Source organism: Streptomyces amakusaensis, from assembly GCF_039532665.1.
Taxonomy (GTDB): Bacteria; Actinomycetota; Actinomycetes; order Streptomycetales; family Streptomycetaceae; genus Streptomyces; species Streptomyces amakusaensis.
The window spans coordinates 1-57,671 of record NZ_BAAASB010000003.1 but is presented as its reverse complement, the minus strand read 5'-3'; the positions used below and the strand labels follow the sequence as shown (position 1 = coordinate 57,671).

The window sequence follows — 57,671 nt, the reverse complement described above, 5'->3', positions numbered from 1 at the left end:
TCCTTGATCCGGGCCGGGCTGGGCTCCGCGTCGGGGTTGATCCCGGCGATGCCCTCCTGGTCCAGGCCGTACCGCTCGGCGAGGTGGCCGAAGGAGGTGTGGGTGGTGATGAAGGTCTTGGTGGCCGTCTTCTTGAGGCCCTCGCGGTAGTCGGCGTCGAGCTTGTTCAACTCGCCGACCAGGGTCGCGGTGTTCTTCCGGTAGGCGTCCGCGTTCTTCGGGTCCGCCTTCTCCAGTGATGCGCCGACGCCCTTGGCGACCTCCGCGTACTTCGCGGGGTCGAGCCAGATGTGGGGGTCGCCGGCCTCGGAGCCGTGGTCGTGGCCGTGATCGTCGTGGCTCTCCTCGGCCGCGTGGTCGTGGCCCTCGTGGCCCTTCTTGTCCTCGTGGCCCTTCTCGTCCTGGTGGGTCTCCAGGGAGGTGAGGGTCGCGGCGTCCACCGTGTGCTTCACGCCGGACTGCTCGATGGCCTTGTCGACGGCGGGCTGGAGGCCCTTGAGGTAGAGGATGTAGCCGGACTCGCCCAGCTGGGCGGCCTGGCGCGGCTTGAGTTCGAGATCGTGCGGCTCGACGCCCGGCTTGGTCAGCGCCGTGACGGAGACATGCTCGCCGCCGATCCGCTCGGCGAGGAACTGCATGGGGTAGAACGACGCCGTCACCTTCAGCTTGCCGCCCTCCTCGCCGCCGGAACCGGAACCGGAGCCCGAGTCGGCGGAGGAGCAGGCGGCGACCGCCGTCAGGCCGAGAACGACCGCTCCGGCGGTGGCGGTGGTGCGTATGAGGCGTCGTACGTTCATGACAGTCATTTTCAACAAAAGTGGAAACGATTGTCAACAAACCTGGAGCGAATGCGGGCGAACACACACAGCCGCCCCCACCCGGGGATCCCCCCGGCTCCCCGGGGTGACCTGCGCGGCGAGTCCCGGCCGTACCCGCCCGGCCATCGATTTGATCCAGGGGGTGCGTGCGCCGGTAATCTGGAGCATTCCTCGTTCGTCGTCGTCATCTATGAAGAGAGCACCGTGGCCGCCGACAAGATCGACACCATCGTCAGCCTCAGCAAGCGCCGTGGCTTTGTCTACCCGTGCAGTGAGATCTACGGCGGTCAGCGCGCCGCCTGGGACTACGGACCCCTCGGCGTTGAACTGAAGGAGAACCTCAAGCGTCAGTGGTGGCGCTACATGGTCACCTCGCGCGAGGACGTCGTCGGCATCGACTCGTCGGTGATCCTGGCCAGCGAGGTCTGGGAGGCCTCCGGCCACGTCGCGACCTTCTCCGACCCGCTCACCGAGTGCACCTCCTGCCACAAGCGCTTCCGCGCCGATCACCTGATCGAGGCGTACGAGGAGAAGCACAACGGCCGCGCCCCCGAGAACGGCCTCGCCGACCTCAACTGCCCGAACTGCGGCAACAAGGGGACCTTCACGGACCCCAAGCAGTTCTCCGGCATGCTCTCCACCCACCTCGGCCCCACCCAGGACTCCGGCTCGGTCGCCTATCTGCGCCCCGAGACCGCCCAGGGCATCTTCACCAACTTCGGCCAGGTGCAGCAGACCTCCCGCAAGAAGCCGCCGTTCGGCATCGCCCAGATGGGCAAGTCGTTCCGCAACGAGATCACGCCCGGCAACTTCATCTTCCGCACCCGTGAGTTCGAGCAGATGGAGATGGAATTCTTCGTCAAGCCCGGCGAGGACGAGGCGTGGCAGGAGTACTGGATGGAGCAGCGCTGGAACTGGTACACCGGTCTGGGCCTGCGCGAAGAGAACATGCGGTGGTACGAGCACCCGAAGGAGAAGCTCTCCCACTACTCCAAGCGCACCGCCGACATCGAGTACCGCTTCCAGTTCGGCGGCAGCGAGTGGGGCGAGCTGGAGGGCGTCGCCAACCGCACCGACTACGACCTCTCGGCGCACTCCAAGGCCTCCGGCCACGACCTGTCGTTCTTCGACCAGGAGGCCGGCGAGCGCTGGACGCCGTACGTCATCGAGCCCGCCGCCGGTGTCGGCCGCACGATGCTCGCCTTCCTCCTCGACGCGTACAACGAGGACGAGGCCCCCAACGCCAAGGGCGTCATGGAGAAGCGCACCGTGATGCGCCTCGACCCGCGCATCGCGCCGGTCAAGGTCGCGGTGCTGCCGCTCTCCCGCAACCCGCAGCTCTCCCCGAAGGCCAAGGGCCTCGCGGCGGACCTGCGGCAGAACTGGAACATCGAGTTCGACGACGCGGGCGCCATCGGCCGCCGCTACCGCCGTCAGGACGAGATCGGCACCCCGTTCTGTGTGACCGTCGACTTCGACACCCTCGACGACAACGCGGTCACCGTGCGTGAGCGCGACACCATGGCGCAGGAGCGGGTCTCCCTCGACCAGATCCAGTCCTACCTGGGCTCGCGTCTGCTCGGCTGCTGACGCGACACCGCCTCACAGAGGCCGGACGGGCATCCTTCGCCCGTCCGGCCTCTCGCCGTTCCCGGCGGGAAAAGCTGGTGCGGCCCCGCTTCGGGGGCCTGTAGGCTCGCCGACATGTCTTCGTTCTTCCAGATCTACGAGTGAGAGAGCCTCGGCGCACGCCAGCCCTCATCTGACGATCACCCAGTCACTTCTCACCCTGAATGGGAGAACCCCATGGCCAAGAGCCGTAACAACCTCCTCGGCGTCGGCGGACAGCGCAAGAAGGTGTCCCGCGCCGACCAGTCGGGCCTCGGCCCCACCCCCGAGGCCAACCGCAAGAACGCCGCCGACCAGAAGGCCGAGCTGCTCCGCAAGATGCGCGAGCGCGCCCAGGGCACCTCGTCCGACGGTTCCTCGGAGTCCTCGGACTCCGGCTCCGCCGGGTCCCAGGACTCCGCCCAGGGCTGATCTCCGCCCCGTAAGCCTCGCTTCGCCCCGCCGGGCCGCTGTCCGGCGGGGCGAAGTGCTGTCCGGGGGCGGTACGGGCCGGGCCGGGCCCCGGCTCAGCGGTGCACGGCGGGCTCCGGCGGGCGGTCGGAGCCGAGGCGGTCGGCGCAGTGGAGGGCGGTGCGGCGGGCCCAGGGGCCGGTGGTGAGGGCGCCGACGGCGAGGATGCAGAGGCCGCAGCCGGCGATGATCCACCAGGCGGTGCGGGAGGCGGCGAGGAAGGCGTCCGGGTAGCCGGGGGAGCCCGCGGCCGTGGCGGCGACGCCGTGGGCGAGGACGGTGCCGATCACGGCGACGCCGAGGGTCTGGCCGATCTGGCGGCTGGTGGAGGCGACGGCCGCGGCGACCCCGGCCTGGGCGCGGGGCATGCCGGAGACGGCGGTGTTGGTGATCGGGGTGTTCACCAGGCCGAAGCCGATGCCGAAGAGGACGTAGCCGGTGAACAGCAGGGTGTTCGAGGTCTCGGCCTCGAAGGCGGCGAAGAGCACCCCGCACGCGCCCATGGTGACCCCGGCGAGCAGCAGCGGCAGCCGGGGGCCCCGGCTGCCCACCATCCGGCCCGAGAGCGGGGCGCAGACGAAGGTGAGCGCCGCCATCGGCAGCATGTAGAGCCCGGCGTGGAGGGCGGAGTAGCCGCGTACGTCCTGGAGATAGAGGGTGTTCAGGAAGAGGAACCCGCCGAGGGCGGCGAAGGCGGCGACGGCGATCACCGTCGCGCCGCTGAAGGGCGCGCTGCGGAAGAAGCGCAGATCGATCAGGGGCTCCCGCCGCCTCGGCTCGTACAGCACCACCCCGATCAGGGAGGCCACCGCGACGGCGGCGAAGAAGAGATCGGTCTCGATGATGGCGTAGGTGAGCGAGCCGAGCAGCGCGATGATCAGCAGCTGGCCCACCGGATCGATCCGGCGGGGGTGCGGGGCGCGGGATTCGGGGACGTACCGCCAGGTCAGCAGGAGGGCGGCGATACCGACGGGCAGATTGACCCAGAAGATCGAGCGCCAGCCGACGCTGTCCACCAGCAGACCGCCGATGAGCGGTCCGGCGGCCATGGAGATGCCGACGACCCCGCCCCACACCCCGATCGCGCGGGCGCGTTCGGCCGGATCGGTGAAGGTGTTGGTGATGATCGACATGGCGACCGGGTTGAGCATCGAGCCGCCGACCGCCTGGATCATCCGGAAGGCGACGAGGGACTCCAGGGTCGGTGCGAGCGAGCAGAGCAGCGAGCCGAGGGTGAAGAGCACCAGACCGGCGACGAAGACCTTGCGGCGGCCGATCCGGTCGGCGGTGGAGCCCGCCAGCATCAGCAGGGAGGCCAGGACCAGGGTGTAGGCGTCGATCGTCCACTGGAGCCCGGAGACGGAGGCGTGCAGCTCACGGCCCATCGACGGCAGGGCGACATTGAGGATGGTGTTGTCCAGGCTGACGATCAGCAGGCTCATGCAGCAGATGGCCAGCACCAGGAGCCGGCGTCGGGAGGTCAGCTCTGCCATGCGTGGATCGTACGGCCGTCCCATGATCGCCGCCCGGTGTCGGCGGATACGCGACAATGGACGGATGACCACGCTCGCCCCGTCGCCGTCGGCGTCCTCGACGCTCACCATCGGCCCGCACGCCGTACAGCCTCCCGTGGTGCTCGCACCCATGGCAGGGATCACCAACGCGCCCTTCCGCACCCTGTGCCGGGAGTTCGCCGAGGGCGTCCGGGGCTTCGGCGGCAGCCCGGCGCGGCAGGCCGCCCCGGGCTCCAAGGGGCTCTTCGTCAGCGAGATGATCACCACTCGGGCGCTGGTCGAGCGCAATGAGAAGACCATGCAGCTGATCCACTTCGACGCGCACGAGACCCCGCGCTCGATCCAGCTGTACGGAGTGGATCCGCTCACCGTCGGCAGGGCCGTCCGCATGATCGTGGACGAGGGTCTCGCCGACCACATCGATCTGAACTTCGGCTGCCCGGTCCCCAAGGTGACCCGCAAGGGCGGCGGCTCGGCCCTCCCGTACAAGCGGCCCCTGCTGCGCGCGATCCTGCACGAGGCGGTCTCCAACGCGGGGGCGCTGCCGGTCACCATGAAGATGCGCAAGGGCATCGACGACGACCACATCACCTATCTCGACGCCGGCCGGATCGCCGTCGAGGAGGGCGTCACCGCGATCGCGCTGCACGGCCGCACGGCCGCGCAGCACTACGGCGGCACGGCGGACTGGGACGCGATCGCCCGGCTGAAGGAGCACGTCCCGGAGATCCCGGTGCTGGGCAACGGCGACATCTGGTCGGCCGAGGACGCGCTGCGGATGGTGCGGGAGACGGGCTGTGACGGAGTGGTCGTGGGGCGCGGCTGTCTGGGGCGGCCGTGGCTCTTCGGGGATCTGGTGTCGGCCTTCGAGGGGACGGGCGCGTCCGCCGCGCCGACCCTGCGGGAGGTCGCGGGTGTGATGCGCCGGCACGCGGAGCTGCTGGGGGAGTGGATCGGCGACGAGGCGCGCGGAGTGATCGACTTCCGTAAGCATGTGGCCTGGTATCTGAAGGGCTTCTCGGTCGGCTCGGAGATGCGCAAGCAGCTGGCGATCACCTCCTCGCTGGCGGAGCTGGACGAGCGGCTGGCGCTGCTCGATCTGGACCAGCCCTGGCCGGTGGGGGCGGACGGCCCGCGCGGGCGTACGTCGGGCAACAACCGAGTGGTTCTGCCGGACGGCTGGCTGAAGGATCCGTACGACTGCGCGGGTGTCGGCGCGGACGCGGAACTGGACACTTCGGGCGGCTGACCCGGCCCCTGGGCACGTGATTCTCGCCACCCTTGATAGGGGTGACGCTCAGATGAGCGTTATGGGGGTGGGTGCATCTCTCGGAAGGGTGGCACTGGGTGCCACCCTTCATGGCTTCACCCTTTCAAGCCCCCGCCCGCTCCCTCGGCACTCGGCGTCGACGCGGCCGGGGCTTCTCGTCGCTCTGTGTGCGCGCGCCTTCAAGCCTTGAAGTGAGGGCGTGGGAGCGGTTGATCGCGGGGCCGCTTTCGATCCGCTGGCGGACGAGTGGTTACGGCCGTATGACGGCCAAGTGGACGTACCCAGATGCCTTCGATCTGGGTATGTTCCTCGCCGTCAGGGCAGCCACCGAGCCTCGGGGAGTCGAGAGCCGTGTCGGAAATCAAGGATCAGCCGGACCAGAAGTTCGTTTACGACTTCACCGAGGGCAACAAGGACCTGAAGGATCTGCTCGGCGGCAAGGGCGCGAACCTCGCCGAGATGACCAACCTCCGGCTGCCCGTCCCTCCGGGCTTCACCATCACCACCGAGGCGTGCAAGGTCTACCTCGCCACCGGCGAGGAGCCGGCCGCCCTCCGCGACGAGGTGAGCGCCCACCTGGACGCCCTGGAGCGGCACATGGGCAAGCGGCTCGGCCAGGCGGACGATCCCCTTCTCGTCTCCGTGCGCTCGGGCGCGAAGTTCTCCATGCCCGGCATGATGGACACCGTCCTCAACATCGGCCTCTCCGACGAGTCCGTCGCCGGCCTCGCGCGGCAGTCCGGCGACGAGCGCTTCGCCTGGGACTCCTACCGCCGGCTGATCCAGATGTTCGGCAAGACCGTCCTCGGCGTCGACGGCGAGCTCTTCGAGGAGGAGCTGGAGGCGGCCAAGGCCGCCAAGCAGGTGACCGTGGACACCGATCTGGACGCGGCGGACCTCAAGTCCCTGGTCCAGAGCTTCAAGAAGATCGTCGAGTCCCGGGCGGGGCGGGCCTTCCCGCAGGACCCGCGCGAGCAGATGGACCTCGCGGTCAAGGCGGTCTTCGAGTCGTGGAACGGCGACCGCGCCAAGCTCTACCGCCGCCAGGAGCGCATCCCCGGCGATCTCGGCACCGCCGTCAACATCTGCTCCATGGTCTTCGGCAACCTCGGCCCCGACTCCGGCACCGGCGTCGCCTTCACCCGCGACCCGGCCAGCGGCCAGCAGGGCGTCTACGGCGACTACCTCCAGAACGCGCAGGGCGAGGACGTCGTCGCGGGCATCCGCAACACCGTCCCGCTCGCCGATCTGGAGCGCATCGACAAGACCTCGTACGACCGGCTGATGCAGATCATGGAGACGCTGGAGAACCACTACAAGGATCTCTGCGACATCGAGTTCACCATCGAGCGCGGCCAGTTGTGGATGCTCCAGACCCGCGTCGGCAAGCGGACGGCGGGGGCCGCCTTCCGGATCGCCACCCAACTCGTCGACCAGGGGCTGATCGACGAGGCCGAGGCGCTCAAGCGGGTCACCGGGGCGCAGCTCGCCCAGCTGATGTTCCCGCGCTTCGACGAGGAGGCCAGGGGCGAACTCCTCGGCCGGGGCATCGCCGCCTCGCCCGGCGCGGCCGTCGGCAAGGCCGTCTTCGACTCGTACACCGCCGTCAAATGGTCCCGCTCGGGTGAGCGGGTCATCCTGATCCGCCGGGAGACCAACCCCGACGACCTCGACGGAATGATCGCCGCCGAGGGCATCCTGACCTCGCGCGGCGGCAAGACCTCGCACGCCGCCGTCGTCGCCCGGGGCATGGGCAAGACCTGTGTCTGCGGCGCGGAGGAGCTGGACGTCGACACCAAGCGGCGGCGGATGACGGTCGGCGGGAGGGTGATCGAGGAGGGCGACCTCGTCTCCATCGACGGCTCCACCGGCAAGGTGTACCTCGGCGAGGTGCCCGTCGTGCCGTCCCCGGTCGTCGAGTACTTCGAGGGCCGGATGCACGCGGGGGCCGAGGACGCCGGCGAACTGGTCGCCGCCGTCCACCGGATCATGGCCTACGCGGACCGGGTGCGCAGGCTGCGTGTACGGGCCAACGCGGACAGCGCCGAGGACGCGCTGCGCGCCCGGCGGTTCGGGGCCCAGGGCATCGGGCTGTGCCGCACCGAGCACATGTTCCTCGGCGAGCGCCGCGAGATGGTCGAGCGGCTGATCCTCGCCGACACCGACGACGAGCGCACCACCGCGCTGGAGCAGCTGCTGCCGCTCCAGAGGAAGGACTTCATCGAGCTGTTCGAGGCGATGGACGGCCTCCCGGTGACGGTCCGGCTGCTCGACCCGCCGCTCCACGAGTTCCTGCCCGACATCACCGAGCTGTCGGTGCGGGTGGCCCTCGCCGAGTCCCGCGAGGACCACAACGAGAACGATCTGCGGCTGCTCCAGGCCGTCCACCGGCTCCATGAGCAGAACCCCATGCTCGGGCTGCGCGGCGTCCGGCTCGGACTGGTCGTCCCCGGTCTCTTCGCCATGCAGGTGCGGGCGATCGCGGAGGCCACCGCCGCCCGCATCGACGCCAAGGGCGACCCGCGCGCCGAGATCATGATCCCGCTGGTGGGCACCGTCCAGGAGCTGGAGATCGTACGGGAGGAGGCCGAGCGGGTCATCGCCGAGGTGGAGGCCGCGACCGGGGCCGAACTCCGGCTCGCGCTGGGCACGATGATCGAGCTGCCGCGCGCCGCGCTGACGGCCGGACAGATCGCCGAGGCCGCCGAGTTCTTCAGCTTCGGCACCAACGACCTCACCCAGACCGTCTGGGGCTTCTCCCGCGACGATGTGGAGGCGAGCTTCTTCACCGCCTACCTGGAGAAGGGCATCTTCGGGGTCTCGCCGTTCGAGACGATCGACCGGGACGGCGTCGGCGCGCTGGTGCGCAGCGCGGTGGCGGCGGGCCGGGCGACCCGGCCGGACCTGAAGCTCGGGGTCTGCGGGGAGCACGGCGGCGATCCGGAGTCCGTGCACTTCTTCCACGAGGTGGGGCTGGACTACGTCTCCTGCTCGCCCTTCCGGATCCCGGTGGCCCGGCTGGAGGCGGCCCGCGCGGCGGCCCTGTCGAAGGGGACGGCGGCCGGCTGAGGCGGCCTGGGAGGGGGCGTCCGCAGGGGCGCCCGCCCCTCCTGTTGCACAGGCCAGGGCGTCCCCTTCTGTTTCTTTCGGCACTTCCGTAAAGACCCTGTCGAATTCAGGGGCCTTGATAGGCGACATGACGCGCGTAGCCTGATCTTGACGTAACCCTAATTTCTGTCGTTCGCCCTTTGAAACAGCGGGCGGGGCGCGGCCTGTGGATCCCCATCCACGGGCCGCGCCCCATTACCCCACCGGACAGGGAGCCGCACCTTCTGTCACCCGCCGCCGGATGTGCGAAGCCCCCCACGGTCTTCGACTCATCCATCGGAGACAGAAGGAACCTGCCCGACGCCGTACAGCCTTTCGGTTCGCACCCGACCCGGGCGAGACATTTCAACTCTGGCTGAAACTCCGTGGTGACCGGCTGTGATGACGTGCATACTCAGTGATCGGGGCGATTGCGGGTGCAACAGTGGGGGTTTCAGTGCTGCGTATCCATTTCACCGGCGACGACCTGGCCAGGGTGAGAATGGCCACAAGGCCGGATGCCCTGTGGGAAACGATTCTCAGTTTTCATCGATTGAGAGAGCGCCGCCGCGCTCAGATGTTCGGGGAATGGCGTACGGAAACCCGGACGCGGTTGAATAGTGAAACAAGCCTGCTCTCCGCACTGGTGCCGCTCCGGGGCTATTTCCCGGACTTTCTCACCCCGCCGGAAGGCATCGGAGGTCTGGAGGCCGGTCTTGAGGCGATCCGCGCCACCGATGCCGGACGGCTTCATTCCGAACTGACTCTGGTGTCAGCGGGAACCGCCCCGGAACAGCAGGCCGAACGATCGGTCGAGCGACCCTCCGAGCGCGCCGCCGAACGGGCCGGAAGGCTCGCCGGACTCGCCGAGGGCAGGCCCGAACCGCTCGCCCGGCTCATCTCGGTGCTGCGCGGCTACCACCGCGCCGCCATCGAGCCGTACTGGGCGCACATCCAGGCCAGGGTGGAGGCGGACCGCGCGGTGCGCGGCCGGGCCCTGCTCGACGGCGGCGCGGCCGAACTGCTCTGCTCGCTGCCGCCCGTGCTGCGCTGGCGGGCCCCGGTGCTGGAGTCCGACTACCCCGTCGACCGCGAACTGCGCCTGAACGGCCGGGGGCTGCTGCTCCAGCCCTCCTTCTTCTGCCGGGGCATGCCCGTGGTGCTGCGCGACCCCGCCCTCCCGCCGATCCTGGTCTACCCGGCGGCGCACAGCCCCGAGCCCGCCTTCGGGGAGACCGGCGGCACCGCGCTCGGCCCCTCCCTCGGCAGACTCGTGGGCCACACCCGCTCGGCCGTCCTCCAGGCCATCCGCTACGGCTGCACCACCAGCGAACTCGCGCGCAGGGCCGGTGTGTCGCTCGCCTCCGCCAGCCAGCACGCGGCGGTGCTGCGCGAAGCCGGCCTGGTGCTCACGCTGCGCCACGGCAACGCGGTGCTCCACACCCTGACCCCGCTGGGCGCGGCCCTGCTCAGAGGCGGGGCGCCGGCGGAAGCGACAGGCTGCTGACCCAGTTCCGCACGGGGGAGCCGGCCTGCTTCCGGAACGGCCCGGTCACCTCGTAGGTGATCCCGCCCGAGTCCGCACCGCTCGTACCGCGCTGGCTGGAGAAGTAGAGCCGGCCGCCGTCCGGGGAGAACGCCGGACCGGTGATCTCCGAGTCCGGCTGGCCGTCGATCCGCAGGAAGGGCGCGACCTCGCCCTCCGGGGTGATCACGCAGATCTCCATCGTGCCGCCGTCCTCCGCCACGTACAGATCCCCGGACGCGCCGCCCGTGATGTTGTCCACCCCGGTCAGCGGCCCGCCCCCGCTGATCGCGGACTCGTCGTAGGCCAGCTCGTAGGTGTCGGAACCGAGGTCGAGCCGCCAGACCCGGTCGTCGCCCTTGGTGGTGAACCAGACGCTGTCGTCGGCGTAGTGGCACCCCTCGCCGCCGCTGAACCGCTTCGCGCCCGGCACCTGCTCGCGGGTCCTCCTCTCGGCGGCGGCCGGGTCGGGGACGTCCGTCCAGGTGAAGGAGCCCGAGTCGGCCTCGCCCGCCGTGAGCACCTGGAGCGTGCCGGAGGCGAGCGAACCCCACTCGGCGGGCACGAACCGGTAGAGACAGCCGTCGCGCTCGTCCTCCGTCAGATACACCGCCCGGCGCACCGGGTCGGCCGCCGCCGCCTCGTGCTTGAACCGGCCCATCGCGCCCCGGCGCACGGCGGGCCGCACCCCGCGCGGATCGGTCTCGTAGACATACCCCCGCGAGACCTCCTCGCAGGAGAGCCAGGTGTTCCAGGGGGTGCTGCCGCCCGCGCAGTTCTGCCGGGTGTCCGACAGGATCCGGTACGCGCCGGTGATCGCCCCCGAACCGTCGAAGGCCACCGCGCTCGCGCCGCCCGAGGGGCTGATCTCCGAGTTCGACACATAGATCCAGCCCGTGCCGTCGGCGAAGCACGCGCCGCCGTCGGGGGCGCTGTGCCACGCGTACGAGGTGCCCGCGACCTCCTCGCCCGAGCGCGCGATCACCCGGCCGGTGAAGCCGGGGGGCAGCGCCAGCCCCCCGGCGTCGGCCGCCAGCGGGGCTCCGTACGGTCCCCGGCCCGGCCGGGCCGTCCCCGTGACGGCCGCCCCGCGCCACAGCGAGCCGCCGAACGCGCCCACCGCCGAACCGCCCGTGCCGACAGCGCCCAGCGCCGCCGCCGTACCGCCGACGACCGCCGTGCGCAGAAAACTCCGACGTTCCATGCATCGCTCCAGAAACTCTGGTGACAACCCGCGCCGCCGGGCGGCGGCGCGGAGTCGCGCGACGAGGGAATCCTCGGGCGTGGAGTTGACGACAGGTCACACCACCTTGACGTCCGAGGCTCGGACGCCGGAGAAATCCGGGCTTTCTCAGGCATTCCGGGACTTCGACGCCTGCTCAGTATCGGTGAGCCGGAAGCGCAGACGGCAGATCACCGCCTCCGTGTCCCGGCGCACCGCGTGCGCCAGCACCGCCCCGCGCTGGTTCTGGAGCAGCCGCTGCCACAGCCGTTCGGGCTCCACCTCCCCGATCAGCACGGTGACCCGGGTGTGCGGGTGGTAGTGGTGGATCCGCCGGACGTACTCCGAGACCGGCCGCCCTATCGTGCGGTGGTCCGACTGGAGCTCCACCAGATCGATCCCCGGATTCCACCGCTCCCAGTCCCGGCGCAGCGCCCCCGACTCCGCGCGGTCCTCGGCGTCCTGGTGGGTGACGGTCACCGCCCGCACCTCGTCCCCCAGCGAGACCGCCGCGTTGAGCGCCTCACAGGTCAGCCGGGACAGATGCGAGACCGGCACGATCACCAGCGAGCGCTCCCGGCGCGGCGGCCGGGGCACCAGACCCAGGCCGATGCGCTCGTCGATACGGCCGTAGGCGCGGTGGACCCGCTCGAAGAGCACCACCAGCGCCGGGAGAGCGATCACTATCAGCCATGCTCCCTCGGTGAACTTGGTGGCGGTCACGACGATCGCGCTCACCCCGGTGAGCACCGCGCCCAGACCGTTGAGCACGGCCTTGAGCACCCAGCGGCCGGTCCGGCGGGCCCGCCAGTGGATCACCATCCCGGTCTGGCAGACGGTGAAGCCCACGAACACACCGATCGCGAAGAGCGGCACCAGCGTGTTGGTGTCACCGCCGGAGAAGACCAGCAGCAGCGCCGCGACGGCGGCGAGCGCCACCACTCCGTGGCGGTGCACCTCGCGGTCGGCCTTCAGCCGGAAGACATGCGGCAGGAAGTTGTCCCGCGCGAGCAGCGACATCAGCACCGGCAGCCCGCCGAAGGAGGTGTTCGCCGCCAGTGCCAGCAGCACCACGGTCGCGAACTGCACCACGTAGAAGCCCCAGCCGTGCCCGAGCGAGGCGTCCGCGAGCTGCGCGAGCACCGTCACCCCCTCGACCGGCTGGAGATGGAAGCGCCCGATGAGGATCGAGAGCCCGATCAGCATCACCCCGAGCAGCACACCGAGTACGACCTCGGTGCGCTGCGCGCGCTTGGCGGCCGGGGCGCGGAACGACGGCACGGCGTTGGCGACCGCCTCCACGCCGGTGAGCGCGGAGCAGCCGGAGGCGAAGGCCTTGAGCAGCAGCAGCGCCCCGACCGTGGTGGCGCTCTCGCCGAGCGCCGAGGCCTGGCCGGCGGCGGCCTCCGTGGAGAGCGGCGCGGAGCGGAAGAGCCCGACCGTGATCAGGGTGAGGATCGAGCCGACGAAGACGGCGGTCGGCACGATGAACGCCTTCGCCGAATCGACGATCCCGCGCAGATTCACGGCCGTGACCAGCACCAGCACACCCAGGCACAGCGACAGCCGGTGCTCGTACAGACCCGGGAAGGCCGAGGTGAGCGCGGCGACTCCGGCGGTCACCGAGACCGCCACGTTCAGGACGTAGTCCAGGATCAGCGAGGCCGCGGCGACCAGCCCGGTGCGCCGGCCCAGATGGGCGCGGGCGACGGCGTAGGAGCCGCCGCCGTCGGGGAAGGCGGCGATGACCTGGCGGTAGGAGGCGACGAGCACGGCCAGCAGCACGGCGATGGCGAGTGTGACGGGCAGCGTGTAGCCGAGCCCGACACCGCCCGCGGCGGCCAGGACGAGGACGATCGCCTCGGGCCCGTACGCCACCGACGCCATCGCGTCGAGCGAGAGCGCGGCCAGCCCCTGGAGCGAGGTGAGCCGGTGCCGCTCGCCGGAGTCCGGCGCGCTGACGGGCGCGCTGACGGGCGCGCTGACGGGCGCGAGATCGGGCGGCGGTACGAGGCGTTCGGCGGAGGCGGCCGGTGACGTACCGGACGCGCCGGAGGGCGTGAACAGAGTGGTCATCGGGACGGCGAACCTCCGGTGCTGAAGCCTGGAGCCCCAGCGTGAGGGCGTGAATTTCCCTCCACGGGCCTTCTTGTCGGGTCCTTTGCGCCCCGGCTCCCCGTCTTCACACGACGTTGACGCGCCGCGTAGAAAACCCGTCAGCGCTCGTGGCCGGGTGCGGACAGAGCGGTACGCGGAGGCTTACCGTCCCGCTCATGGAGAGCGAGAGCGAGAGCGCGGGCATGAGCGGGCGCGGGAGCCGAAGCGGCGGGGCGGCGGCAGCGGACGAGGAGCACGCGGTGCTCGCCGAGGACCGGAGCTGGGTCGGCGACCTCTGGGCCGCCTGCTTCTGCTCCCTCAGCCTGATCGTCCTGCTGCATCTGGTGGACCTCGCCGCCGGCACCGTCGAACTCGGCCGCACCCTGCTCTGGGCCGTCCTCGCCGTCCTGCTCTTCGCGGTCCTCTACCCGCCCCGGGTGACGGCCGGTCACCACTGGTTCTGTGTGCGCGGTCTGCTCGGCGAGCGCCGGGTCAGCACCGATCTGCTCACCCAGGTCGCCCGCAGGGGCGGGGTCGCCCAGCGGATCGTCCTGAAGGACGTGCGGGGCCGCCGGGTCGAGGTGGACCCGGTGACCCTCGCCGCCAATCCGCTGCTCTGGCTCGAACTGGAACGGGGCGCGCGCAAGGCACGGGAGCGGGGGCTGCTCCGCGACGGCTCGGGGGTGCTCCGGTCGCTCTCCGACCGGATCGAGTCGGACGCGGCCCGAGGGGTGTTCGAGGCCTCGGGCCTCACGTAGTCCCGCCGGTCCAGCCGGTCCAGCCAGTGCCGCCCCGCGCCGCCTCAGGGGGCCAGCCCCTCGTACACCACCCCCGTGAGCTGCTCCGACGCCACCCACAGCCGCTCGCCCGCCACATCGTCGCGGGTCCAGCCGGCCCGCCAGGACGGCCTCGGCGCGCCGCGCCAGCCGAACGGGCCCGGCCCGGTGAAGGAGTCGGGCCGCACCCCGGGCGCGGTCGCCGCGTACAGGGTCGGCAGCGCGCCCGCCGTCGCGGACTGCGCCAGCAGCCGGTTGCCGAGGGCCATGGCCCGCTCGACGGCCCTGCGCCCCTCCAGCCGGGGCCCCGCCGTCTGGAGATTGGTGGACGCGTACCCCGGGTGGGCCGCCGCTGCCACCACGCCGGAGCCGGCCGCCCTCAGCCGCCGTGCCAGCTCGTGGACAAAGAGCAGATTCGCGGTCTTGGAGCGGGCGTAGGCGATCCACCGCCGGTACTGGTGCTCACTGTTGAGATCGCCCATGTCCAGATCGGCCGCCGCGTGCACGATGCTGGACACGCTGACCACCCGCGCGCCCGGAGTGCCCAGCAGCTTCGGCAGCAGCAGCCCGGTGAGCGCGAAGTGGCCGAGGTGGTTCACGCCGAACTGGGTCTCGAACCCGTCGGCGGTCCGGCCCTGCGGCAGGGCCATCACCCCGGCGTTGTTGATCAGCAGATCGAGCCGCTCGTCCCGGTACCCGGCCGCGAACTCCCGTACGGAGGCGAGATCGCCGAGATCCAGCCGCCGGAACTCCACGTCGGAGCCCGGCAGCGCGCCCCTGATCAGGGCCCCGGCCCGTTCGCCGCGCTCCTCGTCGCGGCAGGCGAGCACCACCCGCGCGCCCTTGCGGGCCAGCTCACGTGCGGTGATCAGCCCGATGCCGCTGTTGGCCCCGGTGACCACGGCCGTACGCCCGCGCTGATCCGCGATGTCCCTGGTGTGCCAGCCCGCCATCGCACTCGCCCTTCGAAAGCCCGTCGTCTGGCCGCTCAGCGTAAGAGCCGTCAGGCCGAGGAGCCACTGTCCACGACAAGATCGGTGCCGACGACCGCTCCGGCGTCGTCCGAGGCGAGGTAGAGGACGGCCGCCGCGACCTCCTCGGCGGAGGCGGCCCGGCCGAGCGGGTTCTCGTGCTTGAGCCGCTCGGTGCGGTCGGCGTCGGTCTCGCCCGGGCGCAGCGACATGGGGCCCTCGGCCGCGCCGGGGCTGACCGCGTTGATCCGGATGCCCTCCGCGATGTGGTCGAGCGCGGCGGCGCGGGTGAGGGCGGAGACCGCCGCCTTGGACGTGATGTAGGCGGCGGCGTTCGGTATGCGCAGATGCGCGCCCAGGTTGGAGGAGATGTTGACGATCGCGCCGCCGCCGTTCCGCCGCATCTGGGCCACCTGGTACTTCATCGCCAGCCAGACGCCGGTGACATTGGTCCGCAGCACCGACTCCCAGTCGCCCTCGCCGATGTCGGCGGCCGGCTCGAAGCCCCGGAAGATCCCCGCGTTGTTGACCGCTATGTCCAGCGAGCCGAAGCGTTCGACGGTCGACCGCATCAGGGCGCGCACCTCGTCGGGGCGGGTGACATCGGTGGTTACGGCGAGTGCCGCGCCGCCTTCCCGTTCGATCAGCTCGACCGTCTCCGCCAGTGTCGTCAGGGTGCGGCCGGCGGCCACCACATCGGCCCCCTCGGCGGCGAAGGCGAGGGCGACGGCACGGCCGAGGCCGGTGCCGGCGCCGGTGACAAGGACGGTCTTCCCGCTGAATCGATCGGACATGGTGGCACTCTCCTTTTTAGAACGAGCGGTCAAATATCGGGGTAGGGCTCCGCCTGTGACGGAGTGCGGCCGGAGTGCGGCCGGGGGTCGTTTCCCGCGGTGGCGGGCGCGGGGTCAGTCGAGCAGGGCCAGGGCCTGTTCGAGCGCGTCGCGGACCCGCGCGGGGTCGTCGCTCGCCTTGCCGACGATCCGCGCGCCCTGCATCAGCACCAGCAGCAGCCGGGCCAGCGCCAGCGGGTCCCGGTCCTCGGGCAGCTCGCCCTGGGCCCTGGCCCGGGTCAGCGACGCGTGCAGCAGGGTCTCGATCTGCTCCCAGCTCAGCTGGACCTTGTGGGCCGCCGCCGTGTCGTGCGGGGCCAGCTCGGCGGCCGTATTGGTGACCAGGCAGCCCTTCAGCCGCCGCTCGTCGCCGCACTCGGCGGCGAGCCGCCGCACGGTCTCCCGGATGCCGGGCAGCGCGGGGCCGGGTGTCGAGAGGGCCGCGACCAGCAGGTTGGTGGTGGTCTCCGCGTACCGGTCCATCGATTTCAGATACAGCTCGTGCTTGCCGCCGAAGGTGGCGTAGATACTGGCGCGGCCGATCCCGAGATGCTCCACCAGATCCGCCATGGAGGTCGCCTCGTACCCGCGCCGCCAGAACAGTTCGAGGGCCGCCTGAAGGGCGACGTCCGGATCGAATTCCTTGGTCCTTGCCACGATGTGACGGTAACTCAATCTAGAACGAGCGGTCAAGAAAGGGGTCCGGGGGCTCAGCCTTCGGTGCCCGCGCGCACACCGATGAGATGGGCGAAGGCGACCACGTTCCCCCGGTATCCGGACTTCTCGCTGAAGCCGCCGCCGCAGGTGATCACGCGGAGTTCGGCGCGGCCACGTGAGCCGTACACCTCGTCGTCCGGGAAGGCGTCCGCCTCGTACACCTCGATCGCGTCGACCGTGAAGACGGCGGTCCTGCCGTCCTGGCGCGAGACCTCGATCCGGTTGCCCTTCTTGAGCGCGCCCAGGCCGTAGAAGACGGCCGGCCCCTTGGCGTTGTCGACATGGCCGGCGACGACGGCGGTGCCCTTCGCGCCCGGGGGAGTGCCGTCCCGGTACCACCCCGCGAGATTGGGATCGGCGGGCGGCGGCACCTCCAGCCCGCCGTCCTTGGCGAGACCGAGCCCGACGAGCGGGGTGTCGACGTCGATGTAGGGGATCCTGAGCCGCAGCGGCCCGGCCGGGGGCAGCGGGGCGGCGACCGCGTCCGTATGGGCGTGCGGGCCGGCCGCGAAGGCCTCGGCCGCGGTCGGCATGGGCGGGGTGACATCCCGGGAGCCGTTCTGCACCAGCCAGAGGCCGGCGCATGCGGCGATGGCGAGACACCAGCCCTTCGTACTGCTCAACGGCCCTCCGAGTGGATCGGGACGGGGACGGAACGCCCCCGTTCCCGGCGGGCCGGAGCCCACCGGGAACGGGGAACGGCGGGTCGTCGGACGGTCCCGGGCGGGCGGCGCCGCTTTCGCGGCGCGCCCCCTCGGGCCGTCCGTCAGCCGCCCTGGGTGCCGCTCGCCCGGCGACGCAGGAGCAGGGTCCCGCCGACGGCGGTCGCGGCCAGGACGGCCGCTCCCGCCGCGACCTGAGCGGTGTCGGGGCCGATGCTGCCCCCGACGCCGGTCTGCACATGGCCGCTGGGCTGCTGGTGATGGCCGCCCTGGCCGCCCGAGTCGTACCCGCCCGAGTCATGGCCGCCCGAACTGTGGCCGCCGGAGTCCTGGCCGCCCGATTCATGGCCCTGATCCTGACTCCGGCCCTGGTCGCCGCCGCCCTCGCGCGAGTCGGATTCGCCCTCGTTCTTGCCGTTGAGCGAACCCGGCTCTTCCTCGTGGCGGCGCAGGGTGACCTCGCCGGTGACGCGTTTGCCGTTGTCGCAGCGCACGCTGACCCCGTAGACGCCGGGCTGTACTCCGTAAGGCACCCTGAGCTGTCCCACCGCGGACTCCTTGTGGGCTCCGGGGGACAGCCGGAACTCGCCCGCGCCCAGTGCGCGGGCGTCTCCGACGCCCTCGCCGCCGGGGCCGCAGGCTGTCGTGTTCAGGGTGAGTGACGCCCCCGGGGCGGCGGTGGACGGGAACACCTCCAGGGACTCATGGTCCTCGGCGAACGCTCCGGGGGCCCCGAGGCCTATGGTGGAGACCGCCAATACGGCCGTGGTCAGCAGTCGGGCGGTGGTGCGCATGGTGTTCCTCCGAAAACGGTGGTGCTGAGTACGTCACCTCCGAGATAAGGCGCACCCCGCGCCCCACGCCTGCTGATGGCCTGTCAGATTTAAGCCCATCGCTCGGCGTGTCGAGCTGGACGCTTGGTGTTTTCGCAGGTCAGGGTGGGTGATGGTCAATCAGATCACTCGCGCGCTGAATGAGTGACAGATTCACCCGTTCACCTCTGACCGCCTCTGACCAGCCCTGACGCGGTGTCGGCGGAGTCAGATCTCGTCCCAGGGCACGCTGTCGTACGCCGATGTCACCGACGCCATGAGGGCCTCGTCGACGTCGTACTCGACCGCGTCGACGCTCGCGACCGGCGAGATGCCCCGGGAATTGGTGACGAAGGCGGCGCGGTAGCCGCCCAGGCCGGCGAGGGTCACCCTGCGCCGGACCGACGGCAGCAGCGGCTCCAGCAGCGCCTGCGCTATCCCCAGCAGGGACGGCGCGTCGGGCCAGACCACCCGCTCGCCGTCCCAGAAGGCCACATTGGTGACCGCGCCCTCGGTCACCGTCCCGTCCGCCGCGACGAGGAGGGCCTCGTCGTACCCCGCCCGGGCGGCGAGCGTCAGCGCGCGGCTCTGCCCGAAGGACCCGAGGTGCTTGATGTGCGGGAAGTCGCGGACGTACGGCACGGACATCAGCCGCACGGGCTTCGGGGCCCGCGTGAACGGCTCGCGCACGGTGACCGTGAGCGTCGCGCGCTCATCGCCCTCGGGCCAGTGCGTATAGACCCGCAGGGAGGCGTCCGACAGCCCGGCGGAGGCGAGCGCGCCGCGCATCCGCTCCCGTACCAGCGCCTTGTCCAGGCCCTGGCCGTACAGCTCTCGCGTCGCCCCGTCGAGCCTCGCCAGATGCAGCCCGATGCCGCGCACCCGGCCCCCTCTGACCTGCATCGCCGTGAAGTGCCCATAGTCGTTGAGCATCGGCATGGACATCGCCCCGGTGGCGACGACGCCGTCGATCTCGGTATGAGTCATGCCTCCACGGTAGGGGGGCGGGGGCGGCCCTTGACCTCAAGAGAGGTTGAGGTATCAAGCTCCTGTCCATGAACTCCAGCACGCGGGAGAACCCGCGACAGACCCAGGACCGCCCCGCCCCGGACTCCACCGCTCCGCTGAAGCTCGTCGTCATCGTGTCCAGCAACCGCAAGGGGCGCTTCGGGCCGGTCATCGCCGACTGGTTCGTCGAACACGCCCGGCTGCACCGGGAATTCCAGGTCGATGTGGTCGACCTGGGCGAGGAGGATCTGCCCACCGCGCTGACCGACGACCTCCCGCCCCAGGCTGCCGAGTCCCTCGGCCGGATCTCGCCCCGGCTCGCCGCCGCCGAGGCGTTCGTCGTCATCACCCCCGAGTACAACCACTCCTTCCCCGCCTCCATCAAGAGCCTCATCGACTGGCACTTCACCGAGTGGCGCGCCAAACCCGTCGCCTTCGTCTCCTACGGCGGGCTCTCCGGCGGCCTGCGCGCCGTCGAACAGCTGCGTCAGGTCTTCGCGGAGCTGCACGCGGTGGCCATCCGCGACACCGTCTCCTTCCACCAGGCCCAGGGCCGGTTCGACGGCGACGGCCGCCCCAAGGACCCGGCGGGCTGCGACCCCGCCGCCGTCTCCCTGCTCGACCAGCTCGCCTGGTGGGGGCGCACGCTCCGGGACGCCAAGGCCGTACGCCCGTACACCGGGTGACGGGCGGCGAGCGCCGGGCGGCGGGTGCCGAGCGCCGGGCGGCGGGTGGCCCGGGGTCACGAGGGGCGGCCCGCCGGCCCGGCGCGACCGCCCCGTACCGTGGCCCCGGCCACCGTGAGAACCCCAGAGGAGGAACCCGATGAACGGTCCTGAGCTGCCCTTCTTCGTCTACGGCACGCTCCGCCCCGGCGAGCAGAACCACACCCTCCTCCTCCTGGGCCGTACCGCCGCCGAGGAACCCGCGCGCTGGACGGGGGCGGTGCTCTACGAAGGCCCCGGCTATCCGTACGCCGTCGAGCCGGGCGGTACGGGCGGTACGGGCGGTACGGGCGGTACGGGCGGTACGGGCGGTACGGGCGGTACGGGCGGTACGGGCGGTACGGGCGGCGCGGACGGCACGGGGCCGGGCGCGGATCGCGGGGCCGTCGTCGTCGGCGAACTGCTGACGGCGGCACCGGGGGAGTACGGCCCTCTCCTCGCCGAACTCGACGAGCTGGAGGAGTACATCGCCCCCGGCCACCCCCGCAATCTCTACGAGCGGGTCACCCGGGACGTGCTCCGCGCCGACGGCACGGCGATACGGGCGTGGGTCTATCTCGCCGCCCCCGCCCAGGCCCTGGAGCTGCGCCGGAACGGCACCCCCGTGCCGGGCGGCGACTGGTGCGCCCGCCCGGTCGGCTGACCGGCCGGGGACGGTGCGGGACGGCCGGGGACGGCGGGCTCAGGCGCGTCGGCCGAGCAGCGCGAGCAGCCTGGTCTGGTGGCTGTCGCCCGGCGGGGGCTCGATGGGCGGGGCGAACAGGCCCGAGTCCGACAGCCCCGCCGCGTACGGAGTGACCTCGTCCAGCGCGAAGGCGACCAGGGCGTCGGGCAGCCGCTCGGACGCGCCGATGGCCCGGGCCAGATCCCAGCTGTGCACCACCGCGTCCGTGATCATCTGGGAGCAGTAGGCGACGGCCGGGGTCTCGCCGTACGACAGCCACACCGTCCGCCCCAGCGCCCCCGGCTCCGCGAAGGCCTTCCGGGCGGCGCGGGCGGCGGCGTCCCAGACGGCGCGCGGGCGCGTTCCGAGGACGTCGCCCTCGTGGGCGTCACCCACCTCCTCGATCGTCGCGCCCGCCGTGACCAGGTCGGGAACCCACAGCTGCTCCGAGGTCAGATGGTTCACGAGATCGCGTACGGACCACTCGGTGCAGGGCGTCGGCTCGTCCCACTGATCGGCCCGCACCTGGTGCACCCGGTCGCCGAAGAGCGCGAGGGCCTCGGCGTGCCGGCTGAGCAGGGTGGTGACATCTCTGTCCATGTATCCCATGGTTCTCACTGTCGCGCGCGGGGCATGGAGACGCGAGCCGCCGCCCGCGTGTCCGCCGCCGTGTCGTGCCGGGGGAGCTTCGGGGCTCACTCCCCGGCGGCGGCCAGCGCCTCCGTCAGACCCTTCTCCCGGTCCCCCAGGAACGTCGGATCCGGCTGGAACACCACGTCCAGCGCCGCCTTGCCCGCCGCGAACATCTCCCGGACACTGCCGTGGACCCAGTGCGAGTCGAGGGGCTCGTCGACCCCGACGCCGTACGAGTCGATCCCCGCCGAGTCGCAGAGCGCCACGGCCCGCCGGATGTGGAAGCCCTGGGTCACCAGCACCGCCCGGTCGACGCCGAAGATCTTCTTGGCGCGGACACAGGAGTCCCAGGTGTCGAACCCGGCGTAGTCGCTCACGATCCGTTCGTCGGGCACTCCGCGCTCGGTCAGATAGGTCCGCATGGCGTCGGGCTCGTCGTACTCCTCCCGGCTGTTGTCCCCGGTGACCAGGACGGCCTTGACCTTCCCGGTGCTGTACAGCTCGGCGGCGGCGTCCAGCCGGTGCGCGAGATAGGGCGTGGGCCTGCCCTGCGAGAGGCCGGCCCCGAAGACCACGGCCACCTCCTGGGCCGGCACCTCGGCGAGCGGGCGGACCCGGCTGTCGGCGACGGCGTGCATCCAGGTCGCGGGCGACAGCGCCAGCACACAGCCGAGCATCGCCGCCCACACCAGCCGCCGCTGACCGCGTCGGGTGCGGGGCATACGCGGTCGGCGCGGCCGGGGGAACTTCATTCGCAGATCCTTCACACCTGATCAGACGGTATTCGAACGGATTCGGTTCGCCCCCCGTTCTTGTCCGGGCGCTTGTCCGGGGGCGTCGGCGGACGGGAGCCGTGCCGACCAGGCGGCGGGCAGCAGCGAGCGGGCCGCCGCCGAGGCGTAGACCGAGGCGGTGAGCCAGGCCTCGGCGAAGGCGTCGGGGTCCGCCGGGAGCAGCCGGCCGAGCGCGTCGTGGCGGCGGTCGGCGGCGCTCTCCACGAGGGCGCGGGCGCACTCCGCGCCCGTGCTCAGGCCCACCGCGCGGAGCCTGCGCGGGAGTTCGCCGTCCGCCGAGGCGGCGGTGACGGCCCGGCCGCCCGCGACCGCCCGGTCCACCGCCCGCCGCAGCAGCTCCAGCTCCACCGGCAGTCCGGGCGGGGCCGACTCCTCCCGCGGGGCGGCGGTCCGCGCGTCGGCGGGCGGCAGATGCGAGCGGTTCAGCCTGCGCAGGCCGAGGTCCGCCCGGACCGGCTCCCCGTCGTGTCCCGTCCAGAGCCCGGCCAGCGCCTGAACCCCGCCCGGCCGGTCGGCCACCGCCCGCGCGATCAGCCGCAGCCCCATGCCCGGCCGGCCGGCGAGCAGCCGCAGATTCTCGCTGTACGCCAGCTCCGCCCGCTCGTCCGGAGCCAGCAGCCGCAGCACGGGCCCGCCGTCGTCGACCCGGAAGCCGCCTTCGGTGACCGTTCCGGTGAGGAAGAGCAGATCGCCGCCCACCCGGCGGGTCTCGGCGGACTCGGCCAGCCATCCGAGCGCGCGGGAGAGCTGTTCGGCGGGCGGCAGCCGCCAGAGCCCGTCGAGCGGCGGCTCGTCCCACCGAGCGCCCTCCGCCCGCACCGAACGCGACCGCGCCCCACCGCCGATCCGGCCGTCCGGCGACACCGTCGGACCGGTCAGGATCACCGCGCCCCCGGCCCCCCACTCGCGCAGCGGCAGCGCGCAGCCGCCCGGCACCGGAGCGCCCGCCGCCTGGAGCGCGCGCTCGGGGCGGCCGGGGGCGATGTCGGAGACCGTGTGCAGGACGCCGTCGGGGGTGACGCCGTACGCGGTCGCGCCCGCGTAGCCGGAGGCGGTCACCACCGGCTCGGTGAACAGGCCGTACAGCCGCAGCGGTCGCGTCGGCCGATAGGCGCGGCGCACCGGGGTGACCGCTTCGGCGGGCCGTCGCAGCAGGTCGAGCAGTCCGGCCAGCTCGGCGGAGAGTTCGGACAGCCGGAAGGCGGGATCCTCCGACCGGGCCTCGCCGAGGCGTCGCGCGATCCGCACCGCGGCGGCGGCCGGCAGCGGGAGCCCGGCGAGTCTGCCGGAGTGCGCCGCGTGCAGCAGCTCGGCCCGGTGGACCGCTCCGGCCCCCGACACCCCGGTGACCAGCACGGCGGTCGCGGCGGCCCGGAGTGCGCCGAGCGCGGCGGACTGGGCCGGGGTGAGCGGAGCGACCTCCTCCGCCCGCTCGGGCGCGTCCGCGCCCGCCGCCGCTTCCTCCTCCTCTGCCTCGGCGGGCTCACCGAGGTCGGAGGGTTCGGACGGTTCGGAGGGTTCGGAGGGTTCGGAAGGGGCGACGGTGCCTTCGGCGAGCGGCGCGGCGGACAGCACCGCCGCGCGGTGCAGACAGGCCGGGGCCAGCAGACAGCCGCAGACCGCGTCGGCCGCGTCCGCCACGATCCCGCCGCTGGTCCTCAGCGTCACCGAGGTCTCCTCGTCGACCCTGATCCGCACCCCGTCGGGCAGCGGTTCCACGGGCCATCCGGGCACCTTGGCGAGCGCCGAGTCCACGCGCTTGCGCAGCCGGGCCGGGAGCAGATCCAGCGCCCCGGCCGCCACCTCGGCGGTGACCGGGGGCAGTTCCTGGGCAGGGTTGACGGTCACCGGTGCGTACCTCCTACGCGCTCGCCGACCCAGCGGGCCAGCTCCAGGGGGCTGAGTGCGGCGACCGGCATGCCCGCGGCGACCAGCCGGCCCGCCACGGCGGTGGAGTACCTCGGTCTGCCCGCGTCGTCCAGCGAGGCGCAGCCGAGGACGTGACAGCCCGCGTCGACCAGCGTCCGCACCTCGGCCAGCAGCGGTCCGATCGGGCCGCCCTCCTCGAAGTCGCTGATCAGTACGGTCAGGGTGCGCGAGGGCACGGTCATCAGCTCCCGCGCGTGCCGCAGCCCCTGAGCGATGTCGGTGCCGCCGCCGACCCGGACCTCCAGCAACAGGCCCAGGGGGTCGTCCACCTGGTCGGTGAGGTCGATGACCTCGGTGGAGAAGGCCACGAAGTGCGTGCTGAGGGCGGGCACCCCGGCGAGGATCGAGGCGGTCAGCGCGGACCAGATCGTCGACGCCTCCATCGACCCGGACACATCCACGACGAGCACCAGCCGCCAGTCGGCCGATCTGCGCGCCCGGGTGCGGAACACCGGCCGCTCCGGGAGGACGGTCACCGCGCCCGTCCCCGGATCGCGCCGGGCGGTCGTCAGATTCGCCCGCAGGGTGCGCGGGAGATCCAGCGGGCCGCCGGGGCGGCGGGTGGGACGGGGGTGGGTCAGCCCGGTGAGCGCGGGGCGCAGCCGGTTGGCGAGCGCCTCGGTCAGCTCCTTCACCAGCCGGGCCACCAGGGGCCGCAGCCGGGCGAGCTGCTGTTCGGGCAGCCCTCCCGCGTAGGAGAGCACGGTCCGCAGCAGTTCGACCGAGGGGATCGCGGCGGCCGGGTTCATTTCGAGCGCGGCGTCGAGCCGCCCGGACTCGGCGGCCGACGCGAGGACTTCCTCGCGCACCCCCGGGCCGAAGAGGGCGGCCAGCTCCTCCGACCAGGCCCGGACGCCCGGGTAGGGGGCCTCGCCGCCGCCCCGGCCGGATCCGTCCTCCCCGCGCGAGCCCTCGCCGCGCCCGCTGCCGTACAGCTCGTCCAGCGCGGTGGCGTAGCGCAGCGCGCTCCCGCTCAGCCCCCGGCCGCGCCCCAGCAGCAGCCGCCACCGCTCACCACCGGTGAGCGCGTGCCCCGCCGTGCCGGCGGCCGGGCGGCCACCCGGCTCCGGTCCGGTCGTCCCGGTCGCCTCCGGTCCGGCCGTCCCGGTACCGGCCGCCTCCGGACCGGCCGCCGGGGCCAGCCCCCGGGCGGTCAGGGCTTCGCGGCCCGCCAGATCCGCCAGCGCCAGGAGCGCCAGCGCGGCCGAGTCCGTGACCGGGCCGGTCAGAGTGGACACCGCCGTGCCGGTGCGGTCCTCCACGACGGACAGCAGCCGGGCACGGGCCGCCGGGGCCAGGACGTCGAACCCGGCCCTGAGCGCGGGCAGCCGGTCCAGGAAAGCCCGGTCGGGGAAGCTCTCCACCCGCTCCAGCAGCGGATCGAGCGCCCGGCCCGTCTCCAGCAGCGGGCCCGCCGCGAGCAGCGCGCCGCGCAGCGACTCGGCCAGCTCGGAACGGAGGCCGGGGGTGGTGGCGGTGTCCACCCGGGAGGCCAGCCGGGTCCCGAAGTCGCCCGGGTCCCGCAGGCCCAGCAGCACTTGGGCAGCCCCCGCCGCACCCCGTATCAGCGGTGTCCCGCCGTCCTCCAGGCGGGCCAGCGCGTCGGCGAGCCGGAGCCCGCCGCTCACCCCGGCGGCCTGCCCGGCGAGCGAGACCAGCGCGCGGGCGTCGGCCGTCTCGGTGGAGCCCGCGAGCCCGTCGAGCGCCCGCACTCCCGCCGCCGCCAGCTCCTCGTACGCCGCGTCGATCTCCCGCCGCCGCCAGCCCGCCGCCGTCCCGGGCACCTGACCGGCGCGGACCCGGTCCAGCAGGGCCATCCCGGCGAGCAGTTCGGACAGGGTGCCCGTCGCCGGGAGCAGCTCAGCCGTCTCGGCCAGCCGCTCGGCCGCCAGCTCGGGCAGCCCGCACGCGGCGGCCCGGGCCAGCCCGTCGAGAACCTCCGCCGCCGTCGGGCCGCCCCGCCGCCGCTCCTCCGCACGCCTTCGGCGCAGCATTCCCTGGGCCGCCTGCTCCAGCGTCACCCCGTGCGGACCGGCCACATCGAGCATCGCGGCCGTCGACGGCGTCCAGGCCACGACCCACCTCGTGGTCAGCGCGGTCGCCTCGCCGACCCCGGCGACCTCCGACTCCTCCCCGTACGGCACTCCGCACACCGCGAGCCGCCGCAAGGCGATCTCCCGCCGCCGGTCGAGATCGGTACGGAGCGTGTCCAGCCGCAGTTCACGCTGGTCGGGCCGGTCGGGGCCCGGCAGCCTCAGCTCCGCGAGCAGCGCCTCGACCGAGGGGCCGAGCCCCGAGCGCGGCGTCCCCGGAGCCAGCCGCCCCTGGCGCGCGCCGACCAGCACCTGTTCCATCGCCGAGGCGACGATCCGGCCCCGGCCGAGCAGCCTGCCCTGGGTGAGCACCGTCCCGGCTGCCTCGACCAGCTCGCCGCGCCCGGCGGCCGGCAGCCCGCGCAGGGTCGCCAGATCACGGGCGACCCGCACCACCTCCCGGGCGTCGGCGGGCCCGCTGGGGTGGCCCGCCTCCCGCACGGCGGCGCAGATCCGGACCGAGACAGCGGTCAGCAGCTCGTCCAGCAGACGCGGATCGCCCGCCGCCCGGAAGACGCCGTGCTGCCACTCGGGGTCCCGGATCCCCGCCGGATACCCCGAACGCTCGTCCAGCAGCGGGTACGAGTACGGCACCAGCGAGGTCACGACCTCCACCGCCGGGCCGTCCCCCGCCCGCTCCGGGACGGGGCCCTCCGCCCGCCGGTCCGTGAGCGCGGGCGCGTGGAACGAGCCGATGACCGCCGCCGCCCGCCGGCCGTCGTGCTCGGCCAGCCTGCGCCGCATGTTCGCCTCGCGGCGCAGGTCGTACGGGTCCACCTCACCGGCGTCCTCGCGCAGGGCCCAGCCGACCAGCAGCGCCGCCCGGCGCAGCGCCTCCGGAGTGCCCCCGGGGGCACTCGCCTCGACCAGCCGGTCCCACAGATCGTCACCGGGACGCCCCCCGGCCCGCGCCCGCAGCGCGGCGGTGAGCACACCGGAGCCGGGGGCCGGCTCGGCCCGCTCCGAGCGGCCGTCCTCGGGCTTCCGCGCCCCGAGCGGCAGATCGAACGGGATCACCTCCACCCCGGCCTCCCGCGCCCAGCGGATCGCCGCCAGCTCCGGCGAGAACTCGGCGAACGGCAGGAACACCAGCCCGTCCCCGCTGCCCGCCAGCGCCACCGGAGGCACCGTCGCCGGATCGCCCAGATGCTCCAGCCAGGGCGCGAACTCCTCCGGCAGCTCGATGAACAGCACCTCGGGAGCCGCCTCGGCCAGCAGCGCCGGGACGGCCGCCGCCAGCGCGGGCGAGTGGTGCCGCACCCCGATCAGATACGGCTCCCGGCAGTCGGCCAGCCGCGCCAGCGCCCCTTCGGGCCCCTCGCCCGCACCGCCCGCGCCACCCGCACCGCTCGTCTCAGGCGAGTTCATCGCGCAGCTCCCACAGCGTCCGCCACAGCGGCGCGCCGCTCTCCGCCCGCCGCCGCACCGGTCCGTCCCAGTAGCCCAGCAGCCGGGCGTGGTCCGAGGGGTCGTCCTTGCGGACCGTGCCCAGCAGATGGCCCGGCAGGGTGCGGACGACATCGCGGCCGTCACCGAGATAGGCCGCGCCGAGCCCCATGGCGGTGGCCACATGAACCGCCTCCGCCGTGGACATCACCGTCGACGGCCGCTCGATCTCCCAGCCCTCGGCGCTGCGCCCGGAGCGCAGATCCCGGAACGCCGTCACCAGCGCCTCCAGCACCGCGTCGTCCACGGCGAACCCGGCCCCGGACCGTTCGAGCGCCGCCGTCGCCTGCCCCCGCACCAGCGCGGTCTCGGCGTCCAGATCGGTGATCGGGCCGACCTCCTCGAAGTTGAAACGACGCTTGAGCGCGGCGGACATCTCCGAGACGCCCTTGTCGCGCAGGTTCGCCGTGGCGATGAGGGTGAAGCCGGGCACCGCGTGCACGGTGCCGTCCGCGCCGTCGCCGCCCGCGAGTTCGGGCACCGCCATCCGCCGCTCGGAGAGCAGCGACACCAGGGCGTCCTGCACCTCCGGCAGACAGCGGGTGACTTCCTCGATCCGGGCGACCGCGCCCCGGGTCATCGCGGTCAGCACCGGCGAGGGCACCAGCGCCTCCCTGCTGGGCCCCTTGGCCAGCAGCATCGCGTAGTTCCAGCCGTAGCGCAGCTGGTCCTCGGTGGTGCCGGCGGTGCCCTGGACGGTCAGCCCGCTGGTGCCGCACACCGCCGCCGCCAGCAGCTCCGACAGCATCGACTTGGCCGTGCCCGGCTCACCGACCAGCAGCAGCCCCCGCTCGCCCGCCAGGGTCACCACACACCGCTCGACCAGGGCGCGGTCGCCGACGAACTTCCGCGACACCACCTGCTGCCGCCCGTCGGCGGCCCGCAGCGGCTCCCCGTCCGAACCGCAGACGAACACCACCACGGCGCGCGGCGTCATCCGCCAGCCCGGCGGCCGGGGCCCTCCGTCCCAGCCGGCCAGGAACTCCAGCTCCTGCCGGTGCCGGTCCTCGGGCAGCTCGATCTGCCGCGCCCCGCCCGCCGTCTCCATCAGGTCCCCCTCGCTCATCGCGAACCACCCTTGCCCCTCCTGGCGTTACGCCCCTTGAACACTTCGAACCCCGGCGCGTCGCCGTCCAGCACCCGCTGCCAGGCCACCGCGAACAGCTCCGCCACCGGCCGGTCGGGCACGGCGAAAGCGTGCTCCGCACCGGGGAACAGCTCCGACTTCCAGCTCTCCAGGGGCAGCCTCGGGGTCCTCGCCTCCAGCCAGCCGCCGGGCAGGAAGAGCGAACGCCCGGCGCGGGCCCGCTTCGCCTCCACCACCAGCTCGGTCCCCGCCAGCTCCGCCCGGGCCTTCTTCAGCCTGGCGGGCTTCCACCCCGTCCACTCCGCCTGATTCCGGTCGGTGGGATCGGGCAGCGCCAGCAGCATCAGATAGAGGGCCGCCGCGTCCTCGGAGAGCCCGAACCGGCCGGCCGCCGCCGTCACCAGCTCCGGCGCGCTGTGCGCCGGATGCTGGGCGGCCCCCGCCGGACCGTCGGCGGCGAGCAGCTCCGCGAACCCGGTGCCGAGCACCGCGCGCAGCGCCGCCAGCTCGTCCGAGTCGCCCGAGATCGCCAGCAGCAGCTTCAGCGTGGGATGGTCGGGTCCCGCGTGCTCCCCGGTCGCCACCGAGGCGGCCCGCACCCACACCGACTCGAGCTCCGTGTAGTAGCGCGTCGGGGCGAGCATTAGCGTGTCGCCGACCTCGACCAGGCCCTGCTTGCGGCCCCCGGTGTTCGGGCCGAGGCCGTGCGCCTCGCGTATCCGCTTCGAGGTCGACTTGCCGTCGGCGTCCCAGTCGCAGCTCAGGTCGAGCAGCAGCCGCGGATCGGTGAGCCGCTCCCGCAGCATCCGCAGGGTCGTCGGCAGCACCGCCCGCAGCGGGTCCCCGAAGGGCAGCCGGTAGGCCAGCCAGCGCAGCGCGGTCACCGAGGAGGCCAGCGTCCGCCCGGTGAGCAGCGCGTCCTTGTCGGCCGGCGTCAGGTCGCCGTCCTCGTCGGGCCGCTGCTCGGTGCCGCGGGTCAGCTCCCGCCGTGTCTCGGGGTTGAGCGCGGCGTCCAGCCCCGGGTCCGAGGAGAACTCCGCCATCAGCCGGGCGGTCAGCCAGGGCGGTGTGGCCCGCCGCAGGCCGCGCTCGGCGAGCCAGGCCCCGACGAGCGGCTCCAGGTCGAAGCCCCGCGTCCACAGCTCGTCCACCCGGTCCGGCTCCGCCGGCAGCAGCAGACCGGTGTACCACCGGCGTTCGGCGGTGGTGAAGTCGCCCAGGGTCTCACGGGCCGACTTGGCGTCCGCGCTCTTGAGCCCCAGCGGCGCGAGGTACTCCGCCGTCAGCAGTCCGTCGCGGCCGTACTCATTGATGCCCGGCAGCCCGAGCTGCACCAGCGCGGCCGTCGCCGCGCCCACGCCGACCCGCTCGGCGAACTCCCGCGCCTGCTCAGGGCGGTACGGCAGCGGACCGTGCTCCCGCACCCCGTCGATCAGCCGGCGCAGCGACTCCGCGTACGAGGGGTCCCCGGCGGAGCCCAGCACCCGGGAGTCGATCTCGGTGAGACCGTCCCAGCCGCCGAAGGCCCCGGCGGGGTCGTACTCCACACAGTTCCAGGTGGCGCGCGGGTGATCGGTCCGCTCCACGCACATGAACATCAGCGCCCTGGCCCCCGAGCGGCGGACCGTGCCGACCGGATCGGCGGGGTTCTGGTCGAAACTGCCCTTCAGCTGTACGGTCCGCAGCCGCCCGCGCGAGTCCAGCAGGACCGCTTCGCCGTCGACCCTTGTCTCCAGCGCCGCGTCCAGGAACTCCAGCAGGGCCTCGCGCTCCTTCTCCGAGGTGGTGGGGGAGGCGGCCCGCACCGCAGCCCCCGCCAGACCGTGGCCGAGCAGCGACATCCAGTGCACACCGCTGCCCCTGCTCTCCTCCTCGGCCTCGCCGGTGTCCGGTGCGAGCATCCGCCGCAGCGTCCGGAGCTGGTTCATGGCCGTGGCGTCGCTCTCCTCCCAGCCGTACGAGCCGTAGTGGCGGCGGGAGGACAGCAGGCCGTTCAGCGCCTGCCGCAGCAGACCGTCGTGGGCGAAGACGACCTCCGGACGGCCCTTCGCCGGACCGCCGGCGGTCTGCTCGGCCGCCCGCTCCGCGAGCGCGGCGACGCGCTCGACGTGCCGTGCGGCCTCGGCCACGAAACCGGCGACACCGGCGATCAGCGCGGGGTGGGTGATCCCGGGGAGCAGCTCGCCCACCGCCCCGGCCGGCTCGGCCCCCTCGGACACCGCCGTCAGCAGCGCCGCGGCGTCCGCCTCGGTCACCTCGCGCAGTACGGCCGAGCCCCGCTCGTCGCGCGGCCGCAGCGCGTGCCAGTGCCCGACCGGCGCGACCAGTGGGGTGCCGGAGGCGTAGACCTCGTCCGTGCCGCCCTCGGCGACGGAGGCCAGCCGCACCCCCTCGGCGTCGTACAGCTCCACCCGGCCGTGGTAGCTCCGGGTCTCACGCGGGTGCAGTACTCCGCCGCCGGGCAGCCTCAGCGGCGGCAGCGGAATCTCGGTGGCCGCCCGCTCGGGGTCGCCGTCGGCGGGCAGCCGGACGGCGGGACCGCGCGCGCCGTCCACGGAACACGCGGTGAGCGTGCGGGTGTCCGGGTCGAACCGCACCCACCAGCCGAGGAGCCCGTCCGCGCTGCCGAACGGCGAGGCTTCGAGCCCGGCCCGCGCGGGCAGCAGCCGGCAGGCGCGCCGCACCAGGGCGGTGCCCGAGCGCTCCGCGAGCGCCGCGTCGAAGAAGGCCGGCAGGGTGACCCGGCCCCGGCGGGCCGTCAGCGGGTCGTAGTCCCACCACGCGTTCTCGTGCAGCACCCAGACGGAGACGCCGTCCGAGGCGACCTGCCGGGCCTCGCTCGCGAACGAGGTGTCGCCCGCGTGGACCGGCCGTCCGCCGAAGGTGCGGCTGCCGTCGGGCAGCTCCAGCGACGGGGTCTGGAAGGAGTTGTGGGAGTCCTGGAGCATTCCGTTCGGCTTGAAGACATCGGCGGCGCTGCCCGACCAGCGGCCCCGGCGGCCGTCGCCGTACCCGTTGACGGTGAGCCACTGACCGCCGATGTAGCGGACGGTCGGGTCGTTCCAGGAGTAGTCCTTGCTCGCCGGGAGCGACAGCGTCTGACGGTCCAGCACCCCCTGCGGCCCGACCGCGACGGCCCGCATTCCCAGCCGGACCACCAGCGCGGGCCAGGCGTCGGAGAGGGCGTACGACTCCTTGTCGCGCTGTCCGCGGCCCTGGGGGGCCCGGGGGCCCAGCTCCGCCACCGCCTCCTCCAGCGCGGGCCAGCCCAGCTCGTCCAGGATGCCGGTGCGCAGGGTGCGCGCGAGGGCCTCGGCGGGGGAGAAGGCGGTGATCCGGGCCAGCGCCTCCGGCGCGGTGTTCAGCACCGCAGCCGAGGAGAAGCAGGCGAGCCGGCCGAGCTGGTGGTCCACCTCCGGGAGGCCGAGCGGACGGTCGAGATCGTCCGCCCGGTCGGCGAGCCAGCCCGCGAGGACCGTGCGCAGCGCCGGGTGTTCGGCGATCCGCTTCAGCCGGCCCGGGGAGTCGCCGCCCGCCAGCTGCTCCACCCCGTCGCGCAGCAGCTGGGCGAAGCGCTCGTCCGCGACCAGCGCCGCGAGATCCCGGCGGCCCTCCCGCTCGTCCGAGAGCCACCCGGACAGCTGGAGGTTCTTCATGCCGGCCGTCGGGGGAGACACCGGGACGCCCAGGGCGAGACAGAGATCCAGGACATCGAGGTCGGCGGTGACCCGCCAGCCGTCCTGGAGCAGCTTCACCGGTGTGCCGTCCGCGATCAGCCGCTCGGCCAGCTTCTCCACCAGGGTCAGTTCGGGGGCGAGCCGTGCGAGATCGCCCCAGCCGCGCTGCCGGTGACCGCTCCAGGAGGACAGCCACTCGGCCGCCGGGACCGTCCCGTCCATCAGCAGCTCGAACGCCCCGCACCGCTCCAGCAGCGCGAGCCAGTCCGCGTCGAACTTCTCGGTGCTGTCGCCGCCCGTCTGGGGCAGCAGGGTCAGCAGCCGCTCCCGCACGGCCGGATCCCCGGCGGCCACCGCGGTGAGCGCGGGCAGTGCCGACTTCCAGAAGCTCCCCGACGCGTGGCTCATCGCCCCCGTGTGGATGATCTCCCTGACCAGCGACTCCTCCTCGGCCGCCGCGTCCAGCCCCGCGCCCTTCGCCAGCCGCCGCAGATCCTCCAGCATGCCCGCGTACGGGGTGAGCCCGGCGGTGCACCGCTGCGCGGAGACCAGCCGGAACTCCGCGTACGCCCGCTCCGGCGACAGCCGGACGGCCAGCCCCTTCGCGTACTCCCGCAGGGCCTTGCCGCTCAGCGCGCCCTCGCCGGCGAATTCGAGGAACACCTCCCGAAGGCGCTCCTCGTCCACCGGCAGCGCGTGCCGCTGCTCGGCCGCGCGCGCCTTCCCGAAGAACACCGATGCCTGCTGCCGGGCCTCGGCGGCCAGGAACAGCCGCCCCACCTGCTCGTAGTACGTGGGCAGAAACTGCGGAACGGAACGGTCCAGCCGCTCGCCGATCTCGTCGAAGCCCTCTTTGGCCAGGCCCGGCTTGGTGGCCACCTGGCGCGTGAGCCGCTCCATCTCCTTCACCACGGCCAGCGCGTGATGGCCGTTGGCCGGGTCGTTGACCAGGGCCCAGGCGGGGAAGCCGAGGGAGCGGGGCTTCACCCGGCCGACGGCGGCCGAGCCGGCGGACTCGAAGCCGAGGTACTCCAGCGCCAGATCCTCCGCCGGGGCGATGGCCCCGGGCACCAGCCGGACCACCGTGCGCCCGTCGAGCGCCGGATGACGGTAGGCCCGCGCCGTCAGCTCGTCCGTACCGCCGTTGCCGTTGCCGTCGCCGCCGCGTCCGCCGGAGTCCCTGCCCCCGCTTCCGCCCGGAACACCCGGACCTCCGCCGTCCGTTCCGTCCGTGCCGCTCGTGCCGCCGCCGAGCGGCAGCACCCCGCCGGCCTCCAGCAGTCCGTCCATCGATCCCCCCACCGTGCCCTGTCCGTCCGTGCCGTCCATGCCTTCTGCCCTGCCCTCCGCCGTGGCGTCGGGCCGCCGCGCCGCCCCGCTCATCGCAGCGCCTCCTCGTCGTCCACGACCACCCGGCCCGCGTACACCAGCGCGGCCATCCGCTCGCCCTCGGACCAGGCGACCGGCCCCACCTCGGACAGCGCCAGCCGCCTGCCGTCCTTGCCCCGCCACTCCAGGGCCCCCGTGTGGGCCGCCGAGTCCGGATAGTCCGCCCCCAGCCAGTACGCCGCCTCCAGCGCCCGGCCGTCCTCCACCAGCGGACAGAGCACCTGACCGCCGCGCACCCGGTACCCCAGCGAAAGCGCACGCGCCGTGGCGTGCCGCAGCTGGTCGAACTTCCCCTTGGCATAGGCAGACCACTCATGGCCGCTCACCTCGCCGGGCCGCCGCCACACCTCCCGGAACAGCTGCTCCACCCGCTGCTCGACACCCAGCTCCACCGCGAACTCCCGCAGCTCGTCCAGGTCTTCGAGCAGCACGGGGTGCGGTATCAGCACGCTCTCGCACTCCAGCCGCACCGAATCGCCGTCCAGATCGACGACTCCCAGGCCCTTCGCCGCGTCCGCGTCGCGCAGAAAACCCGCCCGCCCCAGATCCGCCGTGCCGTCCGGCCCCAGCGGCGCGATCACCAGATCGCGCAGCGCCGACCGCCAGGCCGCGTCCGGCCACACCCGTGCCAGCAGCGCCGCGGGCACCGGCAGCGAACGCACCAGCCAGGCGTCCACCTGCTCCCGGCACTCCCGCTCATGCCGCTCCAGCCACTCGGCCAGCTGCCCCAGCCGCACCACCGCCGCGTCCTCCCGCAGCTTCGGCGGGACCTGCTTCAGCTGCCTCCCCGCCGCATTCCGGCACAGCACACTCGTGCCGTCCAGTGCCACGGTGTACCCGCCGCTGTCTGTCTCGATCCAGCCCATGGCAAGACCGCCTCCCCGACGTACCGGTTTCGATGTCGATGACAGTAGGTGAGGGGTCTGACAGTCCGCTTCCCACCCTGCCCGCCTGTGGAAAACTCCCGTCACCAGCCGCCCGCGAGGAGCTGTCGCCCACCCCGGGCCCGTGTGCCCGCGGTCGCTGACGGCCACAGTCCTCGCGCAGAGTCACCGCCGCGGCCCCGCTCACCTGTGTCGCAGCAGGCCGGAGGCCCCGACGGCGACGAGAACCGGCCCCGCGCGGCCCACCGGCTGAGCGGCCTGTCACACCCTCCGGTTACCTTCGGGACATGGCAGGCACCACTGGCACCACCCCAGACCTGTACGACGACGCGGCCACCGAGCGCTGGGCCCCCGAGCCCGACAAACGCCCCGGCCGGACCGCCTTCCAGCGCGACCGGGCCCGCGTGCTGCACTCCTCCGCCCTGCGCAGGCTCGCCGGAAAGACGCAGGTCGTCACCCCCGGCACCCGCCACCAGGCGGGAGACGCCAGCCCGCGCACCCGTCTCACCCACTCCCTGGAGTGCGCCCAGGTCGGCCGCGAGCTCGGCGCGGCCCTCGGCTGCGACCCCGACCTCGTCGAGGCCGCCTGCCTCTCCCACGACATGGGCCACCCGCCCTTCGGGCACAACGGCGAGGTCGCGCTCAACGACTTCGCCAAGGACTGCGGGGGCTTCGAGGGCAACGCCCAGTCGCTGCGGCTGCTCACCCGGATCGAGCCCAAGCGGTTCGTCACCACCGACAGCGGCGACACGATCAGCGTCGGCCTCAACCTCACCCGGGCCGCCCTCGACGCCGCCACCAAATACCCCTGGCCCCGAGCCGGCCACCCCACCGACCCGCACTCGGTGAAATTCGGCGTCTACGAGGACGACCTGCCCGTCTTCGAGTGGATCCGCCAGGGCGCCCCCGAGCACCGCACCTGCTTCGAGGCACAGGTCATGGACTGGTCCGACGACGTGGCCTACTCCGTGCACGACTTCGAGGACGGCCTCCACGCAGGGCACCTCGACCCCCGCGCACTGCTCGACGAGGACGAGCGCGCCGGCATCTGGAAAGTCGTGATCGGCCGGTACGCCTCCGCCGACACCGAGCCCGCGGAGCTGGCCGAGGCCCTCGACCGGCTCATCGGCCAGGAGTGGTGGCCCCAGGACCACGACGGCTCCGCCCTCGCGCAGGCCCGCCTCAAGGACGCCGCCAGCCAGCTCATCGGCCGCTTCTGCCTCGCCGCCGAGACCGCCACCCGCCAGGCGTACGGCACCGGTCCCCTCACCCGCTACGGGGCCGAGCTGATCGTCCCCCGTGAGGCACGGCTGGAGTGCGCCGTCCTCAAGGCCGTCGCCGACCGCTATGTGATGCAGCGCGCCGAGCAGGAGGCCCTCCGCCTCGATCAGCGCATCGTGCTGACCGAGCTGGCGGAGGCCATCGCCGCCGGCGCGCCCGGGACACTCGACCCCCAGTTCAGCGCCCTGTTCGACGCCGCGCGGGACGACCGGGCGCGCGGTCGGGTGATTGTCGATCAGCTCGCCTCGCTCACCGACGCCTCCGCCCGCACCCTGCACTCCCAGCTCACGGCCGGGCGGCGGGCCGGATGACCCGCCCGGAAGGGGCCCCTCGGCGGGACACGCCAAGACCACTCCCTCTTCCGCCGCCGTGCTCGGTGCGGGACGCTCCCTGAAGGTCCAGCGCGGAAACCGGAAGCGGAAGCCGGAAAGAGGAGGCATCAAGTGGTCGATGGACATCGGACATTCGTCATCGTCGGCGGTGGTCTCGCCGGGGCCAAGGCCGCCGAGACCCTCCGTGCCGAGGGATTCACCGGGCGGGTGATCCTCGTCGGCGACGAACGGGACCACCCCTATGAACGTCCACCGCTGTCCAAGGGCTACCTCCAGGGCAAGGAGGACCGCGAGAGCGTCTTCGTCCACGAGCCCTCCTGGTACGCACAGGCCGATGTCGAGCTCCACCTCGGCCAGACCGTCGTCGCCGTCGACCGCGACACGAAGTCGGTACGGCTCGGCGACGGCACCGTCATCCACTACGACAAACTGCTGCTCGCCACCGGAGCGGAACCCCGCAGGCTGGACATCCCGGGCACCGGGCTGGCCGGGGTCCACCATCTGCGCCGCCTCGCCCACGCCGACCGGCTGCGCCAGGTCCTCGCCGCGCTCGGCCGGGACAACGGCAGGCTGGTCATCGCGGGCGCGGGCTGGATCGGCCTGGAGGTCGCGGCGGCGGCCCGCGGCTACGGCGCCGAAGTGACGATCATCGAGCCGGAACCCACCCCCCTCCACCAGATCATCGGCCCCGAGCTGGGCCAGATCTTCACCGAGCTCCACCAGGACCACGGCGTCCGCTTCCACTTCGGGGCCCGGCTCACCGAGATCACCGGCCAGGACGGCATGGTCCTCGCCGTCCGCACCGACGACGGCGAGGAGCACCCCGCCCACCACGTCCTCGCCGCGATCGGCGCGGCCCCGCGCACCGCGCTCGCCGAGGCCGCCGGCCTCGCCCTCGCCGACCGGTCCCACGGCGGCGGCATCGCCGTGGACGCCACCCTGCGCACCTCCGACCCCGACATCCACGCCGCCGGCGACGTGGCCGCCGCCCACCACCCCCTGCTCGGCTCCCGGCTCCGCGTCGAGCACTGGGCGAACGCCCTCAACGGCGGCCCGGCCGCCGCGCGCTCCATGCTCGGCCAGGACGTCTCCTACGACCGGGTGCCCTATTTCTTCTCCGACCAGTACGACCTCGGCCTCGAATACTCCGGCTGGGCCCCGGCCGGCTCCTACGATCAGGTGGTGCTCCGCGGCGACGCCGGAAAACGCGAGTTCATCGCGTTCTGGCTCAAGGACCGCCGGGTCCTCGCCGGGATGAACGTCAATGTGTGGGACGTCACCGACCCGGTCCAGGCCCTGATCCGGGCGGGCTCCCCGGTGGATCCCGACGCCCTCTGCGACCCCTCCGTGCCCCTGGAGTCACTGACCGGGTGACCGGAGTTGTCCACAGCAGACGGGAGTGCCCGCCGTCCACCGTAGAATTCACGTGTGGCAGGCAGGATCAACGATGACGACGTCAAGGCGGTTCGGGACGCGGTCCCGATCGACGCCGTCGTTTCCGACTATCTCCAGCTGCGCAACGCGGGCGGCGGCAATCTGAAGGGGCTCTGCCCCTTCCACGACGAGAAGTCCCCCTCCTTCCAGGTCAGCCCGAGCAAGGGTCTCTTCCACTGCTTCGGCTGCCAGGAAGGCGGCGACACGATCGCCTTCGTGATGAAGATCGACCATCTCACCTTCTCCGAGACGGTCGAGCGGCTCGCCGCCACCGCGGGCATCACCCTGAGGTACGAGGAGGGCGGGTACAACCCCAGCCACCAGCGGGGCGAGCGGATCCGGCTGGTGGAGGCCCACAAGATCGCGGCCCAGTTCTACACCGAGCAGCTGGAGAACTCCGCCGAGGCCCAGACCGGCCGCGCCTTCCTCGCCGACCGGGGCTTCGAGTACGCCGCCGCCCAGCACTTCGGTGTCGGCTACAGCCCCCAGGGCTGGGACCATCTGACCCGCTTTCTGCGCGGCAAGGGCTTCAGCGACAAGGAACTGATCCTCTCCGGCCTCTCCCAGGACGGCCGGCGCGGCCCCATCGACCGCTTCCGGGGCCGGCTGATGTGGCCCATCCGGGACATCTCCGGAGATGTCGTCGGCTTCGGCGCCCGCAAGCTCTACGAGAGCGACAACGGCCCCAAGTACCTCAACACCCCCGAGACCGGCATCTACAAGAAGTCCCAGGTGCTCTACGGCATCGATCTCGCCAAGAAGGAGATCGCCAAGACCCGCCGCGCCGTCGTGGTCGAGGGCTACACCGACGTGATGGCCTGCCATCTCGCGGGCGAGACCACCGCCATCGCCACCTGCGGCACCGCCTTCGGCGGCGACCACATCAAGATCCTCCGACGGCTGCTGATGGACAATGCCACCGCCGAAGTGATCTTCACCTTCGACGGCGACGCCGCCGGACAGAAGGCCGCGCTCCGCGCCTTCGAGGACGACCAGAAGTTCGCCGCCGAGACCTCGATCGCGATCACCCCCGGCGGTATGGACCCCTGTGACCTGCGGCTCGCCGAGGGCGACGAAGCCGTGCGCCAACTGGTGGAGACCCGCACCCCGCTCTTCGAATTCGCCATCCGCCAGGTCGTCACCCGCCACAACCTGGAGACCCCCGCCGGCCGGGCCGCCGCCCTTGACGAGGCCGCCCCCATCGTCGCCGGCATCAAGAACATCGCGATCCAGCACGAATCCGCCGTACAGCTCGCCGGAATCGTCGGCATCCTCGACACCCAGTTCGTCGTCAAGCGCGTCGCCCAGCTCGCCCGCTGGGCCCGCGACCGGGGCGGCCGGGGCCCCGCCCCCGCCGCCTCCCGGCCCGGCGGCGACCGGCAGGCCCAGTCCCACGCCCAGGCCGCGCCCACGACGGGCTCCGGCCCCGCGATCAACCTCCGCAGCCCCGCCCACCGCACCGAGCGCGAGCTGCTCAAGCTCGCCCTCCAGCACCCCGGGCTGGTCTCCCCGGCCTTCGACGCCTACGGCGTGGACGAATTCACCGCCCCTCCCTACGCGGCGGTCCGCCAGACCATCGCGGAGGCCGGCGGCGCGGAGCAGGGCACGGCGGACAGCTCCGGCTATCTCGCCCGCGTCCGCGACGCCGCGGCCAACGACTCGGTGCGCGCCATGGTCACCGAGATGGCCGTCGAGGCCATCCACTCCAAGACCGTGGACGAGACCTACGCGGGGACACAGCTCGTCCAGGTCCGGCTGCGCGCGGTCGACCGCCGGATCGGCGAGGTCCAGGGCACCCTGGCCCGGCTGGGACAGCAGGCCGACCCCGAGCGCCACACCGCCGTCCAGAACGAGCTGTGGGTTCTCCAGCAGTACGGCCAGTCCCTGCGCAACCACGGCGCGGCGGCCCTCTGAGCCTCCCCGGCTCCCCCGGCCCGGCGGCCGGACGGCTCTCCCCTTGCACCGGCCCATACACCGGCCGCTCTCCCGTACAACAGAACACCACGGGATCCTCACACGGTAACCACTCGGTCACGCATTGGACTCAGAAAGTGGCCGCACGCCCCTCGTGGCGACTGTGTGTCGTACCCCACACTGGGTGCGGTGCCTGAGTCCTCGGAGCGCGGCCGCCCACCGGAAGTGGGCCACGCACCCCGGCGGATCCGTTCATCGTGTACGGGACGGACAGCGGCCCGGCCGCTCCGTCCCGCTGCCGCACGCCCGTGAACCGGCAGCGATCACCCTGGAGGTCGCCCCCCGTGCAGACCCAGACCCAGACCCTGGCCGGGACTCCGGCCGAGACCTCGGCCGAGACCTCGGCCGACAACCCGAGCGAGACACCCCCGGCGCAGCGCCCGGCCGGGGCGGAGACCCTCGCGGCCGTCCCTCCGCAGCGGCTGCCCGCGAACCACCCCGAGTCCCGGCCGGTGAGGGCGGCGACCGCCGTCGCCTCCGCCGAGGAAGCGGTGGAAGAGTCCGACCCGCCGGAGCCCCCACGCGCCGCGCGCGAGGCGAGTGGCGGCCCGTCGTCCGATCTCTTCCGGCAGTATCTGCGGGAGATCGGCAGAATCTCCCTGCTCACGGCGGCCGAGGAGGTCGAGCTGGCCCGCCGGGTCGAAGCCGGGCTCTTCGCCGAGGAGAAGCTGAGCAGCACCCCCGACATCAACAACTCCCAGCTCGCCGTCGACCTCGACCGGCTGGTGGTCATGGGCCGGGTGGCCAAGCGCCGGCTGATCGAGGCCAACCTCCGGCTGGTCGTCTCCGTCGCCAAACGCTATGTCGGCCGGGGACTGACCATGCTCGACCTCGTCCAGGAGGGGAACCTCGGACTGATCCGGGCGGTCGAGAAATTCGACTACGCCCGGGGCTACAAGTTCTCCACCTACGCCACCTGGTGGATCCGCCAGGCCATGTCCCGGGCCCTCGCCGACCAGGCGCGCACCATCCGCGTCCCCGTCCATGTGGTCGAGCTGATCAACCGGGTGGTGCGGGTGCAGCGCCGGATGCTCCAGGAGCGCGGCTACGAGCCGACGCCCCAGGAGGTCGCCGCCCAGCTCGATCTGCTGCCCGAGCGGGTCAGCGAGGTGCTGCGGCTCGCCCAGGAGCCGGTCTCCCTGCACGCCCCGGTGGGGGAGGAGGACGATGTCGCGCTCGGCGACCTCATCGAGGACGGCGACGCGGCCTCCCCCGTCGAGTCGGCGGCCTTCCTGCTGCTCCGCGAGCATCTGGAGGCGGTCCTCTCCACCCTCGGCGAGCGCGAGCGGAAGGTGGTCCAGCTGCGGTACGGGCTGATCGACGGCAGGCCGCGCACCCTGGAGGAGATCGGCCGGATCTTCGGCGTCACCCGGGAGCGCATCCGCCAGATCGAGTCCAAGACCCTCAACAAACTGCGCGACCACGCCTTCGCCGACCAGCTCCGGGGCTATCTGGACTGACACCCTCCGCAGCCCCGGGCCCCGGACCGGACCGGGCCGGGCCGGGCCCGAACACGGGTCTCCGGCCCGGCGGCCCGGCTCAGTCCACCTCCGCGACCGCCTCCGCGAACTGCGCCGAGTACAGCCGCGCGTACGCCCCGCCCGCCGCCAGCAGTTCGTCATGACCGCCCTGCTCGACGATCGCGCCGTTCTCCATCACCAGAATCACATCGGCGTCCCGGATGGTGGAGAGCCGGTGGGCGATCACAAAGCTGGTGCGCCCGTGGGAGAGCCGCGCCATCGCCTTCTGGATCAGCACCTCCGTACGGGTGTCGACCGAGCTGGTCGCCTCGTCCAGGACCAGGATCACCGGGTCGGAGAGGAACGCCCGCGCGATGGTGATCAGCTGCTTCTCGCCCGCGCTGACCCCGGAGCCCTCGTCGTCGATGACCGTGTCGTAGCCGTCGGGGAGAGTACGGACGAAACGGTCCGCGTGCGCGGCCCGCGCCGCCTCCTCGATCTCCGCGCGGCCGACCTCGCGCGCGGACCCGTACGCGATGTTCTCCGCGATGGTGCCGCCGAAGAGCCAGGTGTCCTGGAGCACCATGCCGATCGCCGACCGCAGATCGTCCCGCGACATCTTGGCGACATCCACCCCGTCGAGACTGATCCGGCCGCCCGTGACCTCGTAGAACCGCATCAGCAGATTGACCAGGGTGGTCTTGCCGGCCCCCGTCGGGCCGACGATGGCGACGGTCTGCCCCGGCTCCACGCTCAGCGACAGATCCTCGATCAGCGGCCGGTCCGGGGTGTACCGGAAGGAGACCTTCTCCAGCGAGACCTGCCCGGCGGGCCGCTCCGGCAGCTCCGCCGAAGCGGCGTCCGGCTCCTGCTCCTCGGCGTCCAGCAGCTCGAAGACCCGCTCGGCGGAGGCGACTCCCGACTGCACCAGATTCGCCATCGACGCCACCTGCGTCAGCGGCATGGAGAACTGCCGGGAGTACTGGATGAACGCCTGCACCTCGCCGATCGACAGCGTCCCCGACGCGACCCGGAGCCCGCCGACGACCGCCACCAGCACATAGTTGATGTTGGAGACGAAGAACATCAGCGGCTGCATCGCGCCGCTGTTGAACTGCGCCTTGAAACCGGCCTCGTACAGCGCCTCGTTCTGCTCGGCGAACTCCTCGGCCGACTCCTTCTGCCGCCCGAAGACCTTCACCAGCGCATGGCCGGTGTACATCTCCTCGACATGGGCGTTGAGCTTCCCGGTGGAGCGCCACTGCTGGACGAAGTGCGGCTGGGAGCGCTTGCCCACCCGCGCCGCGATGAAGATCGACAGCGGCACCGTGACCAGCGCGACCAGCGCCAGCAGCGGCGACACCCAGAACATCATCGCCAGCACGCCGACAATGGTCAGCAGCGAGTTGATCAGCTGACCCATCGTCTGCTGCAAGGTCTGCGCGATGTTGTCGATGTCATTGGTGACCCGGCTCAGCACCTCGCCGCGCTTGGCCCGGTCGAAGTAGGACAGCGGCAGCCGCGAGAGCTTGGCCTGGACCTCCTCGCGCATCCGGTACACCGACCGGTTGATCACCTTGATCGACAGCCGGCTCGCCACCAGGGCCAGCGCCCCGGAGACCAGGAAGAGCGCGAGCGCCACCAGCAGAATCTGTCCGACGGCGGTGAAGTCGATGCCGTGGCCGGGGGTGAAGCCCACTCCGGACAGCATGTCGGCGAGCCCGTCGTCGCCCTCCTTCCGCAGGCCCTCGATCGTCGCTTCCTTGGTGGAGCCCTCGGGCAGCTCCCGGCCGACGACCCCGGCGAAGACCCGGTCGGTCGCCCAGCCCAGCACCATCGGCCCGGCCACCGAGAAGCCGACGCTCAGCACCGCCGCGCCGAGCATCGTCCACAGCAGCGCCCCGTCCGGCGCGAGCTGCCTCAGCAGCCGCTTGCCCGACCCCTTGAAGTCCATGGACCGCTCGGCCGAGCCGCCCATCATCATCCGTGGCCCGCTCATGCCGCCTCAGCCTCCGTCAGCTGCGAGAGCACGATCTCGCGGTAGGTCTCATTGCCGGCCATCAGTTCACGGTGGCTGCCGGTGCCCACGACCCGGCCCTCGTCCAGGACCACGATCCGGTCCGCGTCCCGGATCGTGGAGACCCGCTGGGCGACGATGACCACGGTGGACTCGGCGGTCTCCCGCGCCAGCGCCGCCCGCAGCGCCGCGTCCGTGGCGTAGTCGAGCGCCGAGAACGAGTCGTCGAAGAGATAGATCTCGGGCCGCTGCACCAGCGTCCGGGCGATCGCGAGCCGCTGCCGTTGCCCGCCGGAGACATTGGTGCCGCCCTGCGCGACGGGCGCGTCGAGCCCGCCGTCCAGCTCCCGGACGAAGTCGGCCGCCTGCGCCACCTCCAGCGCCTGCCACAGCTCCTCGTCGCTCGCGCCGGGCTGTCCGTACCGCAGATTGGTGGCCACCGTGCCGGAGAACAGATACGGCTTCTGCGGTACGAGACCGACGGTCCGCGCCATCAGCTCCGGTTCCAGTTCGCGTACGTCGACGCCGTCCACCAGCACCTCGCCGCCGGTGGCGTCGAAGAGCCGGGGCACCAGACCGAGCAGGGTGGACTTCCCGCTGCCGGTCGAGCCGATGATGGCGGTGGTCTCCCCGGGGCGCGCCGTCAGCGCGATCCGGTGCAGCACCGGCTGCTCGGCCCCGGGATAGCTGAACTCCACGTCCCGCAGCTCCAGGGAGCCGTGCCCGCGCAGCTTCCGCACGGGGGCGGCCGGCGGGACCACGCTCGAATCGGTGCCCAGCACCTCCTCGATCCGCTCGGCGCAGACCTCGGCGCGCGGCACCATCATGAACATGAAGGTGGCCATCATCACGGCCATCACGATCTGCATCAGATAGGCGAGGAACGCGGTGAGCGCGCCGATCTGGATCGCGCCGCTGTCGACCCGCTGGGCCCCGAACCAGACGACCGCGACGGAGGAGACGTTGACGACCGTCAGCACGGTCGGGAACATCAGCGCCATCAGCCGTCCGGTGCCCAGCGCCACATCGGTCAGCTCGGTGTTGGCCTGGCGGAAACGGTCCTGCTCATAGCCGTCGCGGACGAAGGCGCGGATGACGCGATTGCCGGTGATCTGCTCCCGCAGCACCCGGTTCACCGTGTCGAGACGTACCTGCATGGTGCGGAAGAGCGGCCGCATCCTCAGCACCAGCACGGTCACCGAGACACCGAGCACCGGCACGACGGCCAGCAGCACGGCGGAGAGCGTCACATCCTGGCCGAGCGCCATGACGATGCCGCCGACGCACATGATCGGCGCGGAGACCATCAGGGTGAAGGCGAGCAGGACCAGCATCTGGATCTGCTGGACGTCGTTGGTGGTACGGGTGATCAGCGACGGCGCCCCGAAGTGCCCCATCTCGCGCGCGGAGAAGCTCTGCACCCGGTCGAAGACGGCCGCGCGCATGTCGCGGCCGAGGGTGGAGGCGGTGCGGGCGCCGTAGTAGACGGCTCCTATGTTGCAGACCACCTGCACCACACTGATGGCGATCATCACCGAGCCGAGTTCGAGGATGCGGCCGGTGTCGCCCTTCACCACCCCGTCGTCGATGATGTCGGCGTTGAGATTGGGCAGATAGAGGGTGGCGCTGGTCTGCAGCAGTTGCAGCAGGACAAGCAGGGCGATCGGTTTCTTGTACGGACGCAAGTGCGTCCGCAGCAGCTGTATCAGCACGCGCTGTCTCTCGGGCTCGGCGAGGTGGGGCGAAGCGGGCGGGGCGGAGCGGGGGAGCGGGATCGGGGGCATTCCATCTTGCTTCACCGAGGCCCATGAACCCCAACGGTTTGTTTCAAGGCCGGGTCAAGACGTGCCGACCGTCACCCGCAGCCCGCAGCCCGCAGCCCGCAGCCCGCAGCCCGCAGCCCGCAGCCCGCCCGGGGCCACGGGGCTGCCGTACCCCGTACCCCGTACCCCGCATGCCCGCCGTGCCCCGCGACCGTCCTCGCTCACTGCCCCGGCGCGAAGGCTCCCGGGTGCAGCTGATCACGGGTGACGCTGTACTGCTGGCGCACCGCCTGCCCCGTGGCCAGCTCCTCGCCGGGCTCCAGCACCTGCACCGAAGCGCCCTGCCAGACGGGCGGGGCGGCGGGCGACAGCGTCCCCTGCGAGACCCCGAGCGCCCAGGCGGCCTGCCGGGCCGCACCCAGCGCCGCGTAGTCGGCGGGCTGCGGCACCACGACCTGCGCCCCGAAGATCCCGGGGGCGGCGGCCTGCACGGCGGGCAGCTCGGCGCTCGCGCCCAGCAGAAAGACCCGGCGCACCTCCACACCCCTGCCGCGCAGCACGTCCATCGCGTCGGCGAGCGAGCAGAGCATCCCCTCGAAGGCGGCCCGCGCCAGATGCTCGGGCTTCATCGACTCGCGGCGCAGCCCGCTCAGGGTGCCGGCGGTGTGCGGCAGCCGGGGGGTCCGCTCGCCCTCCAGGTACGGCAGCAGCACCAGCCCCGAGGAGCCGGGCGTCGACTTCATCGCCAGCTCGGAGAGGGCTTCGAGATCGTCGAGACCGAGCATCTCGGCGGTGCCGCGCAGCACCCGCACGGCGTTGAGCGTGTGCACCACGGGGAGGTGCATCCCGGTGGCGTCGGCGTACGAGGTGATCATCCCGCTGGGGTCGGCGAGCGCCTCGTGGTGCACGGCGGTCACGGAACCGGAGGCTCCGAGTGAGACCACCGCATCGCCGGCCGCGACGCCCAGACCGAAGGCGGCGGCCATCGTCTCGCCGGTGCCCGCGGAGATCAGCAGCCCCTCGGGGGTGGTCCCCGCCGCGTCGGCGGGACCGAGCACCTCCGGCAGACCGCACTGGTGGCCGAGGGCCAGCTCGACCAGATCCGAGCGGTACGAGCCGGTGCCCGCCGACCAGTAACCGGTGGCGGACGCGCCGCCCCGGTCCGTGGTCCGCCGGGCGGGCCGGCCCAGCAGCTGCCAGACCAGCCAGTCGTGCGGCTGGAGCACTCCCGCCACCCGCTGGGCCGACTGCGGTTCCTCACGGGCCAGCCAGCGCAGCTTGGCCACCGGGTGCGAGGCCTGCGGCACCGATCCGACCGCCTCGGCCCAGGCCTGCCGCCCGCCGAGCCCGTCGATCAGATCGGCCGCGGCGATCTGCGCCCGCTTGTCGTTCCCGACCAGCGCCGGGCGCACCAGCGCTCCCTGCTGGTCCAGCAGGACCAGCCCGTGCTGCTGCGCCGAGACCCCGATGGCCTGCACGCCTTCCAGCAGCCCGCCGGCCGCGGCCTCGCCGAGCGAGAGCAGCCAGGCCTGCGGGTCGATCTCGGTGGCCTTCGGGTCCACGGGGTGCGGGGCATAGCCCTGCCGCAGCACGGCACCCGTGTCCGCGTCACAGACGACGATCTGGGTGAACGCAGATGAACTGTCCAAGCCGGCGACTATCCCCATGGAGGGAGATTCTGCCCCACCCGGAGAGCGCCGGTGTCATGTGTTGCTGGTTCCCCACTCGTCCTCGCGGCCGGGGCCGCGCTCCCGCAGCGACCGCACCCGCTCGGCGACGGACTCCGGCACCCGGTCCCCGACCTTCACCCCGACGGTGTGCAGCGCCTTCCCCGCGACCTCGCGCCCGCTCTGCACGGCGGTCTCCGCCGCGTTGCGCACCGCGGGGTTCTGGCAGAACTGCCGCGCGCTCTTCCGCAGCTGCTCGTAGCGCTCGCGCCCGGCCCGCGTGCCGAGGACGTAGCCGACGGCGAGTCCGACGACGAATGTGAGCTTGTACCGCATGGCGCTGTCACCCTTCGCTTGCCTACGTCGGTGCCCGTCCGCCTACCCGGCCCGGCCCGTGATCACCCAGGACCCTACCGATTGGCGGAGCACCCCCCTGCTTGCGCTAATGTATGTGTCGCAGCGAACGCACGCCTTCCGGGGAGTCCCGGGCGGGTACGTTCGGTGCACGCGATGCAATCCCCTGTAGCTCAATTGGCAGAGCAGCCGGCTGTTAACCGGCAGGTTACTGGTTCGAGTCCAGTCGGGGGAGCGCGATCCCCTGTAGCTCAATTGGCAGAGCATTCGGCTGTTAACCGGAGGGTTGCTGGTTCGAGTCCAGCCGGGGGAGCCGATACGGAAGAGGACCCCATGTGGGTCCTTTTTCGTATGTTCTGGCATACCTGTGGAACCGGGCAGGGCGCAGCGCGCTCTTCACTGCTGGACGTTGCCGACCATCCGAAGCAGGAGATCGTATGAGCGGCTATGCTGCGGCAGACGGCGCGCACATTTGTGCGCGACGCGCCGTTAGGGGCGGTAGCTCAGCCGGTTAGAGCAGCGGACTCATAATCCGTCGGCCGTGGGTTCGAGTCCCACCCGCCCCACCCAAGAAGAATCGATGTGACCTGCGGAAGCGCGCTCGCCGCGTGGGCGCCCCACCGGGCGCTCGCCGCACGGACACCGTGCCCCGGGGCCCCTTCGGATCCTTGAGCGGGTCCGCCGAGGGGCCGCCGGAGGCCGCCGGGAGTCGTCGGCCGTGACATCCCGGCCGCCGCGAGACCCGAGCGCCGGGACCCCGTGCCGCGGCAGCGCGTTGCGCCCCCCGTGTCTGCGGCCGGCGGTGCCGCCGCCGTCAGCCCCGGCGGGGTCGGTACGCCGAGCGGCATCAGTGTGAAGGCCGGGCAACTCGTGCGCCTCTTTCAGGGGAATGACCACACGCGACGCCACACGATCCGACCCTGCTGGATCCGCCCTCCCGTCACAGCATGCGAAAGCGCCGGTGCGGCACTGGGTAAAAGTGCTGCACCGGCGGCAGTCGTGCGTTTGAACCGATGAAACTTTGAGGCCGCGACCGGATTCGAACCGATGTAAATCGCTTTGCAGGCGATCCCCTGAGCCACTCGGGCACACGGCCATTGCGGGATCTTATTCTGGCATCCCCGTTAATGTTGCCGCAATACTAGGTCGAGGGCCCCTGTAACCGTCAAGCAGAATCTCACATTCTGATATGGTTGCATGCTAAACATCTTCATCTGGCCGGAACGTTCTCCTTCAGATGGCCTCTGAGCTGCGACGATGTGGAAATTACTGTCGTGATAAGGCGGTATTGGGCCATCCGGAAAGAGCCCCTTCGCTAACGCTTGCGATTATAGAAAGGCGGCTGGTAGAACTTGTGGCTGCACCACTGGACAGTCAATCCATCTCTCGCAGCCGGCGAAGTTCACAGTCCGAGGTAAATGTACAGAGCGGCGTATTGCTGCTGCTCTTTCTCGCGGATGAGTGCTCGCTGTGCGACGCAAATATGGAAGGTCGTCACCGTGACTGCACTAACTAATTCGTGGCTCGTGGATGTGGATCTCAGCCACATAGCGAGTCATGCCGGGACGCCGGTATTCATCTACAGCGAAGCGCGGATGCGCAAGAATATCGGCCGGGTGAAGGACGCCGCGGCGGCGGCCGGCCTGGCGGGAAGGGTGGAGCTTTACATTCCATTCTTTCCGAATTCCAACCCGCACTTCATGGCCCCTCTCAAGGACATGGAGGACGTGGGGGTCCTGGTGCAGCTGCCCAGCGAGTACCGACTCCTGCGCGAGCACGGGTTCAGCAAGTTCATCGTTTCGCCCGGACATGTGTCGGACGAGGAGATCGGCTTCTGGGACTCCACGGGCCACCCGACCTTCCTGGCCAGCCTCGACGAGGTCGCGTACTCGCTGCGCACCAAGGCGCCGACGATCAGCGTGCGGATCGACAGCCTCGACTCCGGGAAGCCGGGCATCAAGTACGGAGAGCTGGGCCAGCTCGCCGCGCTGCTCAAGGAGTACGAGCGCGATCTCACGGGCCTGGAGGTGTACTGCGGCAGCGGCAACACCCTCGACGAGATGGTCGGCATCGTCGAGCAGGTCATGAGCATCTACCGGGAGTACTTCCCCACCGCCCGGTCGATCAACTTCGCCGGCGGCCACGGCTTCGACTACGACGCCTGGGAAGAGACCGAGAAGCACTTCGACTGGCACAGCTACTTCCAGGCCCTGGCCGAAGCGGCCCGCCGGCAGAGCATCCCCGAGGATGTGACCTTCCTCTTCGAGCCGGCGCGCGACGTCCTGGCCGACGCGGGCGCGCTGCTGCTGAGCGTCGAGCGGAGCGTCATCTCCACCCCCGTGTCGAACATCCTGGTGACCAACGGCTGCCGCATGCTCATGCCCTCGGCCCAGCTGCGCGACCGGAACCACAATGTGGCCTTCCTCGACGCGGAGATGAACGAGGTCACCACGGGCAGCACGACCACGGCCGCCGTCCGGGGCCGCACCATCCTGCGCAACGACTACATCCTGCCCGGCGAGGTCGAGGTCCCCGACAGCATCGACGCGAGCAGCTTCATGGTGATCCTGGACGTGGGCGCCTACTGCGCCACCCAGCACATGGAGTTCCTCAATGTGCCCCCGGCCGCCGAGGTCCTCGTGACACCGGACAGCTCCGCGCACCTGATCACCAAAGCCGGTGACGACCTGGACAAGTGGCGCAACGTCCTGGCGGACAAGCGCGCCCTGGTCGCCTAGGCCGCCGAGGCCGCCCCAGATGGCGACCCCGCCCCCACCATCACCCGTGCCCGAGCGACTCATCTCATCCGGGAGTTTTCGCCATGCTCGATCTGAAGGCAGAGGGAATCGACAGCGCGAAGGGACCGGCCGCGGAGGAGACGCCGTTCGAATGGTTCGAGCAGTGGATCGCCGAGGCCGGCCGGCAGGAGATCAACGACCCGAACGCCATGGCGCTGGCGACCGCCGGTGAGGACGGCCTGCCCGACGTCCGCATGGTGCTGCTGAAGGAGTACGACACCGAGGGGTTCGTCTTCTTCACCAACACACAGTCCAACAAGGGCGCGGAGCTGGCGGCCAATATGCAGGCGTCGGCCGTTCTGCACTGGAAGTCCATGCGCCGCCAGGTGCGGTTCCGGGGCCCGGTGGAGACCGTCACCGACGCCGAGGCCGACGCCTACTTCGTCTCCCGGGCCCCCGACAGCCGGATCGGCGCATGGGCCAGCCGGCAGTCCCGCCCGCTCGGCAGCCGCCGGGAACTGGACGAGGCCGTGGCCCGCGAGGGAGCCCGATTCGGCGACGCCGAGGTGCCGCGACCGCCCTACTGGTCGGGCTACCGAATCCGCCCCACCTACATCGAGTTCTGGTCGGATCGGCCGTTTCGACTGCATGACCGATTCGTTTTTAGTAGGCAGAAGCCGGAGGGGCCCTGGCACCTGGGCCGTCTCTACCCCTGAACAGCAGTCGACGACATGTAGGGATCAGCCCATGTACTTCACCCACGCCGATGCCATCTGGAACCTCCACCCGAGCCTGCGGGCTCTCGCGCTCGTCGCCGAGGACGTCCGCGACGCCAAGGAGGATCCCACCGCTCTCGAACGGCTGGCCACCGCCGTCAAGGAGCGGCAGAGCGGCGCGGCGGAGGCGGAGATGCCCGAGATCGCCGCATGGCGGGAGGCGTTCTCACGCATGGGCATGAAGCCCACCCAGTACCGGTGCGCCTCGGAAGCCCTGCTGCGCCGCTACCGGAAGACCCAGGAGATGCCCAAGTTCCACCCGGTGGTCGACTACCTCAACCATGTGTCCATGGCGTTCGGCATCCCCATCGCCGCGTTCGACTGCGGGCGGGTGGCCGAGGGCATCACCGTCCGTCCCGCGCTGGGAACGGAGATCTATCTGACGTTCCAGGGGGAGACCGAGCACCCCGGCGAGGGAGAGGTCGTCTTCGCCGACCCCGAGGGGCACGCCCACTCACGGCGCTGGACCTACCGGCAGAGCGCCAGGTCGGTGGTCTCCGCCGAGACCGGCCGGGTCCTGGTCGTGGCGGAGGCGCACCACGACACGGCCCCCGACGATCTGCGGGCCATGGAGGCCGAACTGCGGGCCGGCCTCCCGGCCCTCGGCGCGGGCGTCGGGCCCTCGGCGCTGATGAGTTCGCCCCAGCGATTCGAATTCGTCTGAGACAAAGGAGATGCCAGGTGAGCGATGACGAGCTGGACCGTGCCGACCCGCTGAGCGGGCTGGACGCGACACGGGCGGCGATCGCCGAAGCATGCGCCCGGGCGGGCCGGTCCACGGACTCGGTGACCCTGGTCGCGGCCTCCAAGACGGTGCCGCCGGAGGTGCTCGGCCACACCGTCGCCCGGGGACTTCACGTCTACGGCGAGAACAGGGTGCAGGAGGCGCAGGCGAAATGGCCGGCGCTCCGGGCGGAACACCCCGGGGTGGAACTGCATCTGATCGGACCGCTCCAGACGAACAAGGCCCGTGACGCCGTCGCTCTCTTTGACGTCATCCACTCGGTCGACCGCTTCTCGCTCAGCGAGGCTCTGTTCCGCCAGGGCGAGAAGCAGGGCCGGCGGCCCAAGGTGTTCGTTCAGGTGAACACCGGACTCGAACGCCAGAAGGCCGGTGTCGCCCCGAGCGACACCGACATGTTTCTGGAGATATGCCGGGGCAAGCACGAACTCGATGTGATCGGGCTGATGTGCATCCCACCCGTGGACGAGCCCTCCGAGGAGCACTTCGTCCAGCTGCGGGAGATCGCCGAGCGCAATGGGCTGACCTCGCTCTCGATGGGAATGAGCGGTGACTTCGCCTCGGCGGTCGAGCACGGTGCCACCCATGTCCGGGTGGGCAGCGCCATCTTCGGCAACCGCGCCTACCCAGCTGCCTGAGAGGCCCCGAAGGCTCTGAGAGGCCCCGAGCCGCCCCGCAGCCCCAGCCGCCCCGATCCAAAGGAAGTCATGTCCCGTCCCGCGCGCTACGACGCCCTTTTCGAGCCGGTCCGCATAGGCCCGGTCACGGCCAAGAACCGGTTCTATCAAGTCCCGCACTGCAATGGGATGGGACGGGCTTTCCCCAGCGCCATGGCGGCGATGCGCAAGGTGAAGGCCGAGGGCGGCTGGGGCGTCGTCTGCACCGAGCAGTGCGACATCCATTACTCGGGAAACCATCAGCGCGAACTCAGGCTGTGGGACGGGAAGGACATTCCCTACCTCGCTAAGGCCACCGATCTCATTCATGAGCACGGCGCTCTCGCCGGCGTCGAACTGGCCCACAACGGGGCCCATGTCAGCAATCTGGAGAGCCGGGCCGTTCCCATCGCCCCGAGCGCCACAGCCACCAGGGATCTTTTCCCCGGCACCGCCCGCGCCATGGACAAGTCCGATATCCGGGCGTTCCGGCGCTGGCACCGCAACGCGGCGCTGAACGCGCGGCGCGCGGGATTCGACATCGTCTATGTGTACGCGGGCCACGACATGACGCTGCCGATCAATTTCCTCTCGCGCCGGCGCAATCAGCGCACGGACGAGTACGGGGGCAGTCTGGAGAACCGCGCCCGGCTGCTGCGCGAGCTGATCGAGGACGCGAAGGAGGCGGTCGGGGACACCTGCGCGGTCGCCGTCCGCTTCAGCGTCGACGAACTGATCGGAGAGAAGGGCATCACGGCCAAGGGGGAGGGCCACGACGTCGTCGAGATGCTCGCCGAACTCCCCGATCTCTGGGACGTGAACATCAGCAATTTCGACAATGACGGTGCCACCGCGCGCTTCTCGGACGAGGGATATCAAGAGGAGTATGTGAAGTTCGTCAAGAGCGTGACCACGAAACCCGTGGTCGGCGTCGGACGGTTCACCTCCCCCGACACCATGGCGACCATGGTGCGCAACGGCACCCTCGACCTCATCGGCGCGGCCCGCCCCTCCATCGCCGACCCCTTCCTTCCGCGCAAGATCGAGGAAGGCCGCATCGACGACATCCGCGAATGCGTCGGCTGCAATGTCTGCGTCGCCTGGGACCGGGCGGGCGCGCCGTTCCGGTGCACCCAGAACCCCACCACGGGCGAGGAGTGGCGGCGCGGCTGGCACCCCGAGCGCATCGCCGTCCGCGACACCACCGACAAGGTGCTCATCGCCGGCGGCGGCCCGGCCGGCCTGGAGGCGGCCCGCGCCCTCGGCCAGCGGGGGTACGAGGTGATCCTCGCCGAGCGGGGGCGCGAACTCGGCGGGCGCGTCACCCGCGAGAGCCGGCTGCCGGGCCTGGCGACCTACGGCAGGGTCCGGGACTGGCGGCTGCAACAGCTCAAGTCCATGCCCAGTGTGCAGATCCTGCCGGGCAACGAGGTCGACAGCGAACTCGTCCTGGAGGCGGAGTGCTCCGTCGTCGCCGTCGCCACCGGTGCCGTCTGGCGTCGTGACGGGGTGGGAAGGCACCACCTCGCCCCCGTGCCGGATCTCACGGCGATGCCGGTGTACACACCGGACGACATCATGGACGGCAGGCTTCCGCAGGGCCGGGTCCTCATCTTCGACGACGACCACTACTACATGGCCACGGTCATCGCCGAGCTTCTCGCCAAGAACGGCTGCGAGGTCTCCCTCGCCACCCCCGAGAGCCTGCTGGCGGCCTTCACCCAGTTCACCGCCGAGCAGAAGCGCGTCGGCCGAAGGCTGATGGAGCTGTGCGCGAGCACCCACCCGCTGTCCGCGCTGTCCCGCCTCGAACCGGGAGCGGTACGGCTGGCCTGCACCTACACCGGACGCGAGACGGTGGTGGAGGCCGACGCGATCGTCCTGGTGACAAGCATGCTGCCGCGCGACGAGCTCTTCCACGAGCTTCAGGGAGTGGGCCAGGAGACCCTGGCCGCGTCCGGCGTCCGGCGCGTGGTGCGGGTCGGCGACTGCCTGGGCCCGGGGATCATCGCCGCCGCCGTGCACAGCGGCCACCTCTTCGCCCGGGAGCTGGACACCGGCCTGAGCGACCACACGCCCTATCGGCGCGAGAACGTCGAACTCGACTGGGACCAAGCCATGCCGAACCCCGCGAGCATGGCGCGAGGGGAGATGTGATGCAGCGGTACAAGGCCCTTCTGGGCAAGGTCGCGTCCGGCGGCACCCTCAGCCGTGAGGAGTCCTCCCATGTGATCGGCAGGATGGTGACCGGAGAGGCGACGGCGGCCCAGATGGGCGCGCTGCTCATGGCGCTCCGGGTGCGCGGGGAGACCGTGGAGGAACTGACCGGCGCGGCGCTCACCCTCCGCTCCCACATGCTGCGCGTCGACGCCCCGGCCGGCGCGGTGGACGTCGTCGGCACCGGCGGCGACGAGGTCGGCTCCTACAACATCTCCACCTGCGCGGCCTTCATCGTCGCCGGCAGCGGGGTGCCGGTCGCCAAGCACGGCAACCGCGCCCTCTCCTCCCGCTCGGGGGCCGCCGACGTCCTCTCCGCGCTCGGCGTGCGCAACGGCCTCACCTCCGCCGGGGTCGAGCACTGTCTGCGCACCGCGGGCATCGGGTTCATGTTCGCCCCCGCCCACCACCCCGCCCTGAAGCATGTGGCCCCCACCCGGGTGGAACTCGCCACCCGTACGCTCTTCAACCTGCTGGGTCCGCTGCTGAACCCGGCGGGGGTACGCCATCACCTCGTCGGCGTCTTCTCCCGCCAGTGGCTCGAACCGATGGCCCAGGTCCTCCGCGAACTGGGCTCCGAACGCGCCCTCGTCGTCCACGGCGGGGACGGTCTGGACGAGATCACCACGGGCGGGACCACGCTCGTGTGCGAGCTGGACAAGGGCACGGTCTCGACCTACGAGATCTCCCCGGAGGACGTCGGTCTGCCCCGGAGCCTCCCCGGTGATCTGCGGGGCGGCGACCCGGCGGAGAACGCCAAGGCCCTGACCGCGGTGCTGGAGGGCGAGCGGAGCCCCTACCGGGACGTCTCCGTGTTCAACGCCGCCGGCGCGCTGCTGGCGGCCGGCGCGGCGGAGAGTCTGGCCGACGGAGTCCGGCTGGCCGAGGGCTCCATCGACTCCGGGCAGGCGCGCCGCCGGCTCGAATTGCTCGCCGCTTCCTCCCACGAGACAGGAGCATGACATGAGCGATCTTCTGAGGCGGGTCGAGTCCTACAAGCGCGAGGAGATCGCGGCGGCCCGGCGGGCCGTCCCCCTCGAGGAGCTGCGCCGGCGGGCGGACGCGGCCCCCGAGCCGCGGGGGTTCCTCGACGCGCTGTCCCGGCGGACCGCCCGGGGGGAGTACGCCCTGATCGCGGAGATCAAGAAGAAGAGCCCGTCGAAGGGGCTCATCCGCGAGGACTTCGATCCCCCCGCGCTGGCCCGCGCCTTCGAGGACGGCGGGGCCGCCTGTCTGTCGGTGCTGACCGACACCCCCTCCTTCGAGGGGAGCCGCGAGCATCTGACGGCGGCCCGTGCCGAGGTCTCCCTCCCGGTGCTGCGCAAGGACTTCATGTACGACCCCTACCAGGTGGTCGAGGCCCGTGCCTGGGGAGCGGACTGCGTACTGCTGATGCTGTCCGCCCTGGACGACGAGAGCGCCGGCCGTCTGGAGGACACCGCCCTGGAGCTGGGCATGGATGTGCTGGTCGAGGTGCACGACGAGGCGGAGCTGGAACGCGCGCTGCGTCTGCGGTCCCCGCTCCTCGGGATCAACAACCGGGATCTCCGTACGCTGCGGACGAGTCTGGGCACCGCCGAGGCTCTCGCGCCCCAAGTCCCCAACGGCCGTCTTGTGGTCTCGGAAAGCGGACTGAGCACTCCCGAAGACCTCGGCCGGATGGCCAAAGCGGGAATCAACGCGTTCCTGATCGGTGAATCACTGATGAGAAGTGACGACGTCAAGGCGGCAACGCGCCGACTTCTGTCGCCTTTTCATGGCTGACGCGGGCATCGGCGGAGTCGATCAGGTACTAGCGTTCCGATCGACGGCCAACACCCACGCGCCGCCGGCCCGGATCAGGTGTCGACGCTTTCGACCCGGGTTCGGGCCGCCGGCGCCAGAGAACACTAGCGAGCACCCGTGAGCCTTCAGTTTCTCATCACCTCTCTGATCATTGTCGCCTCACCTGGCACCGGAGCGCTCTACACCATCGCGACGGGCCTGTCCCGGGGCTTCCGTATGAGTGTCATCGCCGCCTTCGGCTGCACCCTGGGAATCGTTCCGCATCTGGCCGCCGCCATCGCCGGTCTCGCCGCGATTCTGCACACCAATGCGCTGGTTTTCGAGATCTTCAAATGGGCCGGTGTGGCCTATCTCCTCTACATGGCCTGGAACACCCTTCAGGAGTCCGGAACGCTCAAGATCGAGGACCCGAACAAGCAGGAGACCTCGTCCCTGCGCATCACCGGCACGGCCATTCTGATCAACTTCCTCAACCCCAAGCTGTCCATCTTCTTCCTCGCCTTCCTGCCGCAGTTCGTCCCGGCGGACACCGGGAACACCCTCCCCCAGATGCTTCAGCTGAGCCTGGTGTTCATGGTCATGACCTTCGTCGTGTTCGCGATCTACGGGGGGTTCGCCGCGGCCGTCCGCGACCAGGTGATCAGCCGTCCCAAGGTCATGGCGTGGATGCGCCGTACGTTCGCCGCGGCCTTCGTCGGCATCGGCATCCAACTGGCCGTCGCCGGCCGCTGACAAGGAGCACGCGATGTTCATCAAGGTGTGCGGTCTGCGTACGGAAGCCGATGTCGACGCCGCCGTGGAGGCCGAAGTCGACGCGATCGGCTTCATGTTCGCCCGGAGCCCACGCCATGTCGACGCCAGTACCGTCATCCGTCTGATGCGTCGCATTCCCTCCACGGTTCTGACGGTCGGGGTCTTCCGGGACCAGCCCCTGGCCGATGTCCGTTCCCTGGTGAACATCACCGGCGTCCACGGCGTGCAACTGCACGGCAAGGAGGGCCGGCCCTATTACGAACAGCTCTCCGAGACCGGATGCACCCTCATCCGAGGTCTCTCGTACCGCGAACCGCTGCCGCGCCACGGCGACCTCGGCGAGGACATCCTCCTGCTCGACGCCCCGGTCCCCGGGGCGGGCGTTCCCTGGGACTGGAGCCGCCGCCCGCTGCGTACCACCGCCGGGAAATGGCTGCTGGCCGGAGGCCTCACCCCCGAGAACGTCGGCGACGCCGTCCGCGCCACGAACCCCTGGGGCGTCGACGTGTCGAGCGGAATCGAGATCAGCCGGGGCGAGAAGGACCCCGCGCTGATCGCGTCCTTCGCCAAAGCCGCCAGAGCCGCCCGGGCAGCCGCCTGATCCGACAGACGAACTACACGGGAGAGAGCCGCCATGCCCGTTCGCTTGTACGACAACGGTGTCCGTAAAGTCCGCGACTTCATCCCGCTTCTCGCGGGCCGGGTCTCGATCTATCTCTGTGGTGCCACGGTCCAGGCCGCCCCCCATATCGGCCATATCCGTTCCGGGCTGAACTTCGACATCATGCGCCGCTGGTTCGAGTACCGCGGCTACGAGGTCACGTTCATCCGCAATGTCACCGACATCGACGACAAGATCATCAATAAGGCGGCCGAGGGAAATCGCCCCTGGTGGTCGATCGGCTATGAGAATGAGCGGGCCTTCAACAACGGCTATGACGCGCTCGGGTGCCTGCCGCCGACGTGCGAGCCGCGTGCGACCGGGCACATCACCGAGATGGTGGAGATGA

43 protein-coding genes and 4 tRNA genes (1 of these 47 running past the window's edge) are annotated in these 57,671 nt (G+C 71.8%); 25 read left to right on the top strand and 22 right to left on the bottom strand.

Annotated features, from left to right (window positions below; translation table 11 throughout):
- Positions 1–797: the 5' portion of a metal ABC transporter substrate-binding protein gene (locus tag ABD371_RS05365; protein ID WP_344473307.1), read on the bottom strand. The gene continues 217 nt to the left of window position 1, outside the view; the window shows 797 of its 1,014 coding nt (coding positions 1–797); the start codon lies at positions 795–797; its stop codon lies beyond the left edge, outside the window.
- A gap of 225 nt (positions 798–1,022) precedes the next feature.
- Here ABD371_RS05365 and ABD371_RS05360 point away from each other — a divergent pair, with 225 nt between their 5' ends.
- Both ABD371_RS05360 and ABD371_RS05355 read left to right on the top strand, forming a co-directional pair.
- Positions 1,023–2,408 (top strand): glycine--tRNA ligase, encoded by a 1,386-nt coding sequence (locus tag ABD371_RS05360; protein WP_190122762.1) that lies wholly within the window; start codon positions 1,023–1,025, stop codon positions 2,406–2,408.
- Between the two features lie 216 nt (positions 2,409–2,624).
- Entirely contained in the window at positions 2,625–2,858 is a 234-nt protein-coding gene (locus ABD371_RS05355) for a DUF6243 family protein (protein ID WP_344473303.1), read from the top strand.
- Positions 2,859–2,953: 95 nt separating this feature from the next.
- Here ABD371_RS05355 and ABD371_RS05350 read toward each other — a convergent pair whose 3' ends face one another.
- Positions 2,954–4,390, bottom strand: a complete 1,437-nt coding sequence (locus tag ABD371_RS05350; RefSeq protein WP_344473301.1) for an MFS transporter — start codon at positions 4,388–4,390, stop codon at positions 2,954–2,956.
- 64 nt (positions 4,391–4,454) lie between these two features.
- Here ABD371_RS05350 and dusB point away from each other — a divergent pair, with 64 nt between their 5' ends.
- The 3 genes from dusB (at position 4,455) to ABD371_RS05335 (ending at position 10,275) form a co-directional block, all read left to right on the top strand.
- Positions 4,455–5,660 (top strand): tRNA dihydrouridine synthase DusB, encoded by a 1,206-nt coding sequence (dusB, locus tag ABD371_RS05345; protein WP_344473299.1) that lies wholly within the window; start codon positions 4,455–4,457, stop codon positions 5,658–5,660.
- Between the two features lie 372 nt (positions 5,661–6,032).
- On the top strand, positions 6,033–8,750 hold the full coding sequence (gene ppdK, locus ABD371_RS05340; RefSeq protein WP_344473297.1) for a pyruvate, phosphate dikinase: 2,718 nt from the start codon (positions 6,033–6,035) through the stop codon (positions 8,748–8,750).
- Positions 8,751–9,225: 475 nt separating this feature from the next.
- Positions 9,226–10,275 (top strand): ArsR/SmtB family transcription factor, encoded by a 1,050-nt coding sequence (locus tag ABD371_RS05335; RefSeq protein ID WP_344473295.1) that lies wholly within the window; start codon positions 9,226–9,228, stop codon positions 10,273–10,275.
- Here the strand turns inward: ABD371_RS05335 and ABD371_RS05330 are convergent.
- Entirely contained in the window at positions 10,238–11,497 is a 1,260-nt protein-coding gene (locus ABD371_RS05330; protein WP_344473293.1) for an alkaline phosphatase PhoX, read from the bottom strand. The two genes, ABD371_RS05335 and ABD371_RS05330, sit on opposite strands and share 38 nt — an antisense overlap.
- 147 nt (positions 11,498–11,644) lie before the next feature.
- Entirely contained in the window at positions 11,645–13,591 is a 1,947-nt protein-coding gene (locus tag ABD371_RS05325; protein ID WP_344473291.1) for an APC family permease, read from the bottom strand.
- 197 nt (positions 13,592–13,788) lie between these two features.
- Between ABD371_RS05325 and ABD371_RS05320 the strand changes: the two genes are divergently transcribed.
- Positions 13,789–14,370: a hypothetical protein gene (locus tag ABD371_RS05320; RefSeq protein ID WP_344473289.1), complete on the top strand. Its 582-nt coding sequence runs from the start codon at positions 13,789–13,791 to the stop codon at positions 14,368–14,370.
- A gap of 44 nt (positions 14,371–14,414) precedes the next feature.
- Here the strand turns inward: ABD371_RS05320 and ABD371_RS05315 are convergent, their stop codons facing one another.
- The 6 genes from ABD371_RS05315 to ABD371_RS05290 form a co-directional block, all read right to left on the bottom strand.
- Positions 14,415–15,341 carry an oxidoreductase gene (locus ABD371_RS05315; protein ID WP_344473287.1) on the bottom strand — a complete coding sequence of 309 codons (927 nt, stop codon included), beginning with the start codon at positions 15,339–15,341 and terminating at the stop codon, positions 14,415–14,417.
- 50 nt (positions 15,342–15,391) lie between these two features.
- A complete protein-coding gene (locus ABD371_RS05310) occupies positions 15,392–16,153 on the bottom strand; it encodes an SDR family NAD(P)-dependent oxidoreductase (RefSeq protein WP_344473285.1) in 762 nt (253 codons plus the stop codon).
- A 114-nt stretch (positions 16,154–16,267) separates the two neighbouring features.
- Entirely contained in the window at positions 16,268–16,849 is a 582-nt protein-coding gene (locus tag ABD371_RS05305; protein WP_344473283.1) for a TetR/AcrR family transcriptional regulator, read from the bottom strand.
- Between the two features lie 53 nt (positions 16,850–16,902).
- On the bottom strand, positions 16,903–17,532 hold the full coding sequence (locus ABD371_RS05300; protein WP_344473281.1) for a class F sortase: 630 nt from the start codon (positions 17,530–17,532) through the stop codon (positions 16,903–16,905).
- Positions 17,533–17,675: 143 nt separating this feature from the next.
- Complete coding sequence (locus tag ABD371_RS05295; protein WP_344473279.1) at positions 17,676–18,365, bottom strand: hypothetical protein; 690 nt, start codon at positions 18,363–18,365, stop codon at positions 17,676–17,678.
- 246 nt (positions 18,366–18,611) lie between these two features.
- Positions 18,612–19,370 (bottom strand): aminotransferase class IV, encoded by a 759-nt coding sequence (locus ABD371_RS05290; RefSeq protein ID WP_344473277.1) that lies wholly within the window; start codon positions 19,368–19,370, stop codon positions 18,612–18,614.
- 68 nt (positions 19,371–19,438) lie between these two features.
- On the opposite strand from ABD371_RS05290, the gene ABD371_RS05285 reads away from it, so the two are divergent.
- Together ABD371_RS05285 and ABD371_RS05280 are read left to right on the top strand one after the other, a co-directional pair.
- The gene (locus ABD371_RS05285; RefSeq protein ID WP_344473275.1) at positions 19,439–20,077 is read left to right on the top strand and encodes an NADPH-dependent FMN reductase; all 639 of its coding nucleotides are present in this window, start codon (positions 19,439–19,441) and stop codon (positions 20,075–20,077) included.
- Positions 20,078–20,216: 139 nt separating this feature from the next.
- On the top strand, positions 20,217–20,759 hold the full coding sequence (locus ABD371_RS05280; protein WP_344473273.1) for a gamma-glutamylcyclotransferase family protein: 543 nt from the start codon (positions 20,217–20,219) through the stop codon (positions 20,757–20,759).
- Positions 20,760–20,798: 39 nt separating this feature from the next.
- Here ABD371_RS05280 and ABD371_RS05275 read toward each other — a convergent pair whose 3' ends face one another.
- From ABD371_RS05275 to ABD371_RS05245, 7 genes are all read right to left on the bottom strand, one after another.
- Positions 20,799–21,380 (bottom strand): TIGR03086 family metal-binding protein, encoded by a 582-nt coding sequence (locus ABD371_RS05275; protein ID WP_344473271.1) that lies wholly within the window; start codon positions 21,378–21,380, stop codon positions 20,799–20,801.
- 95 nt (positions 21,381–21,475) lie between these two features.
- Positions 21,476–22,165 carry a SanA/YdcF family protein gene (locus ABD371_RS05270; RefSeq protein ID WP_344473269.1) on the bottom strand — a complete coding sequence of 230 codons (690 nt, stop codon included), beginning with the start codon at positions 22,163–22,165 and terminating at the stop codon, positions 21,476–21,478.
- 21 nt (positions 22,166–22,186) lie between these two features.
- The gene (locus ABD371_RS05265) at positions 22,187–24,055 is read right to left on the bottom strand and encodes a hypothetical protein (protein ID WP_344473267.1); all 1,869 of its coding nucleotides are present in this window, start codon (positions 24,053–24,055) and stop codon (positions 22,187–22,189) included.
- Positions 24,052–27,597, bottom strand: coding sequence for a vWA domain-containing protein (locus ABD371_RS05260; RefSeq protein ID WP_344473265.1), 3,546 nt, complete (start codon positions 27,595–27,597; stop codon positions 24,052–24,054). The genes ABD371_RS05265 and ABD371_RS05260 overlap by 4 nt, the downstream gene beginning before the upstream one ends.
- Positions 27,584–28,741: an ATP-binding protein gene (locus ABD371_RS05255; RefSeq protein ID WP_344473262.1), complete on the bottom strand. Its 1,158-nt coding sequence runs from the start codon at positions 28,739–28,741 to the stop codon at positions 27,584–27,586. Before ABD371_RS05255 ends, ABD371_RS05260 begins: the two co-directional genes overlap by 14 nt.
- Positions 28,738–33,822 carry a hypothetical protein gene (locus tag ABD371_RS05250; protein ID WP_344473260.1) on the bottom strand — a complete coding sequence of 1,695 codons (5,085 nt, stop codon included), beginning with the start codon at positions 33,820–33,822 and terminating at the stop codon, positions 28,738–28,740. Before ABD371_RS05250 ends, ABD371_RS05255 begins: the two co-directional genes overlap by 4 nt.
- Positions 33,819–34,694, bottom strand: coding sequence for a DUF4132 domain-containing protein (locus ABD371_RS05245; RefSeq protein WP_344473258.1), 876 nt, complete (start codon positions 34,692–34,694; stop codon positions 33,819–33,821). Before ABD371_RS05245 ends, ABD371_RS05250 begins: the two co-directional genes overlap by 4 nt.
- Positions 34,695–34,999: 305 nt before the next feature.
- On the opposite strand from ABD371_RS05245, the gene ABD371_RS05240 reads away from it, so the two are divergent.
- The 4 genes from ABD371_RS05240 to ABD371_RS05225 all read left to right on the top strand — a co-directional run bounded on the left by ABD371_RS05240 (position 35,000) and on the right by ABD371_RS05225 (position 41,193).
- Positions 35,000–36,304 (top strand): deoxyguanosinetriphosphate triphosphohydrolase, encoded by a 1,305-nt coding sequence (locus ABD371_RS05240; protein WP_344473256.1) that lies wholly within the window; start codon positions 35,000–35,002, stop codon positions 36,302–36,304.
- Between the two features lie 132 nt (positions 36,305–36,436).
- The gene (locus ABD371_RS05235; protein ID WP_344473254.1) at positions 36,437–37,699 is read left to right on the top strand and encodes an NAD(P)/FAD-dependent oxidoreductase; all 1,263 of its coding nucleotides are present in this window, start codon (positions 36,437–36,439) and stop codon (positions 37,697–37,699) included.
- Positions 37,700–37,753: 54 nt separating this feature from the next.
- Positions 37,754–39,673, top strand: a complete 1,920-nt coding sequence (gene dnaG / locus ABD371_RS05230) for a DNA primase (RefSeq protein WP_344473252.1) — start codon at positions 37,754–37,756, stop codon at positions 39,671–39,673.
- A 344-nt stretch (positions 39,674–40,017) separates the two neighbouring features.
- Positions 40,018–41,193, top strand: coding sequence for an RNA polymerase sigma factor (locus tag ABD371_RS05225; protein ID WP_381733157.1), 1,176 nt, complete (start codon positions 40,018–40,020; stop codon positions 41,191–41,193).
- Positions 41,194–41,272: 79 nt separating this feature from the next.
- Here ABD371_RS05225 and ABD371_RS05220 read toward each other — a convergent pair whose 3' ends face one another.
- From ABD371_RS05220 to ABD371_RS05205, 4 genes are all read right to left on the bottom strand, one after another.
- A complete protein-coding gene (locus ABD371_RS05220; RefSeq protein WP_344473250.1) occupies positions 41,273–43,192 on the bottom strand; it encodes an ABC transporter ATP-binding protein in 1,920 nt (639 codons plus the stop codon).
- Complete coding sequence (locus ABD371_RS05215; protein ID WP_344474069.1) at positions 43,189–44,922, bottom strand: ABC transporter ATP-binding protein; 1,734 nt, start codon at positions 44,920–44,922, stop codon at positions 43,189–43,191. Before ABD371_RS05215 ends, ABD371_RS05220 begins: the two co-directional genes overlap by 4 nt.
- A gap of 272 nt (positions 44,923–45,194) precedes the next feature.
- Positions 45,195–46,640, bottom strand: coding sequence for an FGGY family carbohydrate kinase (locus tag ABD371_RS05210; protein WP_344473248.1), 1,446 nt, complete (start codon positions 46,638–46,640; stop codon positions 45,195–45,197).
- A gap of 36 nt (positions 46,641–46,676) precedes the next feature.
- The gene (locus tag ABD371_RS05205) at positions 46,677–46,976 is read right to left on the bottom strand and encodes a YtxH domain-containing protein (RefSeq protein WP_344473246.1); all 300 of its coding nucleotides are present in this window, start codon (positions 46,974–46,976) and stop codon (positions 46,677–46,679) included.
- Positions 46,977–47,156: 180 nt separating this feature from the next.
- On the opposite strand from ABD371_RS05205, the gene ABD371_RS05200 reads away from it, so the two are divergent.
- From ABD371_RS05200 to ABD371_RS05190, 3 genes are all read left to right on the top strand, one after another.
- Positions 47,157–47,229: transfer RNA gene (locus ABD371_RS05200), tRNA-Asn, on the top strand.
- A 5-nt stretch (positions 47,230–47,234) separates the two neighbouring features.
- Positions 47,235–47,307, top strand: a tRNA-Asn gene (locus ABD371_RS05195).
- A gap of 179 nt (positions 47,308–47,486) precedes the next feature.
- A tRNA-Ile gene (locus tag ABD371_RS05190) sits at positions 47,487–47,560 on the top strand.
- A 458-nt stretch (positions 47,561–48,018) separates the two neighbouring features.
- Here ABD371_RS05190 and ABD371_RS05185 read toward each other — a convergent pair.
- A tRNA-Cys gene (locus ABD371_RS05185) sits at positions 48,019–48,090 on the bottom strand.
- A 604-nt stretch (positions 48,091–48,694) separates the two neighbouring features.
- Here ABD371_RS05185 and ABD371_RS05180 point away from each other — a divergent pair.
- From ABD371_RS05180 to ABD371_RS05135, 10 genes are all read left to right on the top strand, one after another.
- Positions 48,695–49,732, top strand: coding sequence for a type III PLP-dependent enzyme domain-containing protein (locus ABD371_RS05180; protein WP_344473242.1), 1,038 nt, complete (start codon positions 48,695–48,697; stop codon positions 49,730–49,732).
- Between the two features lie 83 nt (positions 49,733–49,815).
- Positions 49,816–50,448: a pyridoxamine 5'-phosphate oxidase gene (gene pdxH / locus ABD371_RS05175; protein WP_344473240.1), complete on the top strand. Its 633-nt coding sequence runs from the start codon at positions 49,816–49,818 to the stop codon at positions 50,446–50,448.
- 31 nt (positions 50,449–50,479) lie between these two features.
- Complete coding sequence (locus ABD371_RS05170; RefSeq protein ID WP_344473238.1) at positions 50,480–51,172, top strand: B3/B4 domain-containing protein; 693 nt, start codon at positions 50,480–50,482, stop codon at positions 51,170–51,172.
- A 17-nt stretch (positions 51,173–51,189) separates the two neighbouring features.
- Positions 51,190–51,888: a YggS family pyridoxal phosphate-dependent enzyme gene (locus tag ABD371_RS05165; protein WP_344473236.1), complete on the top strand. Its 699-nt coding sequence runs from the start codon at positions 51,190–51,192 to the stop codon at positions 51,886–51,888.
- 69 nt (positions 51,889–51,957) lie between these two features.
- Positions 51,958–54,063, top strand: a complete 2,106-nt coding sequence (locus ABD371_RS05160) for an oxidoreductase (protein ID WP_344473234.1) — start codon at positions 51,958–51,960, stop codon at positions 54,061–54,063.
- Complete coding sequence (trpD, locus tag ABD371_RS05155) at positions 54,063–55,085, top strand: anthranilate phosphoribosyltransferase (protein ID WP_344473232.1); 1,023 nt, start codon at positions 54,063–54,065, stop codon at positions 55,083–55,085. Before ABD371_RS05160 ends, trpD begins: the two co-directional genes overlap by 1 nt.
- Position 55,086: 1 nt before the next feature.
- A complete protein-coding gene (gene trpC / locus ABD371_RS05150; RefSeq protein ID WP_344473231.1) occupies positions 55,087–55,887 on the top strand; it encodes an indole-3-glycerol phosphate synthase TrpC in 801 nt (266 codons plus the stop codon).
- Between the two features lie 138 nt (positions 55,888–56,025).
- A complete protein-coding gene (locus ABD371_RS05145; RefSeq protein WP_344473230.1) occupies positions 56,026–56,640 on the top strand; it encodes a LysE family translocator in 615 nt (204 codons plus the stop codon).
- Between the two features lie 13 nt (positions 56,641–56,653).
- Positions 56,654–57,262, top strand: a complete 609-nt coding sequence (locus ABD371_RS05140; protein WP_344473229.1) for a phosphoribosylanthranilate isomerase — start codon at positions 56,654–56,656, stop codon at positions 57,260–57,262.
- Between the two features lie 33 nt (positions 57,263–57,295).
- Positions 57,296–57,671 (top strand): class I tRNA ligase family protein (locus ABD371_RS05135; protein ID WP_344473228.1); only part of this gene is annotated, 376 nt, incomplete at its 3' end.

Bases quoted from the DNA above. Each gene is read 5' to 3' on its own strand.
- ABD371_RS05180 (WP_344473242.1), top strand. From the start codon at position 48,695: ATGGCCCCTCTCAAGGACATGGAGGACGTGGGGGTCCTGGTGCAGCTG.
- ABD371_RS05240 (WP_344473256.1), top strand. From the start codon at position 35,000: ATGGCAGGCACCACTGGCACCACCCCAGACCTGTACGACGACGCGGCC.
- ABD371_RS05255 (WP_344473262.1), bottom strand. From the start codon at position 28,741: ATGAGCGAGGGGGACCTGATGGAGACGGCGGGCGGGGCGCGGCAGATC.
- ABD371_RS05355 (WP_344473303.1), top strand. From the start codon at position 2,625: ATGGCCAAGAGCCGTAACAACCTCCTCGGCGTCGGCGGACAGCGCAAG.
- pdxH (WP_344473240.1), top strand. From the start codon at position 49,816: ATGCTCGATCTGAAGGCAGAGGGAATCGACAGCGCGAAGGGACCGGCC.
- dusB (WP_344473299.1), top strand. From the start codon at position 4,455: ATGACCACGCTCGCCCCGTCGCCGTCGGCGTCCTCGACGCTCACCATC.
- ABD371_RS05295 (WP_344473279.1), bottom strand. From the start codon at position 18,365: ATGCGCACCACCGCCCGACTGCTGACCACGGCCGTATTGGCGGTCTCC.
- ABD371_RS05290 (WP_344473277.1), bottom strand. From the start codon at position 19,370: ATGACTCATACCGAGATCGACGGCGTCGTCGCCACCGGGGCGATGTCC.
- ABD371_RS05280 (WP_344473273.1), top strand. From the start codon at position 20,217: ATGAACGGTCCTGAGCTGCCCTTCTTCGTCTACGGCACGCTCCGCCCC.
- ABD371_RS05320 (WP_344473289.1), top strand. From the start codon at position 13,789: ATGGAGAGCGAGAGCGAGAGCGCGGGCATGAGCGGGCGCGGGAGCCGA.
- ABD371_RS05140 (WP_344473229.1), top strand. From the start codon at position 56,654: ATGTTCATCAAGGTGTGCGGTCTGCGTACGGAAGCCGATGTCGACGCC.
- ABD371_RS05170 (WP_344473238.1), top strand. From the start codon at position 50,480: ATGTACTTCACCCACGCCGATGCCATCTGGAACCTCCACCCGAGCCTG.
- ABD371_RS05205 (WP_344473246.1), bottom strand. From the start codon at position 46,976: ATGCGGTACAAGCTCACATTCGTCGTCGGACTCGCCGTCGGCTACGTC.
- ABD371_RS05315 (WP_344473287.1), bottom strand. From the start codon at position 15,341: ATGGCGGGCTGGCACACCAGGGACATCGCGGATCAGCGCGGGCGTACG.
- ABD371_RS05350 (WP_344473301.1), bottom strand. From the start codon at position 4,390: ATGGCAGAGCTGACCTCCCGACGCCGGCTCCTGGTGCTGGCCATCTGC.
- ABD371_RS05310 (WP_344473285.1), bottom strand. From the start codon at position 16,153: ATGTCCGATCGATTCAGCGGGAAGACCGTCCTTGTCACCGGCGCCGGC.
- ABD371_RS05245 (WP_344473258.1), bottom strand. From the start codon at position 34,694: ATGGGCTGGATCGAGACAGACAGCGGCGGGTACACCGTGGCACTGGAC.
- ABD371_RS05220 (WP_344473250.1), bottom strand. From the start codon at position 43,192: ATGAGCGGGCCACGGATGATGATGGGCGGCTCGGCCGAGCGGTCCATG.
- ABD371_RS05250 (WP_344473260.1), bottom strand. From the start codon at position 33,822: ATGAGCGGGGCGGCGCGGCGGCCCGACGCCACGGCGGAGGGCAGGGCA.
- trpD (WP_344473232.1), top strand. From the start codon at position 54,063: ATGCAGCGGTACAAGGCCCTTCTGGGCAAGGTCGCGTCCGGCGGCACC.
- ABD371_RS05270 (WP_344473269.1), bottom strand. From the start codon at position 22,165: ATGAAGTTCCCCCGGCCGCGCCGACCGCGTATGCCCCGCACCCGACGC.
- ABD371_RS05275 (WP_344473271.1), bottom strand. From the start codon at position 21,380: ATGGACAGAGATGTCACCACCCTGCTCAGCCGGCACGCCGAGGCCCTC.
- ABD371_RS05210 (WP_344473248.1), bottom strand. From the start codon at position 46,640: ATGGGGATAGTCGCCGGCTTGGACAGTTCATCTGCGTTCACCCAGATC.
- ABD371_RS05325 (WP_344473291.1), bottom strand. From the start codon at position 13,591: ATGACCACTCTGTTCACGCCCTCCGGCGCGTCCGGTACGTCACCGGCC.
- ABD371_RS05285 (WP_344473275.1), top strand. From the start codon at position 19,439: ATGAACTCCAGCACGCGGGAGAACCCGCGACAGACCCAGGACCGCCCC.
- ABD371_RS05330 (WP_344473293.1), bottom strand. From the start codon at position 11,497: ATGGAACGTCGGAGTTTTCTGCGCACGGCGGTCGTCGGCGGTACGGCG.
- trpC (WP_344473231.1), top strand. From the start codon at position 55,087: ATGAGCGATCTTCTGAGGCGGGTCGAGTCCTACAAGCGCGAGGAGATC.
- ABD371_RS05260 (WP_344473265.1), bottom strand. From the start codon at position 27,597: ATGAACTCGCCTGAGACGAGCGGTGCGGGTGGCGCGGGCGGTGCGGGC.
- ABD371_RS05160 (WP_344473234.1), top strand. From the start codon at position 51,958: ATGTCCCGTCCCGCGCGCTACGACGCCCTTTTCGAGCCGGTCCGCATA.